The sequence below is a fragment of the Falsibacillus albus genome (assembly GCF_003668575.1).
Taxonomy (GTDB): Bacteria; Bacillota; Bacilli; order Bacillales; family DSM-25281; genus Falsibacillus; species Falsibacillus albus.
In genome coordinates this window covers 8,430-64,410 of record NZ_RCVZ01000003.1, presented here as the reverse complement: position 1 = coordinate 64,410, position 55,981 = coordinate 8,430, and the positions used below count along the sequence as shown (strand labels likewise).

The following is a 55,981-nucleotide window of genomic DNA, read 5'->3' as shown; positions in this document are numbered from 1 at the left end:
AAGAGTATGCTGTCTTGAGGATGACAACAGTGAAAGCAGCAGAAAGGGAATTTTGCCGAAGTAAAATCAATGAGTCGACATTGTTTTTACTGGGGTTGCCTTTAATAAGGGCAGCACTGTCATTATGGGGAAAAACAGTTGGCACCGGGCCAATCCTCATAATGGGGAGCTACAGATCGTGATGGAGAAACTGCGACATTACAAAGGGTAATGATAGTTCTCTATCGTTGCCTTTTTTTTATTGCGCTCTGTCATGTCACGTATCCCCTTGTCAACATGAGAGGAGAAAGACAAAATGGAAAACACGATTTACTCGCTGGTACCGCCATTATTGGCCATTATCATGGTCATCGCAACAAGGAGGGTGCTGCTTTCGCTTGGAGCAGGCATCATCGCTGCAGGATTCATTCTAGGGGAGTTTCACGTAGGGAAATCCCTGAATTTCATTTGGCAGTCAATAAAAGATATTTTTGTCGCAGATGGTGAATTGAACACTTGGAACGTATTCATACTTATTTTTCTATTATTGCTGGGAATCATTACGGCATTCATTAATATTTCAGGAGGCAGCCGCGCATTTGGGGACTGGGCGATGAAAAGAGTCAAGACACGGGCCGGAGCACAAGTATTAGCGGCTATTCTTGGCATTATCATTTTTATCGACGATTATTTCAATGCATTGGCAGTCGGCCAAGTATCAAGGCCAATTACAGATAGACAGCGTGTCTCAAGGGCCAAGCTTGCCTATATTATCGATTCGACATCTGCGCCAGTCTGCGTAGTATCACCGATTTCAAGCTGGGGAGCATATATCATTGGCTTGATCGGGACTATTTTGACTGCACACGGTGTAAAGGAATATTCAGCATTTTCAGCCTTTTTAAGAATCATTCCAATGAATTTGTATGTATGGAGTGCCTTGGCGCTTGTGTTTATTGTAGCAGTCAAAGGGTTCGATTTCGGAAGTATGAAAAAGCACGAAGACCATGCAATGAGAACAGGTGAAGTATTCGATCCAACCAAGACGGCACCAGGTGAACTGAAAGAAGAACTTCCTGTCAGCGAGAAAGGTACTGTCGGGGATCTAATCTGGCCGATCGTCGGTTTGGTATTCGGGACAGTTGCTGCGATGCTCTGGACCGGTGCACAGGCAGCGGAAGGATCTGCCACCCTTTTCAACATCTTTGAAAATACGGATGTCTCCAAGTCCCTTGTATACGGCGGCCTGATTGGGTTGGCTGTTGCTGTCATCTTGTTCTTCAGACAAAGTGCAATGTTAAAGGCGATTGACGGGAAGGTATTTTTCACAGGTGTGTGGGAAGGGATCAAATCCATGCTTCCTGCGGTATATATATTGATTTTTGCTTGGGCGATCGTTTCATTAATCGATCAGCTGCAAACTGGGGCCTTTTTGGCTGAAATCGTTCAACAATCAAATTTGAATGTTTCTTTGCTGCCTTTCATCCTATTCGTGGTAGCAGGCATCATGGCTTTTTCAACCGGGACTTCTTGGGGATCATTTGGAATTTTATTGCCGATCGCGGGGGATATCACGGCTTCGACCGATATCAGCATGATCTTGCCAGCAATGGCGGCTGTGTTGGCCGGGTCCGTCTTTGGGGATCATTGTTCACCAATTTCCGATACAACCATTTTGTCCTCTACTGGAGCAGGCAGCAATCATATTGACCATGTGATGACCCAGCTTCCGTATGCATTGACAGCTGCTGCCATTGCAGCAGTCGGCTACATTATCATAGGATTTACTGGAAGCACAATTTTAGCGCTAGGAACCGTCTTGGTCCTGTTAATTATTTTTGTGTTTACAGTTGGAAAGCTTTCCAAGAAAACTGCATGAAACAAGGTCCCTTATTGGGGCCTTTTTATTATGGCGATAAAAGTAAAAAATGAGTTCTTTAGTATGCTAATGAGATAAACATTGGATTTGTAGCATAGGATGAGTTATATTAAGAAAATTTTAAATACTTCAAATATTGCTTTGACAACTGTCCAAAATGTGGCTATACTAATTTTAGATTATAAATAATAATCAGAAAATATAAAAACTTCCAACTCTTCAGGTCTTGAGTCGGATGTGTATTCAGGGGGGATATGTATGGATAATCGTCCACAGTGGGGGACAAGGGCCGGATTCGTTCTTGCAGCGATCGGGTCGGCGGTCGGTTTAGGGAATATTTGGCGCTTTCCAGGCACAGCATATGACAATGGTGGAGGGGCTTTCTTCCTGCCATATTTATTTGCACTTTTGACAGCAGGGATTCCAATTCTGATTATGGAATTTACGATCGGTCATAAAAATAGAGGCTCTGCACCACTATCATATGCCCGCGTTAGAAGGGGAAGTGAATGGATGGGCTGGTGGCAGGTCATCATCGCATTTGTCATTTCTACTTATTATTCAGTTATCATTGCATGGGCAATGTCTTATTCTGTCTTTTCTTTCAACCTATCCTGGGGCAAAGGGAGCACGGTGGACTTTCTCGTTTCAGATTATTTAAAGGTTTCCAAAGCGGGTGAAATGGGAAGCTTGGTTCCTGGAGTCTTAATACCACTGATTATTACATGGGTCGTCACACTTGCGATTCTATTTGCAGGAGTGAAAAAGGGGATTGAAAAAGCGAACAAAATCATGATTCCTGCTCTTGTTATCTTATTTTTAATTATCGTTGTTCGCGCAGTAACATTACCTGGTGCTATCGATGGATTGAATGCGTTTTTCAAACCAAACTGGGATATGATTGCAAAACCGCAGGTATGGGTCGCGGCATATGGGCAAATATTCTTCTCGCTTTCCATTGCCTTTGCCATCATGATCACATATTCAAGTTACCTGCCAAAAAAATCGGATATTACGAACAATGCCTTCATTACTGGATTTGCAAACTCCAGCGTCGAATTATTGGCTGGAATCGGCGTATTCGCTGCATTGGGCTTCATGGCCAATCAGCAGGGTGTTCCGGTGGATGAAGTGGTAAAAAGCGGTGTTATTTTAGCATTTGCAGTTTTCCCTGAAATCATTAACCAATTCCCGGCACTTAACGAATTATTCGGCTTTTTATTCTTCTTCTGCTTGGTGCTGGCCGGTCTTTCTTCATTAATTTCGATTGTTGAGACATTCATAGCAGGAGTGCAGGAAAAGTTCCAACTTTCCCGTAAAGCTTCTGTTGCTATCGGCGGTGGATTATCAGCATTGATTTCATTATTCTTTGCGACACAAGGCGGCTTGAACTTCCTTGATGTTACAGATGAATTCATCAATCAATTTGGCGTTGCGCTTGCAGGATTGTTTGAAGTTGTCTTCTTTGCTTGGTTTGTAAAGCAGCTCAACCCTTTGAAACAACATGCAGATGCAATTTCAGACATTCGTTTGGGTGCTTGGTGGAAGATTTGCCTTTCCATCATCACGCCGGTTGTCCTTGGCTATATGATGTATGGAAAATTAAAAGAACGTATCATTCATGGGTATGGAGATTATCCGGTTGACTTTGTATTCAATTTTGGTTGGACAGTCGCCATTGGTGCAATACTTGTAGCTGTTCTGCTATCAAGGAAATCTTGGCCGAAAAGCAAAATTGAATTATCGGCTTCTGATAAGGAGGTTTCAGGCTGATGGATGCTTCTGCAATCGTCATGATGATCGTCGGTATGGTAATCATTTGGGGCGGCTTGGGCGCCAGCATCGTACATGCGGTACGTAAAGCGAAAGCCTCCAAAACATCTTGAAATTAAAGATTGAAAGGGAATCCACTGAACGAAGTGGATTCCCTTTTTTAAAAAATCGGAAAGGTAGCATCCTGCAGCCAAATCAGCAATATTTATTTTTGATGTTCCCATAACCTTAAATATGGGTATGGATCGAATGACCATTCCGTCCGCCCGTTGTCCTTGTACATTCCATAGTGAAGATGCGGCGGAAATTTACCCGATGTTCCCGGAGGTCCATAGCCGGAACTGCCAACTCCGCCAATCAATTGCCCCGGCTTTACGACACCGCCAACTTTTAGGTCTTTAGCAAACCCGCTCAAATGCGCAAAATAATGATAAGTATTATTAATATCGCGGATCCCTAGTCGCCAGCCTCCATATTTATTCCAGCCTTTCATTTCAATGATCCCATAGCAGGTTGATCGAACGGGCACACCGTAATCGGCAAAAATGTCCGTCCCTTCATGAATCCTCCTGCCACCCCAGCCTCTTGCATCACCCCAAGTGTTTCGGTAGCTGTAATTAAAACCTTTTGGCAATGGGAATGCTTTTCCATCAAGGTCCAGTTTCTCGAATGTTTTATAGAGCTTCGCCTTCTCCATAATCAACCCAACCGCTTTATCCCGCTTATAATAATTCCATAATGCAATACGGATATTATATTCATGGACGCCATATGGAAGCAGGAATTCAGCTATGGAATACATTACGTCTTCGCTGTCATCCAAGCTGGCCTTTCCGTCTCCGTTCCCGTCGACTCCTTTTCCATCAAAAAAAGCGATGGTGGAAGGATTATCATCCTTTAAGTTTGGATTTAGTATTCCAGTCCAATCCTGTTCCTTAATATAAATCCCGGTTATTCCACTTGCCTTGGGAATATCCCTCCGAGCCAAACGAACGCTTCTTTCATATTGATCGATGGCGGCAAAATAATACCAAGGAATCTGGGTCAAGGCATCCATTTTTTTATAAAGCCCCATCCGTTGGGTATATACTTCGCTTTCTGCTTCTTGTGCAGAAGCTTTAACGGGCAAAAGGCAACTTAACAGAATAACAAGGATGATGACAGTTTTCAATTTATTTTCCTCCTCTCACTTATTGAATCCATACTTCTAGTTTGTGATGCCTTCGATTTTTCATAAATATCAATTAATGGTAATGGGATGTCCTATGCTTGTTTAAACATTTTTAGTATGTTAAAGTGACATGTGTAGGAAGACCTTTCACCTAAATATATTTTTTTACATAGAAGGGGACGAGCTTCTTCACTCTATTGCTGGATTGATAACAACTGAACGAACGGAGATGAAAGCATGAGCAAAAGAGATGAATATTTACGTAAACCTGACTGGTTAAAAATAAAATTAAACACGAATGAAAATTACACCGGCTTGAAAAAAATGATGCGGGAAAACAACTTGCATACGGTCTGTGAAGAAGCCAAGTGTCCAAACATCCACGAGTGCTGGGCTGTGAGACGTACGGCGACATTCATGATTTTGGGGGATGTCTGTACTCGTGCCTGCCGTTTCTGTGCAATAAAAACAGGTCTCCCGACAGAACTTGATTGGGGAGAGCCGGAACGCGTTGCCGATTCAGTGCAAATGATGAACCTCAAACATGTGGTTGTAACCGCTGTCGCTAGGGATGATTTGAAAGATGGCGGTGCAGCAGTTTTTGCTGAGACAGTTCGTGCGATCCGCCGTAAGAATCCATTCACGAGCATTGAAGTACTTCCATCTGACATGGGTGGTGTGTATGAGAACTTAAAAATGTTGATGGATGCTCGACCAGACATCCTGAATCATAATATCGAAACAGTAAGGAGCCTGACTCCTAGAGTCCGTGCCAGGGCTACTTACGATCGAACGCTTGAATTTCTTCGCCGTGCAAAGGAAATGCAGCCTGACATCCCGACAAAATCAAGTATCATGATCGGTTTGGGGGAAACCAAGGAAGAAATCATTGAAACGATGGAAGACCTTCGTGCAAACCATGTAGACATCATGGCCATCGGTCAGTACTTGCAGCCGTCGAAAAAACATCTTAAAGTGAAAAAGTATTACCACCCGGATGAATTTGCCGAATTGAAGGAAATCGCATTGACCAAAGGCTTCAGCCACTGTGAGGCTGGTCCGCTTGTTCGTTCTTCCTATCATGCTGATGAGCAGGTTAACGCTGCGGCAAAAGCAAAGCAGGAAATGGGCGAAAAGGAAATACAGGAAGCGAATTAATAAAAACTCCCCGGATTTCGGGGAGTTTTTTTATCAAGCCGGCTGCGCTTGGACGTACGTACAGGAAGTACTAGTGCCGGCTTTGCCACAAGGACGTGGCGAATTTAGCCGGCGTACCTTCATTGTCCAGCTGCGGCAGCTAGAGGCTAGAAGACTTCCCTCAGCACGCTTACGATAAGTCAGCATCGACTGGCTCGCGCCATCCGTGTTTCCTTTATCTCGCGGTGCTTCAGTCCAGTCTTTACGCCTCTGGAAGAGCTGCCTCCGCTTTTCTATTCCATCATGCCGTCTTTTGAGGTTGGTGTTTTTAGTTTGCTCTTTTTCAGTTCGTTGTTGTATTCGTCTTTATCGATCATGTCGTTAGTTTCGCCAGTCATTTCGTTGTTCTCGTTGACGCCGCCTTTGCTAAGGACGTGCCCTTGCGGGGAGCGTTCGAGCATGAGTTTGACGGTATCTGCTACGACATTATGGACATTATCCATATTCGCGTCCATGGATGCGATATTTTCTACATTACGCATCAATGTCGGATCGTCGGTGACGTATACATGGTACCAGCCCGGTACGACGGAAAGAGCAGTTCTTTTCACTTGATCCGCTACTTCATTGCGGGCTTTTTTCCCTTTTACGTCTGTTTTGTAAGCCATAAGCACTTCATGGTCTGTGACAAGGGTGGAGCAGTCGAATACATGGGGAAGGGAACCAACGTTCATTTTACTGATCGTGTCAGCTACTTTTTCCCGATCTACCGCATAAATATCCTTGTAATTCATTTTAGCTCCGGCAATGGGACTTTTTTGGTGGCGGACGTAGCCAAATTCTTCAGTCCGTTTTTTCATTGTATTCGTTTTGTTTTTATTATAAAGATCTTGTCTGTCTGTCACATTTATGGTGTTGCCGCTGTCATGGAATAAGTGATTGTCATTTGCCGCTTTGTGATTTGAACAAGCACTTAGAAGCGCTACACCCAATATAGAGGTGACAATGATGTTGCTTCTCAATTTTAACACCCCCTCTTTTACTAGAATGACCACAGTTTTATGTTTTTTTCTTAGTAATTGATGGGTAATCAGTTATAATTTAATGTAGGAGTATATTTTGAAGGTGGTGAGCCGATGATTTGCATAAATAATCAATGCTATGAAGTCATTACTGAACATCGAAACGGCTTCAATGAGGAGTCATTTCGCAGTCGATATAGTGAAATATTAACGAAATATGACTATATTGTCGGGGATTGGGGCTATGGTCAATTGCGGTTGAAGGGGTTTTTTGATGATCAAAACCAAAAGGCGAACTATGATACCAAAATTGCCACATTAAAGGATTATTTGTATGAGTATTGTAATTTTGGCTGTGCTTATTTTGTAGCAAAAAAAGTTAAGCAATAAAAAAATGGACTGAATTTCAAACTGGCTTCATGGCCTTTTGAAAGCAGTCCATTTTTATTAGGTACGTCTACTTATTTTCAGTATAAGGCGGCTCTTCATTTCGCTCGGGATCATCATGAGGGGGATGAGAGCCTGGCTCTTTCCTTGGTATATCCTGATGAAGCGATTTGAATTCATAATTGAACGCACTATAGTAGCGCTGTCCTTCTTCCCAAGGGGTCGATTTATTCTCGACGGGTGCTGCTTTTCCGCGGGGGGATCCATAAGGACCTTCGGGGAGGGTTTCAGGCACTAAAAAATTTCTTTGCGTTTCAACATTCGAAAAGTCGGAATAAGGAATATCTTCTTTATCCCGTTCACCGTTCTTTCTTTCCATGCTGTACACCTCCAGATGAAATGATGCTCTTATTATACGGAGGCGCTTTCCAACTCATACATCGATTTATATGATCTCGGTAAGAAAATCCTTCAATTCTTCTGCTTCGTCTTCACTTAATCGAAAAGCATGTTCCAAGTATCCTTCTTCGTCTAAATCATCCGGGCCAATGATCGCAAAACGATTTCCTTGTATATCCAATACAAGCTGTTTTCCGTAATATCTTTCAGAACGGATGATTGCCAAATCAAAGCGTTGATTTTCCCCCATAAAACTCACGAACCTTGTCTTTGTGTTTTCGATGTCATCATATAAATAAAAGCGCTCGCTCATAGTCGCTTTTCCCCTTTCCGTATACCGTTTTATTCTGTTCTCATCTTAACAAAAAAACAGCGGCAGGAAAACGAGAAGATATTATGTTAAAATAAGCGAGTAGCAACTGTTAAAAGGGAAGGGTGCTGACTGTGTACTTTGTCGATCGTCAACATATAGAAAATACATTGCGGTTTATGGAACAGCAGCTTGAACTGCTTCAAAAAGTGAGTGAATGTCAAAATGATATTGAAAGGGCTGCATTTGAAAGGACTTCACATATCATCATCGAAAGTATTTTGGATGTCGGAAACGCCATGATAGATGGATTCATCATGAGGGATCCCGGCAGCTATGAGGATATCGTGGATATTTTGAATGATGAAAAAGTAGTTTCAGATGAGATGCAGACGAGCTTAAAGGTGATTGTAGGATATCGCAAAATGCTCGTTCAGCAATATATCGAAATTGATCACTCCGACCTTAGCGAAGCATTTAAGAAACATCTTCATGCACTCGAGCAGTTTAGCGGGTGTGTGCGCACCTATTTATTAAGTGAACTAGGTCCAGTTTCAGCCTTTAAAAATTGACGCTTTCTTAGTTGAAAGCGTTTTTATTTTGTGAAGCGGATAGATTCCCTTGGTTAGGGGACATTTTCAAATACGAACATAATTGGAAAGGATCAAGATAAGATGAAAAATTATAAAGGATACTTAATAGATTTGGATGGTACAATGTACCGCGGCAAGGAAAAAATCGAGGAAGCGGGTGATTTTGTTCACCGCCTCAAGGATAATGGAATCCCATACTTATTTGTGACAAACAATTCTTCGCGTCGACCAGAACAAGTAGCTGAAAAACTGCAGAATTTTGATATCCCTGCAGCCCCTGAACAAGTTTTCACAACTTCCATGGCAACTGCAAGCTATATTTATGAACGTAAGAATGATGCGTCCATTTATGTAATCGGAGAAGAAGGCATCCGAAATGCATTGGAAGAGAAGGGATTATCTTTAGTCGATGAAAACCCTGATTTTGTAGTGGTTGGCATCGACAGGTCGATCACATACGAAAAGCTGGCACTTGGTTGTCTTGGTGTCCGAAATGGGGCTGTCTTCATTTCGACCAATGGTGATATTGCCATTCCAACGGAAAGGGGGCTTTTGCCTGGAAACGGTTCGTTGACAAGCGTCATCACAGTTTCCACTCAAACAGAGCCGATCTTTATTGGAAAGCCTGAATCCATCATTATGGAACAGGCGCTGGAGGTACTGGGTGTGCCGAAGGAGGACACATTGATGGTCGGGGATAATTACCATACCGATATCTTGGCAGGTATGAATGCAGGTTTGGATACATTGTTGGTTCATACAGGAGTCACTTCGGAAGAGGACTTAAAAAGATATGACAAGCAGCCAACTTTTACGATCGGCAGCCTGTCCAATTGGAAAATTTAATCGAGCAAGCCGGAAAAGAGGCCGTCCCGACACTATGCGGGACGGCCTCTCTCAATTAGTGCTTCAATCTGAGCGATGCGCCAGTCTGCTTGAAGCAGCTGCAGCGATGGCTCCAACAATATCGTCTAGAAAAGTATGGCATTTTCCACTGGACTTATCATTCAAATCTTTTAATATTCCTGGTTTTAGCTTATCGACATAGCCATAATTCGTAAACCCGATGGAACCGTATACATTGACGATCGAAAAGGCTAGTATTTCATCTACCCCATATAATCCTTCATCGGCCTCGATGATTGCCTGAAGCGGTTGTTCAAGCATCCCTTTTTCTGCAAGGATATCCAATTGAATGCCCGTTAAAATCGCATTTTGCACTTCTCTTTTTGATAAAACGCGCTCGATATTTTCAATGCATTCTTCGATTTGTAGATTTTCATGGTACTTTTCTTGAAGAAACATGACCAATTCTGCTATATCTTTGATTTCGACGCCGCGTTCATGCAGCCATTTGCGTGCGGTTTGTTCTGAAATACTCATATCCTTTTTATGTGTCATCTTCTTCACCTTTTCTACAAGTATTTGTACATTCACAATATGAATTTGTCCATCACGATAGAACTATATATATTCATTCAATTTTTTTCCCTTATCTCCTTTAAATATTCATAAATAACTTCAAGAACCACCATCACTTTCATATAAATAGTATTAAATAAGCCCATTTTTATTGAGGAGAGGGAATCATGTCCGAAATTTTAGAAAAACACTTTGACGTAAGACCCGAACAGTCATATTTGCTTGGAAATCAAACGAGGTATCTATCCAATGGTTATTTGTATACACTTGTCCCTGTGACAAATATTGAGCAGGAGACGTTGGTCGAATTATTCGAAATGTCCCAGCATTTAGCACAGGAAGGCGATCGCTATGTTTCTACATTTGTGCAGAGCAACAGCGAAAAGTACTTAATAACGGAGAAAGAGGTTGATTATGTTTTATTGAAAAATTTATTCATCAATCCCCCTAATTCTCCTAAGCTGGGAAGAAGACTGGCGAAATTCCATCAAAGCGGCAGAAATATTTCTAAAACGATTGAACATTGTAAGAGAATGGGAGAATGGAAAACGCTTTGGGAAAAAAGGATCGATCAAATGGAAGGTGTGTGGAACACGTATTTGCAGGAACGTCCTGATCGAGAATTTAATCGTGTGTTCATCGATTCATTTCCGTATTACTTGGGAATGGCTGAAAACGCCATTCAATATTTGGTCGACACGGAAATCGATGAGGAAACCCGTGACATTGATGCTGGAACAGTCTGTCATATCCGGTTTCATCAAAACACTTGGGGAACGCAAGTGTGGATCAAGGATCCGTTCGATTGGGTGTTTGATCATGGCGGCAGGGATATTGCCGAATGGATCAGAGAACGTTACTTGACACAAAATCGCACTTTCCAGCCTGATGTCCAGACCTTCCTTAGAGAATATCAATCAGCAGGTGAGATATCAGCATTTTCATGGCGTCTGATTTTTGCACGGCTGCTCTTTCCCATTCATTACTTCGAATGTGTAGAGGATTACTTTACAGCCTCATCCGAACAGTCGCAAAAGCAGTTGGAAGATAAATTACACAGGATGACAAAGACATCCCGTGAGTATGAACGCTTTTTAGGGGAGTTTTATAAAATTGCCGACGTTCCGCTGAAAAGGTTGAAGATACCTGAAATTAATTGGCTTAGAAGGTAGAACTTCCAGCAATGTTTACGTAAGCAGCCTTGTGATAAGATAATAAGAAAGACAACTAAAGGATTGAAATCGCTATGTACAAAATTGTTATCACGAGAAAGCTGCCAGAAAAAGCACTTGCTTCTTTGAAAAAAAAGTATTGCATCGATATGTGGGAATCTGAGGAAAGGGCGGCGCCGAGGGAGTGGCTGCAGGAAAAAATTAAAGGTGCCGATGCAGTATTGTCTATGTTGTCAGATCGTTTGGATGAAGAATTATTAGAAGGCGCCAACAGGCTTCAAGTCATAGCAAATCTTGCGGTGGGTTATGACAATATAGACATTCCTTTTGCGAATAAATCGGGTATCCGCGTCTGCAACACACCAGATGTATTGACCGAGACCACAGCAGATTTGACATTTGCACTGCTGATGGCATCGGCAAGAAGGATTGGCGAGGCCGCCCAATTCGTTAAGGAAGGCAATTGGAAAAGCTGGTCCCCCCTATTGCTTGCAGGGGGAGATATTTTTGGGAAAACGATCGGGATTTTCGGAATGGGCAGCATTGGTGAAGCTGTTGCGAGAAGGGCAAAGGGCTTCAATATGAAGATCCTATATCATAATCGATCGAGAAGAACTCAGGCAGAACAAGAGCTGAATGCGGTTTATACAGATTTTGACGGGCTGCTGGCTGACTCTGACTTCGTAGTGTGTTTGGCCCCTTTGACGGAAGAAACGGAAGGTGCATTCGGTGCAGAGGCTTTTCAAAAAATGAAAGCCACCTCTTACTTCATCAATGCGGCCAGAGGACCCATTGTCGATGAGAGGACATTGTACAATGCGCTGATAAATGGGGAGATTGCTGGAGCAGGGTTGGATGTGTTTGAAAACGAACCAATCGGGGCGGAACATCCGCTATTATCTTTGAAAAATGTTTTGGCTTTGCCCCATATTGGCAGCTCATCTATTCAGACGAGGTATTCGATGATGGATCTATGCACTGAAAATATTGATGCCGTACTGTCAGGAAGAGAACCTGTGACTGAGGTCAAATAAAAAAGCAGCTGGCCGTAGCCAGCTGCTTAAAATTTTTTTATTAAAATACTTGTTCGACTTCCACAACTCCAGGAACTTCTTCAAGAAGTGCGCGCTCGATGCCTGCTTTGAGTGTAATAGTAGAACTTGGGCAGCTTCCGCAAGCACCCAACAGGCGAAGTTTAACAACGCCTTCCTCTACATCGACAAGTTCACAGTCGCCGCCATCGCGAAGCAAGAATGGGCGTAATTTATCTAGTACTTCCTGGACTTGATCTGTCATCGTTTGTTCAGTCATTTCATATCGACTCCTTTCCATACTCCTATTATAATGACATAGAAGAAAAAAATCTATCGGTGAACTTACGATTTCTATTGTCAGCTTTTCACAGTTTAAGATTTTTTTCATTTTATGTACAATATGAATATAGGAGGGGATGGGGAATGAGAAAAGAAATTGAAATCCAGATTTATGGGGCAGAGGTCATCTGTGCGAGCTGTGTGAACCTGCCATCATCGAAAGATACCTATGAATGGCTTCAAGCTGCTATTTCCAGGAGATATCCCAATCAAACATTCAAGATTAGATACATAGATATTAATAATCCTCCCGAAGAAGATGGCTTAAAGGATTTTGCCTTGAGAGTGGTCGATGAGGACATGTTTTTCCCTGTTGTTCTTGTTGAAGGAGTCATTGTCGGTGAAGGAAATCCTAAACTGAAAGCCGTTTATGAAGAGTTTGAGAAGTACGGCTATACAGCAGGCTGAAACCTGCAAAGAAATAAAAAAGTGATTTTTCATCAATGAAAAATCACTTTTTTTATATCAACCGTTGTGGTATTTATACATCCATAATATGCCTGATTTCAAAAGTCGGGCGACCCTTCCGGTAACAGCTCTTTCATTCAAAAGCCCGAACCCTTGTTTTTTGCCAAGGGACCCAAGCACACCTTTAACTTTAATGCGAGGCAATTCTTCCGGAAGTGATTCGTTATTCCAGCGTTTTGTCAAGACTTGGACGATTTGTTCGGCCTGTCCTTCTGCCAGCTGTGCACTTGGCGCATGCGGCAGGCTTGCACAATCGCCGACAACATACACATGCTCATCAGTTGGAATGTTATGGTATTTGGAAAGAACGACCCTGCCGGATGGATCTTTTTCGACATCCATTTCCCTTACAAGTTCAACAGGCTGTATTCCCGCTGTCCACACGATCGCGTCGCACTCAATCGGTTCATCATGATTGTAGACGATATTCGGTTCAACCTTTGTAATGTTTGCATTGTTGACGATTTCTACGCCGTGTTTTTCAAACCACCCTTGTACATAATTGCTGAGTCGTTCCGGGAATGCAGATAGTATGACTTTCCCTCTATCAAATAATTTGATGTTTAGATCAGGGCGGCTTTCACGCAATTCGCTTGCTAATTCCACACCGCTCAAGCCGGCTCCCACAATACCCACAACCGATTGGGCAGGGAGATTGTTCAGCATTTGGTATGTAGCCCGGGACTTTTCGATGGATTGAATGCTGTAAGTAAACTCATCAGCTCCTGGCACGTTATGATATTTGTCCTCACAGCCTAATCCGATAATGAGGTCATCGTACGAGATGGCATCATCGTCTTTTAAAAAGACTTTCTTTTCCTCCGTATTCACACTTGTGACCTCACCATATTTGATTGATAATCTAGGGTGCTCTGGAAATGCCACCCTTACATGATGATCTGAAATTGTACCTGCGGCCAATGCGTAATATTCGGTTTTTAAACAGTGATAAGGAACTTTATCGATCAAGGTGATTGAAACATCTTCTGGAAGCTGATTCGGCAACAATCTTAGTAAAACTCGCATGTTCCCATAACCGCCGCCCAGCAGGACTAATTTTTTCATTGAATTTCCCCTCTTTTGCTATGGTTGATTTCGCATACATAGATGTTTTTTTAAAACGACAGCTTATCCACATGAAATAATTTGATGAAGAAAGCATTTTCAATGTGATGATTAATTCGTAGGAAAATTTTATTCCCCTATAGTAATTTCATAAAAAGTATATCGAAATCCATCGGAATTCACAACAGAATTAGGCAAAATTCTCGATTATCTGACATACAAATGATGGGAACGTCAATAATTGACGTTAGAAATGAAAAGTTGTAGGATTATCAAGTAGTAGTGAGGTGAAATGGAATGAAGCCTATAATAGAATTTTGTATTAGCAATCTTGCAAGTGGAGCGCAGGAAGCGCTTGAAATATTGGAACGTGATCCAAACTTGGATATTATTGAATATGGTTGTTTAGGCTATTGCGGCAAATGTGCAGCTTCTTTCTATGCTTTGGTCAATGGAGAAGTCGTAAGTGCAGAAACCCCAAAGGCATTGGTGGATGAGATTTATCAATTTCTTGAGGAGAACCCGATGTTCTGATCGAAGCAAGCAGCAAAGTTTATTTTTCCTGCAAGAAACTTTGCCAGCCTGATAAAATAAAGCGGCTATCTCTTTTTGAGAATGGCCGCTTTTTGTTCAACCGGATTTGGAGTGTCTATATTTTTCTTTCATTTCATGCCATTGTTCCTTTGCCAGCTCGATGACCTTTTTATCCATCGAATGCTGCTGTTTTTCAATGACCCTTGAGAAATATCTTACGGCTTCCTCGTTTTGATCCAATCTTCGATAGAGCTCAGCGATCATGTAGAGGATTCGCTCCTCTGACATTTGAGTCCCCTTATAATCATCCTCGGAATATGATTGAGTATACTCTTTTGCTGCAAGCCCCATAAACCTATTTTCGCAGTCCTTCTGTTCAAGGAGTCTGTACAGCCATGCAATCCTTAAATACAAACCAGCGATGGTAACTTTCTTTTCCCGTCTGTGCAAACCGCAAATAACGGCGAGTTTATATGTCGTTATGGCAGTCGGAATATCGCGCTGACCGCCGTAATCCCTTGGTTTCCAGGCGTTTGAGACTTTTTCGATCAACGCCTCTTTGATGACAGGGACAAAAAAAGTATTGAAATCTTCTGTAGAAGAATACCCGCATGAAGGACAGACATGGACATTATATAGTATAGGATTGATGGAGGCGGGGGCTTGATAGTTTGGACAAAAGTCGCTATCAAGATTTTCAACCTTAACGAAACGGGAACGGATCTTGGTTGTTTGATAACCATTTTTACATAATGGACAGGTTATAGTTTTTTTATAAAAAGGTGTAATTTCCAACACAATACCCCTCCTTTTATCCCAAGGCCCAAAGGCTTATATTATTTGTAATTATACATGATTTGAAGGTAAAAAGAACTAGTGGAAACAAAAGATGGTAACACTTTTTTTAGAAGTACAGGATTGTTGAGACTTACTTGCATAGGGTATATACTAGGGATAAAGCAAAGAATGGGAGGTGCATTCTATTGGATAAAGTTGTCATCATTACTGAAGCAGCAGCTTTTCATATAAAGGACATGATGAAAGAGAATGAAGAAGAAAATGCGTTCATCCGCGTCTCCGTAAATGGGGGAGGATGCAGTGGTCTTTCATACGGAATGGGATTTGCACATGAAAAAAATCCCGATGATTTTGAGCTCGATTATTATGGTATCAAGGTGCTCGTCAGCAAAGAGGATGCCCCGATCTTGAACGGTACGACCGTAGACTATAAACAATCGTTGATGGGGGGCGGATTTACGATCGATAATCCGAATGCCATCGCTTCCTGCGGATGCGGTTCAAGCTTCCGTACGAAGAAGAACGCCGGAACGCCGGAAAACTGCTGAATTTTTTGTTAGAAAAGCTAAGGTCGCAATTGACCTTAGCTTTTTTTGATGTGTGTATGGATGGTTTTATAGAAAAAGCTTTCACCAATGAATGTCACTTCAGCATATGATATGGGTGAATGTCATATTACGGAAAGGGGAATGAGGATATGTATGGGCATCCATATCCATATACAGCGTTCCATCGGTTGAACTCGACGGATGATATAAAACAGCAAAGATATAAATGGACAAAAATCACCTTTACAAATAACGCTGAGAAAGATGTTTTCATCGTGAAAATGGACAAAAATAGCGGAACGGTCATGTTTTTAAGCTTTCCTGAGCTTACACTCAATCAAGCCAATGTCAAAGATATTCAAAAAGTCAAAGCATTGGATAAACCGCCATCACCTTCGAAGCAAAAATCTTCGCAGCCATCTCAAGGTCAAGGCGGCGGGCAATCTCAAGGTGGCCAGCAACAGCAAAAGGGAGGTTCCGGAAGCCAGCAGCAGGATTACATGAAGCAGCTCCAGCAGAGCCTTAAACAATTCGGCGGCGGTCAAGGAGGAGGACAAAGTGGCCAGGCGGGAGGCGGCGGCTCTCAGCAGGGAGGGCAGCAGGGCAGTCCATTCGGCCAGATGTTTGGCGGAGGAGGCCAGCAAGGCGGAGGAGCACCGCAAGGAGGCCAGGGAAGTCCATTTGGATCGTTTGGCCAAATGCCAGGAGGCGGCGGGCAGCCTGGAGGGATGATGCCAGGTGGTCAAGGCAGCCCATTCGGTCAGATCTTAGGCGGAGGAGGCCAGCCGGGCGGAGGAGCACCGCAAGGCGGGCAGGGAAGTCCATTTGGATCGTTTGGCCAAATGCCCGGTGGCGGCGGGCAGCCTGGGGGGATGATGCCAGGTGGCCAAGGCAGCCCATTCGGTCAGATGTTTGAGGCTGAACGGTGGTCTCCAGGGTGGCTGGGCGCTTCTCCGACATTCATGGATCCAGTGTTCCCTAATCCTGGATACTGTTTAAGTCATGACTATTGATAATAGCAAAATGAAGGAGGTTGAAGACTGGTTGCTTCAACCTCCTTTTAAATAAGGAAAATATGTTGGTCTATAGTTCTTCCAACGCTGTATGAATGTCTACATCACCATTCAAGATTTCAAATGTTTTATGGTATACGTTTGGCGTAACAAGAGATTCGACAAGTACTTTTGCAACATTTTCCCTGGAGATATCGGTGTTTCTGTTTTCAATTTTTTCTTTTGCTTGTATTTTTCCTGTGTCGCTGTCATTTGTCAAACTTCCAGGACGGACGATGGTGTAGTTCAAGCTGCTCTCCTGTAAATGTTTGTCTGCACTTTGCTTAGCTTTCAAATAATGCTGCAAGCCTTCAGGGCCTGCATCAGGATTATCGGCGCCCATTGAGCTGAGCATGATGAAACGTTGGATCCCTTTTCTGCAGGCGATATCGACGGCTTTCTTCGCACCTTCTTCATCAATTGCCGTCGTTTTGTCTGGACCTGTTTTTGAACCAGATCCCGCTGCAAAAATGATGGCGTTGACATCTTCAACTGCATAACTGAAATCCTGTTCCAAATCGGCAATGATAGGTTTCGCACCCAATTTCTCCATATCCTCCGTCTGCTCTGTCTTGCGGATCATTGCCTTAACAAGATGCTGGTTGCTTTCAGCAAGCAGTTTGACGACATGCCTTCCTGTAGTCCCGTTTGCACCGATGACAAGTACATTCATTGTTCATAATCACCCTTTTTTTCAATTTGTCTCTTTTATTTTGTCTACCCTTGAGGGAAATAATTAAACTAAATGAAAGAATGGATGAATTCCTGTTTTTCAGCCTTTAACCATCAGATGAAAAGACGCTTCCTCAATTGAGGAAGCGTCTTCTTCTTTATGTGTCATATTTAATCAAACATAGAGGTGCTGTGCATCGGCTGCAGCCTTGCTTTCGGATCCATGTAGGATTTCGCGTTGTTTACGGCTGTAGGGGCTTCACCGAAACCACAGGCGATGAGCTTTACTTTTCCTTCGTACGTACAAATGTCGCCGGCTGCGTAGATGCCGGGGATGTTTGTTTCCATTTTCGAGTTGACGACGATGGAGTTTTTCTCGATATCCAATCCCCAATCCTTGATCGGACCCAAGGAGGAAATGAATCCAAAATTGACAATAAGTGAGTCTAAATCAAGGACGGATTTTTCATCTCCGCGGACTTCTTCGAGAACGAGCTGTTTCACCCCGTTTTCATCCCCGATCAATTCTGTCGGGACAAAAGGGGTTTTGATTTCAACTTTGGAATTCCTTAAATTTTCAACACTGTGTTCATGTGCCCGGAATTTATCACGTCTATGGACGATTGTCACTTTTTCCGCAATGGATTCGAGCATCAATGCCCAATCGACAGCGGAATCCCCGCCGCCGCATATGACCACTTTTTGGCCGGCAAATGAATTCAAGTCATCCACAAAGTAGTGAAGGTTTTTCCCATCATAAGCGGATGCATTTTCAAGCTCAAGCCTGCGTGGCTGGAATGCTCCATTTCCCGCTGTGATAATGACTGTTTTTGAATAATGGATTTCTTTGTCGGTTGTCAGCTTGAAGATTCCATCAGCTTGCTTTTCAAGCTTTTCAACCGCTTGTTCGAGGCAAGATGTCGGTTCGAATTTCTTGAGCTGCGCTTTTAGATTATTTACCAGCTCCTGGGCACGCACTTTCGGAAAACCGGCAACATCATATATGTACTTTTCGGGATACAACGCTGAAAGCTGTCCGCCGAGCGTGGGCAGGCTTTCGATGATCTTTACCGTCGCCTGTCTCATCCCTCCATAAAATGCAGTGAACAAACCGGTAGGACCTCCGCCAATAATGGTGATATCATAGACTTTTTGATCTTCTTTCAATGTGCTCCCTCCAATGCTAATCGAGCCAAAATTTCTTCTTTAATAATATCATATTAAGTTTTTGCCTTCACAATGAATTTGTTTAATTTTTAGAAAAATCAGTATTAAAGTCGGATTGTATCCGGTTTCATTTTCATAATATTCTTAAGTTTTATTTATTCCTATATATATCTTGAAAAAGAAAAGTAAAAAGAATAATATGTAATGGAGGCATTTTATAAATATTTTATGACATTTTTCGTACATTTTTTTGATGTTATTCGTGAAGTATATCACATACTTTGCGAATGGAAATTGGCACAAATAAAATTGAATATTGCAGCGGATGCTAATAGTATCTCAAGCACAAATCAAAATACAAAAAGGTGGAAGTGATTCTTTTGAGAAAGTCTAAAATTGTTGTTCTAGGCGCAGGGTACGGTGGATTAATGGTGGTTACCCGCCTTCAAAAACTTGTAGGTGTCAATGAAGCGGAAATCGTATTGGTGAACAAAAATGATTACCATTATGAAACAACTTGGCTTCATGAAGCTTCAGCTGGAACTTTGCATCACGATCGTGTTCGCTATGACGTCAGCAATGTCATCGACCGCAATAAAGTGGAATTCATTGAAGCGACTGTTGAAGATATCAATACGGAAGATAAAAAAGTCGTCCTTAATACAGGTGAAGTGGAATACGATTATTTAGTATTCGCGCTTGGTGGCGAATCTGAAACATTCGGCATCAAGGGATTAAAGGATCATGCCTTCACAATTACAAACGTGAACAATGCCCGTCAAATCCGTGAGCACATCGAATATCAATTTGCTACTTACAACACGGAAGAAGAGAAAAAGGACGAAAGATTGACGATCGTCGTTGGAGGAGCAGGCTTCACAGGAATCGAATTCTTGGGAGAATTAACGAACCGTGTTCCTGAGCTTTGCCGTGATTATGATGTCGATTTCCAAAAAGTCCGCATCATTTGTGTGGAAGCAGCACCAATGGTTCTTCCAGGATTTGATGAAGAGCTTGTTAAATATGCAGTGGCTAAGCTTGAGAAAAAAGGTGTGGAATTCCGCATCGGAACGGCTATTAAAGAAGCAACTCCTGAAGGTATCATGGTTGCCAAAGGCGAAGATGAGCCAGAGGAAATCAAAGCTGGAACAGTTGTATGGGCTGCAGGTGTAAGAGGAAGCCACGTAATCGAAAAAGCCGGCATCGAAAACATGCGTGCCCGCGTCAAAGTTCAGCCTGACCTTCGTGCTCCAGGACATGACAACATTTTCGTCATCGGTGATTCTTCTTTGATCATCAATGAAGAGATCAACCGTCCTTATCCGCCGACTGCACAAATTGCCATGCAGCAAGGTGAAGTCGTCGCACGCAACTTATCCGCGTTGGTACATGGCAAGGAAGAGCTGGAAACATTCACTCCAGACATTAAAGGAACTGTATGCTCACTTGGTGAAGACGATGCAATCGGTGTTGTCTACGGCAAAAAGCTAATGGGTACAAAAGCTTCATTCATGAAAAAAGTCATCGACAACCGAGCTCTATTCATGATTGGCGGCGTATCAACCGTTCTGAAAAAAGGTAAATTCAAATTTTTCTAAACCGAAAAAAATAAACTCAAAATAAAGGCAGAACACAGATGTGTTCTGCCTTTGCTATTTATTGGCCATGCACTTTAGTGACAGGCACCACAGGGGAGGGCTTGGATTTGACGAATTCGAAAAGGGGAAAGGTTTGGCTGGCGGTTTCGGGGCTGGTCATTGATGAGAAGGGACGATGGCTCGTGGTTAAGAAAAGATATGGGGGTTTGAAAGGGAAATGGTCGCTGCCGGCCGGATTTGTAGATGAAAATGAAACTGCTGATGAAGCAGTGCTCCGTGAGGTTTTTGAGGAGACGGGAGTGAGAGCCAGGGTAAAGGGCTTGATCGGCCTCCGGACAGGGGTCATCAATCATGAAATCAGTGATAATATGCTGCTATTTTCATTAGCTCCGAGTGAAGGCAGTGATGAGGTTTCTGTCCAAGAAAAAGAGTTATTTGAAGTGCGATGGATGCAGCCCCAGGAGCTGCTTGCCAATCCGGATGCTTCTGTCATCATCCATAAGCTTATACAGGATGATAGAGGAAGCTCGATTGAAATGATTGAGGGGATCAATCCAGGAAATCAGTTTGGATATACGGCATATAAACTATTTTTATAAAATTCTGAAATTTTGAGAAAAAAGCAGTTAAAATAAAAGAACAAGTTATGTATCCGTTTACATGAGCGAATCTCCCCGAAAATAGCTCTTTTAAAAAAATCGGATCGATGTTATATTATCAGAAAATTAAGACAAAACTTAAGGGAGATGAGCTTCGATGAGAGCGAAGATGGTTGAAGCAAAAAACAAAAAGTGTGAATATTGTTCAGGTAAAGGCTATTTTCAACTGATTCTCGGCGGATCCGAAACCTGTCCTTGCTGTTCAGGAACAGGCAAGAAAAATTCGTACTAATATAAATGCACTTAATGGCTGTGATCTTTCCCGCTTAATGAGGAAGGATCATGGCTATTTTTATTTAGAAAATGGCTGTTTTCTCAAAGGGTGATTTTGTCACAGTATTTTTTAAGGATAATTCATCTAACGGAGCGGAAGGTACGAGGCTCCGGCAGCCCTGCGGAAATCAACCATATTCCCCCTGAGCAACATGCTTTTCGAAAAGAGCCATAAAAAACACAATTTTCGAAAATTCGTCATTGGTTGGATGTTGACTGAATATGGAACATTGAGTACACTTAACCTTAGTGTTTAGGAGGTGTACGTTGTTGTCATGAATATAGCAATTTTGCTCATTTCAATGCTCTTATTTTTTGTCTTATTTTATGGAATCGGTTTCTTGTTGAATATGTTGCTTAGAATGACTTGGATCATGGCAATCGCATATCCGATTGTTGCCATATTAATTATTGATGATGTACCATTCATCCAATATTTTCGTAATAGCGGAGATTCTTTCTCACAGCTGGGTACGAAGATCACTTCACTTGCTCCGGCAGACATCCTCATATTGTCAAGCGGCCTGGCAGGTGCCATTTTTGCAGGGATTACAATGAGGATTTTACGGCAAAAAGGTTATCGCATGTTTTAAACTCACTTACATATAAAGTCAAAAACACACCGGTTTTCGGTGTTTTTTTATTGGTCTGGCAACGGATACAATTGGTATATTATGGTTTTAGGAAGTTTTCATTTTACTAGTAAAATATAGTTTTTCCTCCTTTTATGAATAATTCTTTTCAGAATGGGAAAGGAATAGTTTTGGGAGGAGTGAAAAATTATATGATTAGATTAAAGAGATGGACGACGCGCATAATCATGTCAGTTTTATTTATAGCAGCGCTTTTTTCTACATTTCAATCCGTTTCCGGGGTGAAGGCAGAAACACTTAAAGAATGGGTGGCAGACGATTATTCGCATGTTTCCAATAATGTTTTCAGTACTTATCTAAGTAATAGCTATAAAAAAATGGGACTTGCTTATAAAATGCTGAACCGTTTTGCTGCAGGGAGCACTTTGATATCTTCCAGCACAGAAGTAAAGGGGAAAGCGGCAAAATTAGAGGATCTAGATTGGTCCAAATTCCCGAAGAAAAAGGTGACGGCAACAGGATATACAGCAGGCTACGAATCAACAGGGAAAAATCCCGATAATCCAAGCTATGGCATTACCTACTCCGGGATAAAAGTGAAAAGGGATTTATATTCAACAGTCGCAGCTGATTTGGATGTTTTTCCAATCGGAACGATTCTTTTCATTCCTGGGTATGGATATGGAGTTGTCGCCGACACTGGATCTGCAATAAAAGGAAACAAGCTGGACCTCTACTATAAAACGGTTGATGATGTTTATAAAAATTGGGGTAAAAAGGACTTGGATGTCTACATTGTCCAAGTCGGTGATGGAAAGATCACCGAAAAGGAATTAATAGATCTGAATGAAGCCAAGTCCATGCAAGTATTTCGCCAGCAATATATAGACGCAAAGAATGAATAACTTTGATATATGAAAAAGGCCGTTCCGTCGTGGAGCGGCCTTTTTCATGATTGCAGGCTTGGTGGAAGTTTTATGTCCATGTAGATGTCAGGGTGCAGGATTTTACCAAGATTGACGATCCCTTCCAACAGTCGTGGTGAGGGGCGGCAATACAAGGCTTCTTCAAGTACATGAATATGTTTTTTTTTCACGGCTTCTAATCGATCCCAATTCGGGCGCCGTCTAACCAAAGCAGTATTGACTTTGTTCTGAGCAACGCCAACCCATGCGAGACAAATATGATCTGGATTCCGTTGGAATACATCATCCCAATCTGTTTGGATACTGGCAAGTTCAACATCACTGAAGAGGTTCAAACCTCCTGCCAATTTACTTACTTCTGTCAGCCAATTGATCCTGCCTGGCGTAAAGACCGGTTTCGGCCACCATTCCCAATACAATGTCGGTTTGTAATGGACTGAGCGGCATGCATTCTTGCATTCTTCGATCGTCCTTTTAAAATCGTCCACGACCTCTAGTGCCTTGTTTTCCACATTGCACAGCTGTCCGACAAGACGGATGTCATTGAGGATATCTTCCAGGGACTGAGGGTTCAGCACAATATGGGGAATTCCCCTCTTTTTCAATTCCTCGATATTCTTTTCCATTCCTGGAACGCTGAGAGAGGCAAGAACAAGGTCGGGTTGAAGCTTCTCAAGGTCATCCATTCGAATCGATAGATCGGGGCCAAGCTTTGGAAGGTGCTGAATTGAAAGGGGCCAGTCAGAAAAATCATCTATACCGACCAAGGATGAGGTTAATCCCAAGTAAGCTATAATTTCTGTATTGCTTGGACATATCGATATTAAACGCATGAAATCTCACCTTATGAAAAAATAGTGTACGAGCAAAGTCAAGATGATGCCTGTCAGGCCACCGAAAAATACTTCTATCGGCTTATGCCCCAGAAGCTCCTTAAGCTCTTGCTGACGCTGGTCAGCCGGCTTCTTTTGCCAAAGCTTCGCCTCATCCACCAGCTTCTGAAAATCTGCTGCCAGGCGATTCAGAACAATCGCCTGCTCGCCAGCCTGCCTTCTGACACCAGTCGCATCGAACATGACAATGATTGCAAAAACGGTGGCTACAGCGAATACTGGTGAATCAAGACCGGATTCAAGCGCTACGCCTGTTGCCAGCGCGGTTACAGCAGCCGAATGAGAGCTGGGCATGCCGCCGGTGGAGGTCAATAATGACCAATCGACCCGCCTCGACGCAATAAATTGTATGGGGACCTTAACAAACTGGGCGAAGAAAATCGCCAAAAGTGATGCCCATAATGGGAAATTTGAAAGTAATTCCATGTAGTTTCATGACTTCCTTTCGATGTTTTTAACATATTTTATACGGGTAGATAAATTAAGGTTATTTCAAGTCATACTATTCTATACCCAGTTGAATTTGAATTAATTGCATTAACGCCGAAAATCGACGAATGAGTATATTATATCATAATGAGTCATATGTCCGAAAAATGAAAACATTTAGAGGTTCGAAATATTTCTTTATTTCTTTTATAATATAGAAGGAGGTGAAGGCAGGATGTTTAAAACAATGCAAGTACATCCGTTTGACCAGGAAGTAGAAGTATTATTAGTGGGATTAAAAGACAAACCAGAAAAATTTGAAGGTGACTTGTCAGTATTGGATGAAGCATTCGGTGGGGAATTGACCGGACTCGTCAAATCCGGCGATGTATCAGCTAAAATGAAATCATTTGCGAAAATACATACCTTTGGGAAGCATAAAGCCAAGAGAATAGTATTGGCGGGCCTTGGAAAGGAAAAAGATTTGACATTTGAATCTTTGAAAGAGCTTTTCGGAAGCGCGTTTAAACGTCTGAAAACAGACAATCATTCACATATAGCCGTTGCATTGGATTCTTTCACAGGTAGTGGAATTGAGGCCGCTGATGCCGCGCATGCTTTGGCAGAGGCCGTTGTATTGTCTACATATCAGTTTGAAGGCTATAAAAAGAAACCAAATATGCCCGAAACGGAAATTGAAGCAATTGATGTATTTACGGAAAGTGATGCCAACGAAATCGATGCTGCCTTGACGGTTGGACAAGCGCACGGAAAAGGGACAAATTCAGCCCGGACACTTGTCAACACACCAGGCAACCTATTAACGGCGACAGATATGGCGAATTACGCGATGGAACTGGCAGGAAAATATGGGTTTGAAACTGATATCCTGGATAAAGAGGAAATGGAGAAGTTGGGGATGGGCGCATTGTTGGCCGTCAACCAGGGATCGGCCGAACCGCCTAAAATGATTGTTTTGAAATATCAGGGCAAAGAAGAATGGAAGGATGTCATTGGCCTCGTCGGTAAAGGGATCACCTTTGATACTGGTGGATATTCCATCAAGCCAAAAGACGGGATCGTTGGAATGAAATCGGATATGGGGGGTGCTGCTGCCGTATTAGGCGCCATGGAGATCATTGGTGAACTGAAGCCGGAGCAGAATGTCGTCGCTGTCATCCCATCCACCGATAACATGATCAGCGGATCTGCATTCAAGCCTGATGACGTGATTACGTCCATGAGCGGAAAGACGATCGAAGTACTGAATACGGATGCTGAGGGACGTTTGGCTCTCGCAGATGCCATGACATATGCTAAGCATCATGGAGCAGATTATCTTGTTGATGTCGCAACCTTGACCGGGGGAGTCATTGTGGCTTTAGGTTTGGATAAAACGGGTGCTCTGACGAATGATGAATCATTCTTTGAGCAGGTACTGGAAGCGTCCAATGAGGCTGGAGAATTCATTTGGAGGCTGCCTTATACTGAAAATGACAAAAAACGTGTCCGCGGAAGCAAAATCGCAGATTTGAATAATTCACCTGGCAGGGAAGGCCATGCCATCATGGGTGGAGCATTCATTGGTGAATTCGCTGAAGGAACTCCGTGGGTGCATCTGGACATTGCCGGCACCGCAACAACGACATCCGCTTACGACCTCGGACCTGAAGGTGGTACTGGCGTAATGGCAAGGACACTGGCGCTCTTGGTAGAACGATTTGAAGCGACAAAATAATAATAGGGTATTCTACGGGTTTCCTTTATGGAAACCCGTTTTTTTGGTTTGAGGTGGGTTGACGCGTATCTGGGCAGGAAGGAGGATATGTCGTTCGAGCACGAAACGAGGTGCGGAAGGGGAACAGGGGAACAGGAGTGCGTCGTTCGTGGCCGCACAGAGGACAGGTAAAGAAAAGATTAAAACTATGATTGATTGATAACTCTGCCATTTCCAGCTTAATCATGTTCCCCAATACACATGCTTGACACGGAAAGAGTAGGTATGATAATTTATTTACTGTTGTTTTTAATTCTCTACCGATTTACCAAACTAAAGTAAATTATGGTCATGGAAAGGAGTTACATCATGAATGCAGTTGTCATCGCAGTGCTTGTCATGCTGGTTTTGAGCCTATTCAGAGTGAATGTGGTATTTTCATTGATTACTGGGGCTTTAATTGGAGGCTTGACTGGCGGTATGAGCATAGATAAAACAATCGATGCCTTTACAAGTGGTGTCGGAGGCGGAGCGGAGGTTGCCTTGAGCTATGCCTTATTAGGGGGATTTGCCGTTGCGATTTCGCAGACGGGACTCCCGAATCTTTTAGTTGAGCTAGTATTGAAAATGGTTGGTTCAAATGAGGAATCTAATAAAAAAATCTTATCCAAAGCACTCATAGTCTTTTTTATTTTATTAATGGCTTGCTTTTCACAAAACTTGATTCCCATTCATATAGCATTCATTCCATTATTGGTTCCACCATTATTAAAAGTCATGAACCAATTGAAAATTGACCGCAGATTGATCGCGTCTGTCCTAACGTTCGGTTTGACAGCTCCATATATCCTGCTTCCGGTAGGGTTCGGTCAAATATTCCATGAAATTTTGGCGACGAACATGAAGAGCAGCGGACTAGCAGTGGAAATGGATCAAATCCCGACTGCAATGCTTTTACCGACACTGGGGCTAGTGGCCGGTCTTGTATTTGCCATCTTTATTTCTTATCGAAAACCGAGGCATTATGCGAGTCAAGATGAAGAGCTTGCCATTGAAACAGGGGGCTTTTCCAAAAAAGGGGTCAGTTTTTCGATTTTGTCCATTATTATCGGACTTATTGTCCAGCTTCAATTTGAATCGATGATCTTTGGAGCGATTGCCGGATTATTTGTTTTGTATATCAGCGGTTCCGTCAAATGGAGCGAGGCAGATTCACTTATGACAGAAGGTATGAAAATGATGGCTTTCATCGGATTTGTCATGATTGCAGCTTCCGGATTTGCAGAGGTCCTTAAAGCGACGGGGGATGTCCAAAGCCTTGTCGATCAAGCGGCTGGCTTGATTGGAAATAACAAGTCACTTGGCGCCTTGCTCATGCTGGTCGTCGGTCTCATTGTCACAATGGGGATCGGGTCTTCATTCTCGACGATCCCGATCATTGCTACCATCTTTGTCCCGCTCTGCATCCAGCTTGGTTTCAGCCCGATGGCGACCATTGCACTCGTTGGAACAGCGGGGGCACTCGGGGATGCAGGATCACCTGCGTCGGACAGTACGCTCGGCCCGACTTCGGGTCTTAACGCGGATGGACAGCATAACCATATTTGGGATACATGTGTACCAACATTCCTGCATTACAATATCCCGTTGATTTTGTTCGGATGGATCGCTGCCATCATTTTATAAGTATATCGATATGAATATCATTAATTTGAAAGCTGCTTTTGGCAGCTTTTTTTTTATGAAATTGAGGGAATCATGTTAATATGGATGAAAATATTGGATCAGGAGGGAAGCGGATGTATTTTGGCAAAGTGAAAAAGAAAAGAGACGATGGCAGGGTCCCGCCCAATCAGAATGTCACTGCGTCATTCCCAGTGCTTCATTACGGTTCGGTCCCCAATTATGGGGATAGCCTCACAGATTGGGATTTAAAAGTGTTTGGCGAGGTGGAGGAAGAAAAAACATACTCGTTTAAAGATATTTTGAGATTGCCGCAATTCCTTTACGAGAATGATATCCATTGCGTAACGGGTTGGTCCAAGCTCGATAACAGCTGGGAGGGCGTGGCTGCAATATCGATTGCAGAAGAAGCGGGGATAAAGGATGCGGCCAAGTTTGTCATCCTGCATGCTGAAGAAGGGTGGACCACCAATCTTCCTCTAAAAGATTTTCTTCAAGACACAAGCCTTCTTGCACATTCCCTTGGCGGAAAAAGGCTCTCGCCGGAACATGGCTATCCGCTGCGTGCCGTCATTCCCCACTTATATTTCTGGAAAAGCGCCAAATGGCTGAGGGGAATCGAATTCTCCAAAACAGACCAACCTGGATTCTGGGAGAAAAACGGCTACCATAATTACGGCGACCCTTGGAAAGAAGAACGTCTATCATGGGATTAATCAATTCAACGAACTGAATCATTAATTCCCTTTTTCTGGATGGTGCCTGTCACCCTGTTGAGCCCACCCCAATTGTGATACTTTTGCATAAAACATAGGGAGAGGTTTTGACAGAAATAGAGGAGGAGGAATTTCCCGATGAATAATTTGAGGCGCCCTGTTTATGGCGGATTCGGAAGAAGACCATTCTATGGAGGCTTCGGGGGACGTCCGTTTTTTGGTGGCGGCTTCGGCTTGCCGTTTTTAGGCGGTGTTGCAGGCGGCCTATTAGGAAGCGCCCTGTTGGCTCCAGGATTGGGCTACGGCGGTTACGGCGGCTACGGATATGGTTACCCTTATGGACCATACCCATACTATCCTTACTATTAAAAAATATTCGGCTCTCCAAAATCTTCTTTTGGAGAGCCTTTTAGTTCCATCTGAGGGCAATTTGAAGTTTGCAGCAATCCAACTGGCTGCTATCCTGATTGACAAACAAAAGATTCAGTCCATCCGGATTCACCTTAACGACCGGTTTGTTTTTCATCCCAATAGAATTGATTGTTTTCTCGACTTCAACCATTTTTGATTCCTGGGCGAAATCCATCAGTTTTTTGGAATATGATGATGATTGGCTGATTTTATCCATCAAGAGCTGTGCGTCCTTTAGCAAGCCCTTCATTCTTACAGCAGAGCTCATGAACAGTTTTGGATCAGCCTGGGGGAAGTCCCTGTGGAAACTTTGGTACATATATGGTGTATAAGGGGGAGGGGGCCTCCGATATGGATAGTTTGGAGAAAAATAACGATAATTTCTCCTCATCAACTTTTATCCCCTTTCTAATCGGATCATTGCATGTTCCCTTTCTACCATATGAAGCTTTTACAGCTGCTATGACGATCTACCTGTCCGTTTTTGCGAGGATAGGCCCAATGCTGCCAAAAATACGATAAACAATCCTAATAGGGCCATGACGGTTAAGGACGAATCATTTATTGACCATCTATGTAAACGATGGGACAATGGTTCTTTAATGTGTTCGATCCGATCCCCGGCAGGCTGGATGATTTCGGCCCCATAGCCCTCTGCGACCAAATCCACCCGTCCATTATTAAGGTTTCCCCACACTTCGATGAGATCCCCTTTCCTGACCTGTAGACTCCTACCTCCAGAATAATCTCCCCAAGATGCGATATAGCTGTATGGAATTGGTACGACATCGTTAATCTTCCAATATAGATTAGTCGGCAACTTTTTTATTCTGTCGATCCGGATATTCATTTCCCTATCCTGAAGCTGCCTGGAAGAATGGTCTTCAATGAGCCGGTCGGATTGAATCGTCCCTATAATATGAATCTCCGCTTTTGATTTTGATTTTTCCAATCCGCTCGGATCGGGTGCGGCATGTATCGAATGGATGGAAAAAATAAAACAAAAAACCATTAAGGCTATCGTCGATAAGAATTTTTTCAATGATGCATCCCCCTTTACTATGTAGACGCAGTCATATGGATTTGGGTTTCAAAATAAGGAAATTTGCAATACAGGGGAGGATTCTCAGGGAGCATTCTTGAATTATTTTATGAACACAATATATACACTGGAGGCAGATGAAATGAGATACGAGAATACTTTAATAGATAATTTGGGAATGAAATTTGTGGAAGTCGGAAAAGGAAAAGTGATTGCGACGATGCCGGTGGATGAAAGGACAAAACAGCCGTTTGGCTACCTGCACGGCGGGGCATCAGTGGCGTTGGCGGAAACGGTTGCGAGCGTAGGGGCAGCGGAACTCATCGATTTGGAAAAGGAAATTTGCTTCGGTCTGGAAATAAATGCGAATCATATCCGCGCCAAAAAAGATGGTCTTGTCACAGCAATTGCTGAAGTCGTCCATCAAGGAAAAAGTACAATGGTTTGGGAGATTAAGATCGTCGATGAAGAGGAAAAGCTGATATGTACGTCCCGATGCACAATGGCTGTCGTTCCTAACAAAAGATAGATATGTGAGTTTAATTGGATAATTTCTGGGAAAAAGATAGACAACTACGTTAAAAGGAGTGAAGGACTTTAATGAGTTGGTCTATGCAGGATTATCCGGATTCCATGAAAAATCTTCCCGAGGCAACAAAATCAAAAGCCATTGAAATTGCCAATGCTCTGCTTGACGAGGGTTATGAGGAAGGAAGGGCAATTTCCATTGCCATTGACCGTGCACGTTCAGTAAAAGAAGATGATCAAGGTAATAAGGAAGAATATCATCTGCTTCCCCACGATAAAGGCTGGCAGTTGAAAAAAGCTAATGGAGACCGTGCCATCATGGTCGAAGAAACTAAATCATCCATTCTGGAAAAGGCAAAACAACATGTCAAGCAGCAGGAAGGGGCGCTTGTCATTCATAAAGAGGATGGTTCCATAGAAAATAGTCTTTACGTGTAAAAAAAAGGCTGTTTCATGCGCGGTATACACGTATGAAACAGCCTTTTTTCATTTTCCTTCGCCATTAGATCGATCAAGTCCGTGTTTTTCATGCTTTTCTTTGTCCTTCAGTTCATCAAGGACGCTCTTTTTCCATAAAGGAACGCCGGTATGGTAAGCGGCCCTGCTGATAAGGTGTCCAGCGACGGGTGATGTAATGAAGATAAAGACGATCCCAAGCAAGAGGCGGGAATTATAGTGGCCCTCTTTGACATAGAAGAACAAAAAGGCGCCTATCAAAATAAACATGATTCCAAGCGTCGATCCTTTGGAAGCAGCATGATTCCGGGTATAAACATCGGGCAGACGAATGATCCCCAATGCTGTGACCATACATAAAAAAGCTCCCAATCCGACAAAAATTCCTACGAATACTTTAATGATTTCGGTCACGTTCGATGATCTCCCCTTTCTCAAGGAATTTGGCAAATGCAACCGTTCCGATGAACGCCAATATTCCTACAAGAAGGATTACTTCAAGAAATGCGCTCGTTTTCAATATCATTGAAATCAACGCGATGACAGCGACTAAATTAATGCCGATTGCATCAAGGGCGATTACTCTGTCCGGCGTGGATGGCCCTTTAATCACACGATACAGGAGGGCAAGCATGGAAAGTGTGACGGCAATCAATGAAATTTTTAATACTAAGTCCAGCATTACCTGCTCACCTCCATGATGGCTTTCTCGAATGATTCGCGAATATCCGTGATGGCATCTTCAACATCCGGTACATCCATCGCATGGATGTACAGAATTTTATTATCGGCAGAAACATCTACCACAAACGTCCCAGGTGTCAGGGTGATTAAATTGGCAAGTACGGTTACTTCCCATTTCGATTCCAAAGTGGTCGGCATCGCGAATATTCCAGGCTGCATATCAAGTTTCGGCTTTAAGATCACCTTGAATACCGCCCAATTGGCCATGACTAGTTCTTTTAAAAAGATGAATAATAGATTGACGACAGCGCCGACCCGCAATAAATAAAAGCGCGATTGAAAGAATCTCCTCAGTCCGCAGATGATCAATAGACCCAAAAGGTATCCGACAAAAAAGCCGGTACTGTTAAATGAATTTTGCAGAAACATCCATAAGAAGGCAAGGAAAAAGTTTAGTAGTATCTGAAATGCCATAGAACATTACTCCTTTAATACCGCATCGATATAAATTGCCGGATTTGTCAAAACGTCTGATGCTTGGCTGATATAACTGTATACATATTCCGAGCCGAGTCCATAGAAGATGGCAATGGCCAAGAGAAAAGCAGCAGGAGCGATCATCATTTTGATTGGTGCCCGGCTGTCTTTCAGTTCATCCAATGGTTTTCCCCAAAAACCGTTGAGGAAAATTTTGATGACGGAATATAATACGAAAAGGCTGGACATCAGAACGACTGCAGCACCTACATATTGGTGCTCTTCGAATCCGCCCTTGACAATCAGCAGCTTTCCTACGAACCCGCTTAATGGGGGGATGCCGGCAAGCGATAAGGAAGCAATGAAGAAAATCCAGCCCAAAGCAGGGTAGAATTTGATCAACCCGCTGATTTTTCTTAAATTGCTTGTTCCCGCGATAGTGGTGATAATGCCGACAAGCAAGAATAATGCAGCCTTCATAATCATGTCATGTATCAAGTAGAAAACCGACCCGGTCAACGATTCCTTCGTCATGACCGAAATACCGAATGTAATCACCCCGACCGCAATGATAATGTTGTAGATGATGATTTTTTTAACATCCCAAAATGCAATGGCACCGATGATGCCAGCAATGATGGTCAATACCGCCAGCACCCCTAAAATTTGGTGGGTATAGCCGGGGTCATGATAGAAGAATAATGTATACGTCCTTAAGATGGAATATACCCCCACCTTGGTAAGGAGTGCCCCGAACATCGCAAGAATCGGTGCAGGAGGAGCGTAATAGGACCCAGGCAGCCAAAAGTAAAGCGGAAAAATCGCTCCTTTCAATCCAAAAACGATTAAAAACAGAATGGCGATGACAGTGATGATGCCAGGCTGATGTATCTGGCTGATCCTGACGGAAATATCGGCCATGTTCAGGCTCCCGACAACGGAGTACAAATAAGCAACCGTAATGACAAATAGGGCAGAAGAAATGACATTGACCAAAATATATTTAATGGACTCCCTTAGTTGGATCTTCGTTCCGCCAATGACCAAAAGAACATAAGAAGACATGAGCATGACTTCGAAAAATACGAAAAGGTTGAAAATGTCCCCGGTCGTGAACGCACCGTTGATCCCCACTAAAAGAAACTGGAATACTGCGTAATAGTAGTAACGTTCTCTTCCCTCACCAATTGATTTAAATGAATAAATCAAGCAGCACAGTGCGATGACGCTTGCCGTCGTTACAAGAAGGGCAGACAGCATATCAGAGACTAGTGTGATTCCGAAAGGCGCTGGCCAGCTGCCTAGATTCAAAGTTTGGATGCCATCCTGGTGGACGGTGTGGAGGAGGATGAAAGCCGACGATATTGTTCCAAGGAGCGAAATCGTCGAAACCCATCTCTGCACCATCACATATTTAGTTAAAAAGATTAGAAATATCGCTGTAAACAGCGGGATGATAATCGGTAAAATCAATAAGTTAATCATTACTTTCTGTTCCTCTCATCTGATCCATATTATCTGTTCCAAGCTCTTGGTAGGCTCGATATGCCAGGACTAAAAAGAATGATGTGACCCCAAAGCTGATGACGATGGCTGTCAGGATCAATGCCTGCGGGATGGGATCTACGTATGACTTGGCATGTTCCCCCAAGATGGGGACTGAACCTCGCTTCAGGCCACCCATGGTCAGAATGAGCAAATGGGCGCCGTGGCTCAGCAGGCCGGTCCCGATAATAATACGGAGTAAACTTTTTGATAACATTAAGTAAACTGCACTTGTAAATAATATCCCAATGACAATAGCCATTAATATTTCCATTATTCACTCTCTCCAATCGTTTGAATAATGGTCATCGTGACGCCAATGACAACTAAATACACTCCAGTATCAAACAATACTGCTGTATGGAGCGATGTCTCCCCCAGAAGGGGCAGATCAAAGTGGTTGAAGGCATGGGTCAGGAATGGCACGTTAAAAAATAATGAACCGGCACCTGTGCCCACTGCGAAAAACAGTCCGATCCCAATCAGGATTTTGTAGTCGATCGGAATGATCGATGCCACGGTCTTGATATCATAAGCGAGCAGGAGCAGGACAATTGCTCCTGAAGTCATGAGTCCGCCAATGAATCCGCCTCCCGGATGGTAGTGGCCGGAAAAAAAGACCTGGAGGGAAAAGAGAATGATCATGAATGCAACGACGTTTGTGACGGTTTGAAGGATGACGTCATTTTTTTTCATCAGCTTTTCCTCCTTGCGTTAAACGTAATTTAACCATTCCATAAATGCCCAAAGCGGCAATGCCCAACACACAGATTTCAAACATGGTGTCGAATCCACGGAAGTCTACCAAAATGACGTTGACCATATTTTCGCCGCCGGCCTTATCATGTGTATTTTCAATATAGTACTTTGCGATGGAGTCGAATAGTTTATTGCTGTGTGCAGAAATCGCAACAAGCGTGACGATCAGGCCGACCCCAAGAGATATAAGGGCATTGCTCAATTTAAATCCAACGCTTCTCTCGTGCCTGTTTAATGGAGGCAGATGATAGAATGCAAGCAAGAATAATGCGACGGAAACGGTCTCGATGACCAGCTGGGTAAGTGCAAGGTCAGGAGCTCTGAATAGCACAAAAAATAACGAAACGGTATAGCCGATCGCTCCCAATGCAATGATCGACGTCAATCTGGATTTGGCGAGCAGGATCGTTGCGGAGCCTGCCAAAACGATCAAAGCAAGCACCACTTCGTAACTGCCAATCGGTGCTACATTGCTTGTGTCTAATTTAAATGCATCCTTTACGTACAACGTGACCCCGGTGATTCCAATGAAAAAGATGAAAATATACACCAAATACGTCCTGATAAACCCTGTCATATACGTGCGCGTCAATTGATATGAGCCTGTCTCTGCCCAATAGAGGCCGCGGTCGTACATAGAGTTCAATGTCAGCTTTTCCGGAATGATTGTATATACCTTTTTCCACTTGGGATAGGTGATGTAAAGCAGTGTTCCTCCGGTTATGACGCCAATTGTCATGAACAGTTCTACTGTAAATCCGTGCCAGAAAGATATGTGTCCAACAAAATGTTCTCCAGGCTTCAGCAGACTGGGAAGGATGGCTCCAACCGCAGGCTCAATGATGTTATAGGTTAAGATGTTCGGGAAAAATCCGAAAATGACAACCAATGAAGCAAGAATGATAGGCGGCAGAAGCATTCCGAACGGAGCTTCATGCGGCTTTCTCTCCAATTTTTCTTGCTGGAGCCTTCCAGAGAAGGTCTTGAAAAAGAGAACCATACTATATAAGAAGGTAAAGATGCTTCCTACCCATGCAAGGACCGGAAATAAGATTCCCCATGTATCTAAACTGAAAAAGTCCATATCCAGCACGCGGACCATGCCAGTGAAGAACATTTCTTTACTCAAGAAGCCGTTGAACGGAGGAAGGCCGGCCATGGAAAAGGAACCGATCAGGGCAATTGTGAATGTGATCGGCATCAGACCCATCAGTCCGCCGAGTTTTCGAATATCGCGCGTCCCGGTTTCATGATCGATGATACCAACCACCATAAACAGGCTCCCTTTAAATGTTGCATGATTGATCAAATGAAAAATGGCCGCAACTGTAGCTACTATAAATAGGTTCTCGTCCATATTTTTATAGTGAAGCGCCGCAGCACCGACTCCAAGCAGCGACATGATGAGCCCAAGCTGGCTGACGGTTGAAAAAGCCAGTATCCCTTTTAAATCTGTTTGTTTGACTGCGTTGAAAGATCCCCACGTCATCGTGAAGATGCCAAAACTTCCGACGAGCCAGAGCCATAATGCATGTTCCGCGAATATCGGGCTCATACGCGCAACCAAATACAGTCCTGCTTTAACCATTGTAGCTGAATGTAAATAGGCGCTGACGGGCGTCGGAGCTTCCATGGCATCTGGAAGCCATATATGGAAGGGGAACTGTGCCGATTTTGTAAAGGCCCCAAGCAATATCAGGAGCATGGCTGGAACAAATAATGACTTTGACATAAGGACATCGGCCATTCCAATCAATTCCCGAATGCTGAACGTCCCCCCCATTATGTATAACAATAAAAAACCGCCTAGCATGGCCAGTCCGCCAAAAACGGTGATAAGCATGGATTTTTGGGCTCCATATCTTGAACCATCTCTCTGATACCAATAGCCGATCAACAGGAAGGAAGAAATGGAAGTGAACTCCCAAAACATATATAGGCTGATTAAGTTATCGGATAATACAACCCCAAGCATCGCTCCCATAAAAAGCAGGAGATACACATAGAAGTTGTGCAGCTGCTCCTTTTTTTTAGAAAGGTAGAAAATCGAATACAAAACAACCAGTGAACCGATTCCTGTGATCAGCAGAGCGAACAGTAATCCAAGCCCATCCACAAACGCGGTCAATTCAATATTCAGCGATGGTATCCAGCGAATGGTCTTGGTAACCGTCTCATTTCCTTTAACGATGGGAATGAAATGAAGGAAGTAGCTGAATAAAAGAATAGGGACAATGAGGACAAACCAGCCTGTATGTATTCTGCGGAAACCTTTATATAAGAATGGTATGAAAATCGCCATTAAAAAGGGCGCAATAATAGCTAAATGCAACAATGACAAAGGAACCCCCCCTTAAGTTAATTCTATTGCTAGCCGAAACGTAATTCTTTCATTGAATATGTAAAAAAAATGTAGACATATTTTCAGCTTATCCTCTTTTATAAAAACAATGCGCCGGACGTGGTTTCAACACTCAAAAGAATTATAACGTAAATTATTCATGCATGCATTCATCAAAGGCCAAACAAGAAGCGAATGTCAAAAAAGTATTAAATATGTAGAAACGTGGAAAAGGGAGTGAAAAAATATTCATTATCAATCTGATTCTTGCATCGCCTTGGGTTGTTGGATAAAAAGTTGAAGAAAGAAAGTCATCATCCGTCTGAAGTATATTTTTTCATCAGCCTGAAAAAAATGAAAGCAAGGTGGTGGAAAATGAAATGAGAGAAAAATGGATGTTGGCAATCATCATTTTTATGATTTTATTTAGCGGGGCGATGTGGATCAATTCAAAGCAAAAAAGAATGTTCATACCGGAAATGGATGAACCGGCCATTACCTCTATACCCCAAGAAGCACATGCAGAATCATCAAGTGATCAAAAAGCCCATGGATACAAAAGATTTAAATCACGGGAATATATCCGGATTGAAACAATTAATGTTGTCCCATAAGATACACCCTCCCGCTCCAATACACTTAGTTCTTCTGTTCGTTAATGAATTTTTCTTCATTATGGTTTAATAGAACAAAGAAATTATAGTGGAGGGCGGCGACTCCTGCGGGAAAAGCGGCTCACTCCCGTGCGCAGCGGAAATCATCAAACACGAATGAATAATGTCAATCTTTGACTGGGTATACAAGTAAAACACCCGCTATAATGAGCGGGTGTTCTGCATAATTTAATAATTTTCACGCAGGGAAGTTTGTGTCCCGTGCTTTATGGTCCACCATAACAAGGCAAAAGCAAATAAAAACAAAGAACTGGTCACATAAAACACGGAAGAAATGCCGATATATCCTGAGACGATTCCACCTATTGCCGGCCCGACGACATTGCCAAGAAAACGGAAGCTTTGATTGTAGCCGAGAACTTCCCCTTGCATGGAAACCGGTGCCTCCGAACGAATATAGGCTGTAACACACGGAATCATTCCCCCGATTGCAGTCCCGAACATGAAGCGGAAAAGGACAAGCTCCCACAGTTTTTGAGCCAATGCTTGAGGGATGACAAACATGGAGGCAAGAATGAGCAGAATCATCAGCACCTTTTCATAGCCGATGCGGTCCCCTAACTTCCCCCATTGCCTTGTCGCCAATAAGTTTCCTACTCCTGTGGCAGAAAAGGCAATACCTGCAAGGAATGCGATATTGGTCGAACCGCTCAATTGGTTCACATATAAGGCCAATAGCGGCTGGATGCTGAAATTGGCGACTTGGATAAGGAATGAGAGTACCATCACGATCATCAAAAGCCGATGGCGAAGAATTTGTTTGAGAACATCCTTGCGCGTGAATTTCTTTTCATTTCTCTTTGTCAACTTTGGTTTCTCCACAATTCCAATTAGAACGCCAATAGTTGCCGTGGCGATCGATGCTGCCGTAATGATAAACGTATATTTAAATCCAAATGAATCTGCCATCATCCCACCGATCAACGGTCCGAGAAGTCCGCCGGAAACATTGCCCATCACAAGGGTGCCGAGAGTTTTCCCTGCGATTTCTTTAGGTGTCTGGGAGGAAATCAAGGCAAGCGAGGTCGGGATAAAGCCCGTTACCACACCCATGAATAACCGAAGTATGAACAGGCCAATGACACTGTGCATAAAACCCATGAGGAAAATGCTTGTGCCGATCCCGAAGCCCGTAATAAGTAAAATGGGCTTATAACCATAACGATCGCCGAATCGTCCCCAAATCGGCGAGATGAAAAATGCGGTTAAAAACGTAATTCCAAACACAAAGCCTGACCATCGCTGAATATAGCTGTGATCAAAATGTCCAAATGTTTCAATATACAAGGACAAAAACGGCATGATCATTGTGGCGCTGGCTGCAACAAGAAAATTAGCAAACCACATAATGATTAAATTTCGTTTTTGTATAGAAATTTTAAGCACCTTCTTATTAATATTTCGTTTTACTAAATATTAATATTATAAACTATGTAATAGCAATTGCAAGAATTCGAATTTTAGAGTTTATCCCGTAAAAGAAAAGTATGGAATTCTGTAAAAGAATAGATGAAAAAAGCATATTCCATCCTTGTGACGTGATATAATAATTTAAATTAATTGTGTGCGCAGAGTATAAAATTTTTTTCTGGAGGAGTATGGCTGGTGAAACAATATACCATTTTCATTGATTTTGAGTTTTCCATGCCTCAAAAAAATGGGGTGCCAAAAGGGTTTTATCCAGAAATCATCGAGGCGGGCCTTGCAGTGGTTCACAATGACGAAATCATTGATCAATTTTCATCTTATGTCCGACCACGTACTTTTACTGTCCTTACCGATCGATGCAAAGGCTTTCTTAAAATTACGCAGCATCAAGTAGATGAGGGCATTTCCATTGAAGCGCTGATTGATAAATTCAAGGAATATGACCAACGGGGAAAGACAACGGTTGTTACATGGGGAAATATGGATATGAAGGTACTGCGGGATAATTGCAGAAGAGCGGACATTCCCTTTCCGTTTACCGGACAATTTATTGACTTATCGATGGAATATAAAAAGTTTTTTGGTGATCAAAACCAAACTGGCTTATGGAAAGCGGTAAAGGATTATGGAAAAGATGGGGTAGGGAAGCACCATCGAGCTCTGGATGATGCATTGACCACCTACAATATTTATAAATTGGTCGAAAAGGATAAACAATATTTGAAAAAAACACCTTCAACCACGATTGGCGATCGAATCGATCTGGCGCAAATCATGAAAAAGTTTGCACTTTAAAAAAGGAGCTGTCGTCAGCTCCTTTTTTCCTCAGCACAGCTTAAAATTGCAGATTGTACATGAGTTCATATTCTCTTTTGATTTCATTCAGTGCATCAAGGCTTTTAGCGGCAAACGCCGTTTCTTCCTTTTCCAATGAAAATTTCAAAGAATCGAATGTTTGTTTCAGGGACTCATTGTAATCCGGGATTTCCCCTTCGTAAGGCTTAACCATTTTTGCAGGGATGTTCGCCTGTTCCCTAAAAGCCAAAGCCTTGCGTTCATGAAAAAAAGCAACATCGGTTTGCCTCGGGTTATGTAAATCCCCTTGAACTGGATGCTTTAGGACGGCCAAAATCCGAACGACGCACACTGTCGGTTTGATATCCGTTATTTCGCCGATGTACTTCCCGGTTTTATATATAGCTGTTACTTTGTCTCCGATTGAAAATGTCATCATATATCCACCTTTCCTGATTGAATGTATGGCTCTTTCTATTATGATAGAAAAAGAGAGGAATAACAAAGTAATGTGTTTGACTGAAAAATTTAGTAAAGTAAAAATCAAGAGGTGAAACTAGTCATGAAACAAATGAAAAGTTTACTGGTACTTATGGTCGTACTATTGTCTATCCTGACCATCGCTGCATGTGGGACATCTTCAAAGGAGAAAACGGATGCAAAACAAAGCAGCTCAGGTAAAATTACATATCCCCAGCTTTCCAAAACGGTAGGGGAAAATGAAAAAGAAGTGGAAATAGACACAAGCATGGGGAATATCAAAATAAAATTGTTCCCGGATGAAGCTCCGAAGGCAGTCGAAAATTTCATCAAACATAGTGAAGATGGCTATTATGATGGGGTTATCTTTCACCGGGTCATCAAGGATTTCATGATTCAGGGCGGTGACCCGTCAGGAAATGGCACGGGTGGGGAGAGCATTTACGGCAAACCATTCAAGAATGAAATCTCCAAAAAGTTATTTAATCTCCGTGGTGCACTTGCTATGGCCAATTCAGGACCCGATACAAATGGCAGTCAATTCTTCATTGTTCAAAACAGCAGTTTGGATCCTCAGCTGAAATCTCAAATGGAAGACAAGGGATTCCCGAAGGAAATCATAAAAGCCTATGAAGAAAGAGGAGGCGCTCCTTGGCTGGACGGCCAATATACCGTATTTGGACAAGTCGTCGAGGGAATGGATGTCGTGGACAAAATAGCCGGTGTTGAAACGGGTGCAAATGACAAGCCTGTCAAAGACGTTACGATTAAAAAAATTAAAGTCTTGAAAAAATAAGCAAAGCGAAGAGGCTCGACCGTTCGTCCGCGGAAAGTGAGCATCCTGCAGCGGAAATCAGCCAATTCCCTATTGCCAGCCGGAACTATCGGCTGGATTTTTTGTTGAAAAGTTGTCATTTGACCAGCGTGGTTTTACATAAAGACAATTGATATAATGTAGTAAGATTCTAGAATCAGGAAAGGAGTAGCCCCATGCTCTCGATATTCCAATCATTTGCACTGAACTTATTTTTGTATTTTCCTGAGGACAAGCGGGAATATATCCCTGCAGCCATAACGATGGCGGTTTTCACCGTATTCGCCATCATTACATTTCGGATCATCATATATATATCCAAAAGGGAAGAAAGAAAGACAAAGGATTTAGAGGATCATTATAATCCTGCCAACGGGCAGGAACCTACAAAGCACTCTTGATTATCAAGGGTGTTTTTTTATTGCCTTTCTGTATTTATTCCTCTGCTTAATAAACTCTTAATATTTTCTCAAAATAGTTTTACATTTGTTTAATTGCTTCTTTACTTTTGTTTTTTATAGTTAGGGTGTAAAACAAAGCAAAACAAATCTAATTCAAAAACGGAGGAGACATCTATGAAAAAGCAATCCTTTTTAAAGGTATTATCAATTGGAATGGCATCAGCCTTATTCATGGCTGGGTGTTCAGGCAACGATGACTCTGGAAACAAAATAAATACAAAGAATCTTTCATTAAATAAAATCGAAGAAAAAGCAAAAAAAGAGGGAGAGGTCCATTCAGTCGGAATGCCGGACTCGTGGGCTAACTGGGGACAAACCTGGAAAGACATCACGAAAAAATATGGAATCAAGCATACGGATACTGATATGTCCAGTGCGGAAGAGCTGGCGAAGTTCCAAACAGGGAAATCGGATGTAGGCGATGTTGGTGTGGCATTCGGCCCATTGGCGGAACAAAAAGGACTCACGCTTCCATATAAAACTTCCCATTGGGATGAGATCCCGAAATGGGCCAAGGATGATAACGGTGACTGGGTGGTCGGATACACAGGATCCCTTGCCTTTATCACGGATAAAAATAATGTGAAGAATCCTCCTAAATCCTGGAACGATCTATTAAATGGCGATTATAAAGTGGATGTAGGGGACGTCATGAAAGCAAATCAGGCACAATTTGCCGTATTGGCTGCCGCGTATGCTTTCGGCGGCGATGAGAAAAATATCCAGCCTGGAATTGACTTCTTTGAAAAACTTGCGAAACAGGGTCGCTTACAGACGACTGATCCTTCATTGACTTCTTTGGAAAAAGGAGAAAACGATGTGGCGCTTGTGTGGGACTTCAATGGACTGAATTATCGCGACCAAATTCAAAAGGACCGCTTTGATGTCGTCATACCAAAAGAGGCGTCCGTCATGTCCGGCTATGCAAATGTCATTAACAAAAAAGCAAAGGACCCTTATTCTGCCATGCTGACACGTGAATATATCTTATCGGATGAAGGGCAGGCCAACTTGGCAAGGGGTTATGCCAGACCGATTCGCAAAGATGTCAAGCTTCCAAAGGATGCTAAGGCTAAATTGCTTCCGGACTCAATGTACAAGAAAGTCCGTCCTGTCAAAGATATGAAAGCGTGGGAAGAAACAACGAAAAAACTTCCACAGGAATGGCAGGAGAAGGTGCTCGTACATGTCAACTAATCAAAAGCTAATATTTATCATGATAGATGGTCTTCGATACGATACGGCCGTTAAGAACATGGGATATTTGCATCATTTGGTGGAAAAAGGCCAAGCTTCACGCTATAAAGTCATTTCAGAGGTGCCGAGCATGTCTCGGCCCCTTTATGAAGTTTTATTGACCGGTACGCCTCCACATCAAAACGGAATAACATCCAATCACGTTGTTCAATTATCCAAGGAAGAAAGCATTTTCCATTTAACTAAAAAGAATGGCTTATCCAATGCGACAGCTTCCTACCATTGGGTCAGCGAGTTATATAATTCCGCTCCATTCGATCCGATGAAAGACCGGATCCAGCTAAATGCAGAAAAGCCGATCGAAAATGGCATTTTTTATTGGGAGGATCATTACCCTGATTCCCATTTGTTTGCCGATGCTCAATATTTACTGGAGAGTAAAAGTCCGGACTTTCTATATGTCCATAGCATGAATGTGGATGATGACGGCCATAAATTCACCGGCGACTCTGCAGGTTATCGAAACAGGGTGATTGCCGTCGATACCTTAATGGCTACCATCCTGCCAAGATGGCTGAAAGAAGGGTATCAAATCATCATCACTGCCGATCATGGCATGAATGATGATGGACAGCATGGGGGAACGACCCCAGAGGACCGGGAAGTACCTTTATTTATCATTAGTGACAAAGTCGAAACAGGCTTTTTCGATATCGAAGTGCCGCAGCTTCAAATTGCTCCTCTCGTATGTGAGCTATTGATGATCGAGCCTTCAGCCGTAATGAAAAAGCTTGAAATCCAAGGTGTCAAATAAGCCGTTCACAGCAGCATGTACACCCGGCTTTTCCTATTTATGAGGAGTGAGCTTTCATGAGGAAAAAAGGATTGAGCGTTTATATCACATTAGCGCCATTGGTCATTTTTATATTATTGTTTTTATTGGTTCCCTTGATTTCCATGGTTATTTCCAGCTTCTTTCAAACTGAAGGAGGAAGCTTCTCGTTTCATAATTATATCGAAGTCTTTACGAATCCGTATTATTATAAATCCTTCAAAAATAGTATTTTGATTTCTGTGATTTCCAGTGCCATCGCTATGATCCTATCATTGTTCACAGCCTATGCCATCACTTTTTTCAAGAAAAGAGTCCAGGATAGGATTCTGGTTTTGGCCAACTTAACATCTAATTTTGCAGGGATCCCGCTTTCTTTTGCGTTTATTGTATTATTAGGAAACAGCGGATTATTTACCATTCTGTTCAAGGAATTGAACATCGGTATGTTCAGTGATTTCAATTTGTACTCTTGGACCGGACTTATATTGATATATGTTTATTTCCAACTCCCGTTGGCGGTTATGTTGATGTTCCCTGCTTTTCATGGGATCCAAAAACAATGGAAGGAGTCGGCTTCCTTATTGGGGGCGTCCCCTTTCCAATTCTGGTATCGGATCGGAATGCCGATTTTACTGCCAAGTGCAGCAGGAACTGCAAGTATTTTATTTGCAAACGCAATGGGGGCATATGCCTCTGCCTATGCTTTGACAGGAAGTACGTACAATTTAGTAACGATCCGCATTGGCGCGTTGATTTCCGGGGACATTTTTGCACAGCCCCAGCTTGGAAGTGCGATTGCAGTGCTCCTTGGCCTCACACTTGTGACAGCAATGCTCTTTAACGAGTGGCTGATGAGAAGAGTAAGGAGGGACGTTAAATGAAAAAGAAGCTAACGGCTTACTTGCCGATCGGGATTGTATTCCTGTATTTGGTCATCCCCTTGATGGCAACCTTGCTCTATTCCTTATCGACAAAGTGGAATAAAACGGTCCTTCCGGAAGGATTGACGTTTTCGTGGTACACGACATTATTTCAAGACGATCAATTTATCCAAGCCCTGATGCATTCGTTGATTTTATCTGCTGGAGCGACTGTCATAGCAGCTGTCGTTATGGTGCCCGCCATCTTCACAATTGTTGTTTATGCCCCCAAGTGGGAGAAATGGCTGCAGGCTACCGTATTAATGACGTATGCCATGCCAGGAGTCATTATGGCGGTAGGTTTGTTGAGGGCTTATTCGAAAGCAGGATTGCCTATGGTATTGGTTACAATCGGTGCATATTTCATTGGGATTATGCCTTATATGTACCAAGGGACGAGGAACAGCCTAAGGAACATCCGTGCCGACAAATTAATGGAGGCTGCAGAATTGTTAGGAGCGACCCGGACAAAGGCTTTTTTGCAAATAATCGTCCCTAATATTTTGACAGGGATTTTAGTATCAGCGCTATTATCATTTTCCATCTTGTTCGGGGAGTTTGTACTGGCGAATTTATTATTGGGCGGAAGCTTCGAGACCATCCAAATTTATCTGTATCAAAAGCTGAGCAAAAGCGGCCATTTGGCAAGCGCCATTGTCGTATGCTACTTCCTTTTCATTTCAATACTATCTAGTCTGGTAGTTAAATTTGCCCAGCGGAAAAAGGAGACGATTTAAGATGAGCTTCGTTGAGTTGAAAGATATCAACAAATCCTTCGATCGGAATACGGTACTGAACAATATGAATCTATCTGTCGAAAAAGGTGAATTCATCACTTTTCTGGGTCCGAGTGGATGCGGGAAAAGTACCTTGCTTCGCATCATCGCCGGATTGACTTCAGCGGAAGAAGGATCGATTTCCATTGATGGCAGGAATGTGACTTCCTTAAGCCCGAAGGAAAGAGAAGTTGGAATGGTATTTCAATCCTATGCCCTTTTTCCGAACATGAATGTTTTTGATAATATTGCGTTTGGCTTGAAAATGAACAAAACGGAAAAAACGGAGATAAGCAAACGAGTTTCAAGAATGATTGAACTGGTGGGATTAAAAGGGAAAGAAAAGGCATATCCTCATGAATTATCAGGAGGACAGCAGCAGCGTGTAGCCCTGGCGAGAAGCATCGTGGTCGAGCCCAAGGTCCTGCTGCTCGATGAACCATTGAGCGCCTTGGATGCCCAAATCAGAAAAAATCTTCAACAGCTGCTGAGAACGATTCAGCAGGATCTGGGCATGACGATGATTCTTGTCACCCATGACCAGGAAGAGGCGATGGTCGTAAGTGACCGGATATTTATTTTAAATGAAGGAGAAATGGTCCAATCCGGACATCCTCATGACCTATATATGAACCCGAATTCTGAATTTGTCGCTAGATTCATAGGAAACTATAATGTTTTGAGCAAGGACGAAGTGACAAAGATGTTTGGAGAAGCACCTCTTGAAGGATGCGATTTATTCGCGATCCGCCCTGAAGCCTTTGACCTCCTTCCGCAAGAGGATGCACTCCGGCTACAAGCACATGTCCAAAATGTTTCAGTACTTGGCAATATCGTCCGCTATGAAATGATGGCAACCGGCATCCGTTTCTCAACCGATTTGCTCCAGCAAAGGAACCGTGATCTGAAAATCAATGAAGAAGCTGTTCTTTATATTCAGAAAGAGGATGTGATTCCGCTGGCATGAGCATGTTTTTAAATGAGCGCCATCGACTGATTTTGGACGAGCTTGAAAAAGAAGAAAGAATCTATGTTGCCAGAGTAGCAAAAAAAATCGGTGTGACGCCTGAAACCATCAGAAAGGATCTAGATTTTCTGGAGCATGAGAAGAAGCTCAACCGCATCCATGGAGGTGCGGTAAAGTATGTCCCCCCTGCACAAGAGCCAATGTTCCGCCAAAAAATGAATGTCCAGTTAGAGGCGAAGAAAAGAATCGGAAAGCTTGCAGCACAATTCGTGAAAAGCGGCGATACAATCATGCTGGATGTAGGGACCACCACTTTTCAGCTGGCTAATTCTTTGACCGGCCTGCAGCGTATAACCATTGTCACAAATTCGATTTCAGCAGCAGAAGTAATCAACAAAAGGCTGGAATCAAAAATGTTTGATGGGAAATTGATTGTTCTTGGGGGAATATCGAATCCTGAACAAAAATCCGTTTCGGGAACATTGACCAGGCAGATGCTGAAAAACTTTCAGTTTGACAAAGTATTCCTCTCATGCGGTGGACTTACCCCTTTAGATGTAAGTGATTACGATTTGGAAGAATCCATCATATCTGAAGCGGTTATCAAACAGGCAAAACAGAAATTTCTGCTCGTCGATTCCAGCAAACTCGGCCATCTTTCTTTTTATCGAATTTGTCACCTGAATGATTTGGATTATGTGATCTGTGATGAGCCCATGCCGGAAAAGTGGAAGAAGGCTAAGGAATCATTAAAATGGATTTCACCAAAAGGAGGAGATTCCCATTACGGTTGATTATCATGTACACCTAGAAGAGGGACCCTATTCCTTTAAGTGGCTGGATAGGACCAATCGTGCATTGCAGCATTTTCATCAAGTAGCTGGAGAGAAGCATCATCGTAAATGGATGTTGGAGAGTCATCAGCTTCTTTCAGAACGGCTGGAAAATGGGCCATATTCCAAACCATGGCTGGACCTGTACCTCCAAAAAGCGAAAGAACTCGATCTGAAAGAAGTAGGGATCGTCGATCATTTATACCGCTTCATGGAGACAAAGGAATACTTTATTAAATACATGGATTTAAGCGATTCCGAGCTAGGCAGAAAACAGGAGGCTTGGTTGAAGCAGGTCATGACTGAAAGCATGGACGAATATTGGGACTTTATCCAAGGTGAAAAAGAAAAGTGGTCCAGAAATGGAATTGAACTTCGGATCGGAATTGAAGCGGATTACTTTCCGGGATGTGAAAAAGATTTAAGCCTGCTTCTCCAAACATACGAGTGGGATTATGTGATTGGATCTGTTCATTTTGTGGATGGCTGGGGCTTCGATAACCCTGAAACCATTCAATATTTTGAGAGGTTTTCATTGGAAGGACTATATGAGAGATTCTTTCATATCGTTGAAGCTGCAATCAGAAGCGGATTATTCGATTTTGTTGCCCATCTGGATAATTTAAAGGTTTTTAATTTTAGACCGAATGAAGAAAACTTGCTGCCGCACTACAAAAGAATTGCAAGTGCATTGGCAGAAACGGATACAGCTACGGAAGTGAACGCAGGCCTTTATTATCGCTATCCGATAGAAGAAATGTGTCCAAGTCCTGCATTTCTAAAGGTGTTAGTGGATGAAGGAGTCAAGTTTACGACGTCATCAGATTCCCATTATCCAGACGATCTTGGAAAATATGTAGAAGAAAATTCAAAAATGTTAAAAGCGTTAGGAATTGACGAAGTAGCAACTTTCCAAAAAAGAAGAAAACAATATAAATTGTTATCATCCTTATAATTCCCTTTCTTTTCTAATTACGAATAGGGATTCCTCCACATGGCTAAAATGATAAAAGAGAATGTTGGTTCTGGAGGAATAGAAATGAAATGGTTATACGTATGTATCGCAGGTGGTCTGCTCCTTGCAGGATGTGCCCAGCAAAATCCTAAAAAGAATGTAGTGGATATGAAAAATGCAGACGGGGATTCCATTGGGACGATCAAAATGGAGGAGCAGGCGAAAGGTGTATTGCTCAATATTAATTTAGAAGGGCTGCCTCCGGGAGATCATGCCATCCATATACATGAAATCGGCAAGTGTGAAGCCCCTGATTTTACTTCAGCAGGAAATCATTTTAATCCCGATCATAAAAAACATGGTTTATTACATCCTGAAGGGGCACATGCAGGAGATTTGCCCAACTTGATCGTTAAGCAGGATGGGACGGTGAAGGCGACGATATTGGCGCCGAATCTGACGTTTCAAGAATCGCAGACTTCCCTCTATACGAAAGATGGAACATCGATTGTCATCCATGAAAATAAAGATGACGGCATGAGCCAGCCTGCAGGAGACAGCGGAGACCGAATTGCGTGCGGCGTCATTACCAAGAACAAAAAGAAATGATAAAAATCACTGAACGGGAAAAGATTACAGGCTGCCGGCAACCTCAAAGAATTTCGAGTTTGCCGGCCGTTTTTTTCTCTAAATAAGGCTGTTATTAAAAGAAGATTGTTTCCTTAAATTGGAGTGGAAGGTGCGAGACTCTTCGAAAATGCATTCGCATTTTCTTCATGCGGTGTTTCTTCGAGGAAGTTAATTCTATGTCCAGGGGGATTTCTTCCGCGCAAATCAACTAGTAGCAATAGAATTGACGAATAGTGCCATTAATAAATAGAAAACTTTCCCTCTTTGGGAAGGTTCTTTTTTATGCAATAGAGAATTATTTGAAGGAGGAGGATGAATATGGAAATTATACTTGTAAGGCACGGCGAGTCAGAAGCCGATATATTGAATGTCCATGAAGGAAGGGCAGACTTTTCCCTGACATCAAAGGGCAGGCAGCAGGCCGAAGCATTGGCCGAATATGGGTCCAAACATTTTTCTGTCAGTCATATCTATTCAAGCACCTTGAAAAGGGCGAAGGAAACGGCTGATATCATCAACCACAAATTGAATCGTCCCATATCTTTCGTGGAGGATTTAATGGAATGGAATAACGGTGTTCTTGCTGGCCTTTCGCGTGAAGAGGCAATGGAGAAATATCCGGAGCCGAAAGGTGGGAGAAAGCCGCATGAACCAATCGAAGAGGGTGAATCCTATCTGGATTTCAGGCTAAGGGCGGAACGTGTTTTTTCAACACTTCGGCATAAACACGCGGATGAAAGCATCATGATCGTTTCCCATGGCGGGGCAATTTCCAACATGTTAAATGCTTTCTATCAAATGCCTGTCGTGTCACCTTATCTATTCAGTACGGGGGATACAGGCTTTCACTTACTGGCCATAAAGAACAACGAAAGGCTGACGAGGGTATTGAATTGCCAGGTCCATTTAATAAGAAAATAGCAGAAGCAGGGGAATCATCTGCTGTGTGCGGGAGATTCCCCTGCTCCTGTTATTGTTCTAAGGCGATTTTCAGTCGGTTCAACCCTTCCTTAACCATTGAACGAGGACATGCAATGTTCATCCGGATAAAGCCTTCTCCGCCTAATCCGTATTTTGTTCCCGGTTCAAGGGCAAGCTTTCCTTTGTTAAGGAGCCTTTCCTTAATTTCCTGATCGGAAAGTCCGGTTTCATTGCAATCAATCCACACTAAATACCCACCTTCCGGATCCATGACTTTTAATTTTGGCAGGCTTTCGCGGATATAATCTTTCACTAATTGGATATTGCCCTTTAAGTAGATGAGCAATTCCTCAAGCCATTCTTCTCCGTGGCGATAGGCCGCTTCCATACCGATGATCCCGAATATATTTAAAGTGAAGAATCCCTGCTGTTTTTGAAGCTGGGAGATTTTTTTTCTCAATTCCGGATCTGGAATGATCATGCTGGAAGCTTGCAGTCCTGCTAAATTAAAAGTTTTGCTTGGTGCGATGCATGTGATTGTGAATGGATGGTACTCTTCGGAAAGGGACGCGACGGGAATATGTTCATTCGGTTTATGGATTAAATCTGAATGAATTTCATCTGATATTAAGATGACATCATGCTCTTTGCATAGCTCGGCAATTTTTACGAGTTCTTCCTTTGTCCATACCCGTCCGCCGGGGTTGTGGGGATTGCATAGTAAAAAGAGCTTAACGTCTTGCTGCAAAGTGGAATCCAATTTGTCAAAATCTATCTTGTACTGATTGTCGATTAAAACGAGGGGGCAATTGACCAATTCTCTTTTATTTTCTTTGACTAAATTAAAGAAGGGAGTATACACCGGTGATTGCACAAGAACCCGGTCGCCTGGATTTGTCAAGGCGGAAATGGCCATTCCAAGTGCAGGCACGACCCCCGGGCTGTATAACAGCCATTCTTTTTCTATTTTCCATTTATGACGTTTAGAAACCCATTCCTGGATGGATAGTGCCGCATGATCTGGAATGAACGTATAACCGAAGAGTCCATGCTCTATGCGCTCCTTTAAAGCTTCCGTAACGGCTGCAGGAGGACGGAAATCCATATCGGCCACCCACATGGGGTGCAAATCATGTTTGCCATATACGTTTCTTAACGCGTCCCATTTTACAGAAGAAGTATCTTTACGATCTATCTGTTCATTGAAATTCATCTAACATCACATCCATTCTTCTTTTCTGATTCTATGATAAGATATGAACAAAAAAAATTAAAACAATAAGGTGAGTTGATGGATATACAGCCATTGAACATATCCTTGGTCGAATGCTTGAACAATGGGATCCGTTCTTATTTGGAGAAGCGGCATATGAAACCGAAATCGAATGTTCCCTATAAAAAAGATGAGGCTGTCCCCTCCAAAAGGAACAGCCTCTTTTATACAAGGGCGCCGTTGTGAATGAAGTCGAAAAGGTGGTTTTTTACTTCTTCCGGCTTTTCTTCAGGGACTAGATGTCCTGTCTCCTTTAGGACAATCAGCTTCGAATTCGGTAAATCATGGTAAAGGCGCTCCCCGACAGCAAGGGGGACGACCTTATCATGTTCTCCCCAAATCAGGAGGATGGGGGTGTGGATTTTATTCAATAAATTTTTGGTTAAATCCCCTTCACGGTGACGGATCATCCTTGTCAGGGCAATGAATATATCATCTTCCAAAAATGGCCGGAGATAGCCGTACATCATTTCTTCATCTATCAAGGATCTGTTATGGACTACATTCTCTATGTTCCGTCGAACCCCCGATTTAGCGAGCCAATATTTCACATAGTGATGAAAGAATGGAAAATAGCTTGAAAATACAAGCGGCCACTTCGACTTTTTTAAATATCCTGAGCTGCAGAGAAGGACCCCCTTTTCGATCAATTCCGGGCGTTCCTTCATAATGTTCAGGGCAATTTGTCCGCCCATCGAATGCCCTATCAAGGAGACCTTTTCATAATTCATCTTTTCCATGAATTCAATGATGGTACGGGCAATATTCTGATAGGAGTAGACAAATGCCGGTGATTTGCCGCTTCTGCCAAAAGGCGGGAGATCGATTGATACAACATGGAAATCTTGTTGGATCAAAGGTATGAGCCTTCGATAGCTGAATGTGGAGGACAAAAATCCGTGCAAAAGAACGATGATTTGTTTTGTATTGTCATGGTTGTACTCTTCGTAATAAAGATCAATCCCATTAATCGAAACCTGTTTTCCGGCTGCCGATGTCATTCAATCCCACTCCTTTGTTCTGTAATTTTTATATTACCCTGAATGGGAATCGAAAAATCATTCTTTCATAAAAACAATAGGCTGTTTTCTTAACGGGTTGTTTTTTTAAAAAAAAGGCAATATTAAACCTTGGTGTTGTTATTAGCCTGTTTCCAGCTGTTGATTGGATTGCAAGCCGTAGACTACGACGGGAAAAGCGGAGTCAAGGAGACCCCGGAGGCGCTATCCGAGGAGGAATCAGGCGGATGTTCGATTAAGGTTCGGCATGTCCTCTAAAAACGCCAGGCATTTTTCTTCGTGCGATGTGTCGCTGTCAAAGCGTTCCTTGTCCACTGCCAACATCGAACGATCTCATTTCGTGTGAGGCCCGCGGAAAGCGAAGACTTGCACGGAAATCAACAGCGGTATCTAACAAAGCCTAAAAATAAATTCAAGAAAACACCCAAACAAAAAAAGGAGGCTGACTCCTTAAGGAATCAGCCTCAAAAACAAACAAAGGGGGGAATACTAGAAAGTCTTGTGATAATAGCATGTCCAGGAACCGTTATGGTTATACATGAAAATCTGAAAATATTTAAATTAGATTCAGTGATTGCAAAAAGATGAAAACAATCGCAAGCGGGATCAAATAACGTACCGAGAAATACCAAAGCCCAAATAGATATGCAGGGACAGAGGTTCCCGACCTCATTTCTTCAACAACATCCTTTCTCGGCAAACGATACCCTACGAACAAGGAAATCAACAATGACCCGAGTGGAAGACCGATGTTGCTTGTAAGGAAGTCGGCAAAGTCGAAAAACGATTTCCCCATAATCTTGACATCGCTGAGCACTCCAAAAGATAAGGCGCTCGGGATGCCGAATAAAAAGACGATTGTCCCGGCGATCCATGTGTATTTTTTTCTTTTTTCAGCGACTTCCTTTGAAAGCACTGCAACAATGATTTCCAATATGGAAAAAGCGGAGGTCAAAGTTGCAAACAATAGCAAAATAAGAAAGACGATAAAGAATACATGACCAAATGCGATGTGATTAAAGACAGCAGGGAGGACGACAAATACGAGCCCTGGTCCGGCATTTGGTTTGAATCCAAGTGCAAATACCGCAGGGAAGATGACAATCCCAGCTAAAAAGGAAATAAATATATTCAATATTGATACTGAAAATGCTGATTTTGGCAAACTATCCTTTTTAGGAAGATACGATGCGTAAGTTACCATTACTGAAATACCTACGCTCAAAGCAAAGAATGACTGCCCAAGAGCCATCAATACAGTCTGTCCGTTCATTGCATCAAGATTGGGAGCAAGGAAGAATTTTACCCCTTTCCATGCACCGTCAAGCGTCAAGGAGCGAACTGCCAGAACGATAAATAAAATAAAAAGTGCAGGCATCATATACTTGCTGGCGCGTTCAATCCCTTTTTGTACACCACCTTGAACAACATACATCGTCATGATCATGAAAACAAATTGTGCAATCAGAACCTCGGCGGGGTTTGCAATAATATGATTAAAGAGCTGCCCGTATTCCTCCTCGGTGCGTCCCATGAAGGTGTTGGAAAAACTCCTGCCAATATAGGATACGACCCATCCACCGACAACGCTATAAAATGAAAGCAAAATAAAGGAAGCGGCGACGCCGAGGTAACCAAGCCAATGCCACTTGCTTTTCGGTGCCAGTTTTTTGTATGAAGTCACGGCGTCTGCCTGTCCTCTTCTGCCGATGACGAATTCGGCCAAGAGCATCGGGGTGCCGATTATCAATGTAAACACAATAAAGAGAAGAAAAAAGACTCCCCCTCCGTTCGTCCCCACCATATATGGGAACTTCCATATTGCCCCAAGGCCGATTGCCGAGCCGGCAGCCGCCAGGATAAAACCAATCTTGGATGACCATTGATCTTGAGTTTTCATCATAAATCTCCTTTAACTAGATTTCTCGTTGATTTTTTCAATGTTACTATGGATGAATTGAAATGTGTAGGCTATTTTTATTTAAAATCTAGAATTATTATACAAGAAAGATTTGTCAGAAAAAAATTGGGGATTAATTAAATATTTTGCACGGCGCTGGATTCATCCGGGTTTGCCGTATGGAGCGGGCGATTTTCTGTCAATGCAACAATAAATTTGTTTTTGGAGTCTATAATAATGGATAAAAAAGGCCAAATTAATAGGGATATCAGCGAAGAGGACAAATACGGAACTCAACGAGGTTCTTTGATTCCGACCGGGTTTTATGATATAATCTACAATTGCGTGTAAATGGAGAAAAAATTTATTTATTTAGGAGTGTTTCCATGGCTACAAATTATGAAGTAGGTAACGTACTGACAGGTAAAGTTACTGGTATCCAACCATACGGTGCATTCGTTGCACTTGACGAAGAAACTCAAGGACTTGTCCATATTTCCGAAATCACTCACGGTTTCGTAAAAGATATTAACGATCACTTGAAATTAGGAGACGAAGTGAACGTAAAAGTTCTTTCCATCGATGAAGAAAAAGGTAAAATCAGTCTTTCAATCCGTGCGACTGAAGAAGCGCCGAAACAAGAAAATACGCAAGCAAAGCCTAAAAAAGCTCGCCGCCAAGGCAGTGTGAAACCAGCTCAAGCTGATGCACCAACTGGTTTTAATACACTTAAGGACAAGCTTGAAGAGTGGATCGAGCAGTCTGAACGTGAAGATCTAATCAAAAAATAATTTGAAATCCGGACATTTTTGTCTGGATTTTTTTTTTTTTAGCCCTGCCCCTCTGGTGACAGGCACCCAAGGGGCAGGCTGTTTATTCCTGCCGTTCAATTTCGTATTTCCTTATGCGGTATTGCAGATTCTGTCTGCTCATACCGAGTGCTTTGGCCGTTTTGGTAATGTTGAAGTCATGGTGTATCAAAGCTTTTTGGATATAGTAGATTTCAGCATCCTGCATATATAAATCCAATGGTTTAATTTCTCTTTCAGATTGGTAAAGAAGGTCTGGATTATAGTCATGTTCAAGCTTTTGTCTGAAATAAAGCGGAAGGTGGTTATACGAGATTTCCCCTTTAAACTCCATTAAATTCATCGCGCCTTCTATGACATGTTCCAATTCTCTTACATTCCCCGGCCAATCATATTGTTCAAACCGCTCCTGGACCTCTCTTGAAACTCCGGAGACTTTCAGCCCAAGAAGCTGATTGAATTTATCTATGAAATAATCTGTCATAAGGAGGATATCCTTATTACGCTCCCGTAAAGATGGAATGAAAATAGATACTGCACTCAGACGATAATATAGATCTTTACGCAGCTTTCCATCTGCAATGGCATCGATTGGATCTTCGTTCATTGAAGCCAATACCCTGACATCTACGTGGCGGTCGAGCGTATCTCCCACTCTGCACACATTTTTTTCAAGAATGACCTTCAAAACTTTTTCTTGGATGGAGATGGGGAGTGTGTGAATGTCCTCGAGTAGCACCGTTCCGCCATCTGCCTGCTCAAATATCCCTGGTCGTTCGGGGGAGCCCTCCGCTTGAATCGAACCGAAGAGGACTTGTTCCAACAAATCCTTTGTCATACCCGCACAATTCAGGCCAAGGAATGGATGGCGCGACCTGCTGCTCTCTTGATGAATGCTTTGCGCGAACAATTCCTTTCCTGTCCCTGTTTCCCCGATCAATAACACGGGTGAGGCGACGCCTGCTGCCCGCTTGCTTGTTTCAATTGCTTGTCTGATTTCATCACTGCAACCGAGGATGCTTTCAAAAGAATAAACCGCATCTCCGTTTTTCACCACATTTTCCCTCATGATTTTTTCAAGTTTTGAAACATCCCTGGCAATTTCCATTGCTCCTATCATCTTGCCATTTTCAATAATCGGAAATGTGTTATTGATTGTCGTGATTTCTTCTCCCTTATTATTAAAATAGGTTTGTTTTATATTCAAAATGGGTTCCCCACTCTTCAACACCTTAAGCAAAGTGCTGTCTTCCCATTGATGGAATTGAAAGACTTCCAACAGTTTTTTATCCAATACGTCCTGAATTTCCATGCCTTCAATCTTTCTCATCTTTTCATTGTAAATGACTGTTTTTCCGTCTTCGTCGATGACATGGACGCCAGCGTCTATGGAATTGACCACCTTTTCGTATATTTGTATGAGTCTTGCATGATCTTCTTTCAATGTTCGTTCCTCCCTTAAAGGGTGTAAAAATATTGTGAAGAAAATACTTGAAAAACGCAATGATATTTTGCATTATTATATATGTAAGGGTTTTCTTAATGCAAACTTTTTTTGCATTAAGCATATATTAATAGTATAAGAGCTTCGTATTTTTTCTATGATTTTCAGCTAAAACCTTAATGAAGAGAGGAAGGATCTA

The 55,981-nt window shown here is 42.6% G+C and carries 66 protein-coding genes and 1 riboswitch (1 of these 67 running past the window's edge); of the genes, 39 read left to right on the top strand and 27 right to left on the bottom strand.

The genetic code is table 11. The features are described from left to right. A riboswitch (Lysine riboswitch) is annotated at positions 1 to 180 on the top strand (it extends 24 nt beyond the left edge of the window). 115 nt (positions 181 to 295) lie between these two features. The 3 genes from D9X91_RS05400 to D9X91_RS05390 all read left to right on the top strand — a co-directional run bounded on the left by D9X91_RS05400 (position 296) and on the right by D9X91_RS05390 (position 3,744). Then, positions 296 to 1,858 carry a Na+/H+ antiporter NhaC family protein gene (locus D9X91_RS05400; RefSeq protein ID WP_121679564.1) on the top strand — a complete coding sequence of 521 codons (1,563 nt, stop codon included), beginning with the start codon at positions 296 to 298 and terminating at the stop codon, positions 1,856 to 1,858. 258 nt (positions 1,859 to 2,116) lie between these two features. Then, on the top strand, positions 2,117 to 3,631 hold the full coding sequence (locus tag D9X91_RS05395) for a sodium-dependent transporter (RefSeq protein ID WP_121679563.1): 1,515 nt from the start codon (positions 2,117 to 2,119) through the stop codon (positions 3,629 to 3,631). Further along, positions 3,631 to 3,744, top strand: a complete 114-nt coding sequence (locus D9X91_RS05390) for a methionine/alanine import family NSS transporter small subunit (RefSeq protein WP_121679562.1) — start codon at positions 3,631 to 3,633, stop codon at positions 3,742 to 3,744. Before D9X91_RS05395 ends, D9X91_RS05390 begins: the two co-directional genes overlap by 1 nt. Before the next feature lie 92 nt (positions 3,745 to 3,836). Here the strand turns inward: D9X91_RS05390 and D9X91_RS05385 are convergent, their stop codons facing one another. After that, the gene (locus tag D9X91_RS05385) at positions 3,837 to 4,802 is read right to left on the bottom strand and encodes a M23 family metallopeptidase (RefSeq protein ID WP_325050500.1); all 966 of its coding nucleotides are present in this window, start codon (positions 4,800 to 4,802) and stop codon (positions 3,837 to 3,839) included. Positions 4,803 to 5,039: 237 nt separating this feature from the next. Between D9X91_RS05385 and lipA the strand changes: the two genes are divergently transcribed. Next, the gene (gene lipA / locus D9X91_RS05380) at positions 5,040 to 5,960 is read left to right on the top strand and encodes a lipoyl synthase (protein WP_121679561.1); all 921 of its coding nucleotides are present in this window, start codon (positions 5,040 to 5,042) and stop codon (positions 5,958 to 5,960) included. 272 nt (positions 5,961 to 6,232) lie between these two features. Here the strand turns inward: lipA and D9X91_RS05375 are convergent, their stop codons facing one another. Beyond that, entirely contained in the window at positions 6,233 to 6,970 is a 738-nt protein-coding gene (locus D9X91_RS05375; protein WP_407644175.1) for a YhcN/YlaJ family sporulation lipoprotein, read from the bottom strand. Between the two features lie 105 nt (positions 6,971 to 7,075). Between D9X91_RS05375 and D9X91_RS05370 the strand changes: the two genes are divergently transcribed. Continuing rightward, a complete protein-coding gene (locus tag D9X91_RS05370) occupies positions 7,076 to 7,351 on the top strand; it encodes a YutD family protein (RefSeq protein WP_121679559.1) in 276 nt (91 codons plus the stop codon). 67 nt (positions 7,352 to 7,418) lie between these two features. Here the strand turns inward: D9X91_RS05370 and D9X91_RS05365 are convergent, their stop codons facing one another. Both D9X91_RS05365 and D9X91_RS05360 read right to left on the bottom strand, forming a co-directional pair. Continuing rightward, positions 7,419 to 7,727, bottom strand: a complete 309-nt coding sequence (locus D9X91_RS05365) for a cytosolic protein (protein WP_121679558.1) — start codon at positions 7,725 to 7,727, stop codon at positions 7,419 to 7,421. Positions 7,728 to 7,793: 66 nt separating this feature from the next. Then, complete coding sequence (locus D9X91_RS05360) at positions 7,794 to 8,060, bottom strand: DUF3055 domain-containing protein (protein WP_121679557.1); 267 nt, start codon at positions 8,058 to 8,060, stop codon at positions 7,794 to 7,796. Between the two features lie 131 nt (positions 8,061 to 8,191). On the opposite strand from D9X91_RS05360, the gene D9X91_RS05355 reads away from it, so the two are divergent. Both D9X91_RS05355 and D9X91_RS05350 read left to right on the top strand, forming a co-directional pair. Continuing rightward, complete coding sequence (locus tag D9X91_RS05355; protein WP_121679556.1) at positions 8,192 to 8,629, top strand: DUF86 domain-containing protein; 438 nt, start codon at positions 8,192 to 8,194, stop codon at positions 8,627 to 8,629. Between the two features lie 102 nt (positions 8,630 to 8,731). Continuing rightward, positions 8,732 to 9,496, top strand: coding sequence for a TIGR01457 family HAD-type hydrolase (locus D9X91_RS05350; protein WP_121679555.1), 765 nt, complete (start codon positions 8,732 to 8,734; stop codon positions 9,494 to 9,496). A gap of 63 nt (positions 9,497 to 9,559) precedes the next feature. Here D9X91_RS05350 and D9X91_RS05345 read toward each other — a convergent pair whose 3' ends face one another. Further along, entirely contained in the window at positions 9,560 to 10,051 is a 492-nt protein-coding gene (locus D9X91_RS05345; protein ID WP_121679554.1) for a phosphatidylglycerophosphatase A family protein, read from the bottom strand. Positions 10,052 to 10,239: 188 nt separating this feature from the next. Here D9X91_RS05345 and yutH point away from each other — a divergent pair, with 188 nt between their 5' ends. Both yutH and D9X91_RS05335 read left to right on the top strand, forming a co-directional pair. Continuing rightward, positions 10,240 to 11,244: a spore coat putative kinase YutH gene (yutH, locus tag D9X91_RS05340; protein WP_325050499.1), complete on the top strand. Its 1,005-nt coding sequence runs from the start codon at positions 10,240 to 10,242 to the stop codon at positions 11,242 to 11,244. A 74-nt stretch (positions 11,245 to 11,318) separates the two neighbouring features. After that, the gene (locus D9X91_RS05335; RefSeq protein ID WP_121679552.1) at positions 11,319 to 12,278 is read left to right on the top strand and encodes a 2-hydroxyacid dehydrogenase; all 960 of its coding nucleotides are present in this window, start codon (positions 11,319 to 11,321) and stop codon (positions 12,276 to 12,278) included. Positions 12,279 to 12,318: 40 nt separating this feature from the next. On the opposite strand, the gene D9X91_RS05330 is transcribed toward D9X91_RS05335, so the two are convergent. Continuing rightward, a complete protein-coding gene (locus D9X91_RS05330) occupies positions 12,319 to 12,576 on the bottom strand; it encodes a NifU family protein (RefSeq protein ID WP_233569706.1) in 258 nt (85 codons plus the stop codon). 125 nt (positions 12,577 to 12,701) lie between these two features. Between D9X91_RS05330 and D9X91_RS05325 the strand changes: the two genes are divergently transcribed. After that, on the top strand, positions 12,702 to 13,025 hold the full coding sequence (locus tag D9X91_RS05325; protein ID WP_121679550.1) for a YuzD family protein: 324 nt from the start codon (positions 12,702 to 12,704) through the stop codon (positions 13,023 to 13,025). A gap of 57 nt (positions 13,026 to 13,082) precedes the next feature. Here D9X91_RS05325 and D9X91_RS05320 read toward each other — a convergent pair whose 3' ends face one another. Next, on the bottom strand, positions 13,083 to 14,150 hold the full coding sequence (locus D9X91_RS05320; RefSeq protein WP_121679549.1) for an NAD(P)/FAD-dependent oxidoreductase: 1,068 nt from the start codon (positions 14,148 to 14,150) through the stop codon (positions 13,083 to 13,085). Between the two features lie 297 nt (positions 14,151 to 14,447). Between D9X91_RS05320 and D9X91_RS05315 the strand changes: the two genes are divergently transcribed. Beyond that, positions 14,448 to 14,684 carry a YuzB family protein gene (locus D9X91_RS05315; protein WP_121679548.1) on the top strand — a complete coding sequence of 79 codons (237 nt, stop codon included), beginning with the start codon at positions 14,448 to 14,450 and terminating at the stop codon, positions 14,682 to 14,684. Between the two features lie 96 nt (positions 14,685 to 14,780). On the opposite strand, the gene D9X91_RS05310 is transcribed toward D9X91_RS05315, so the two are convergent. Continuing rightward, positions 14,781 to 15,482 (bottom strand): DUF2225 domain-containing protein, encoded by a 702-nt coding sequence (locus tag D9X91_RS05310; RefSeq protein ID WP_121679547.1) that lies wholly within the window; start codon positions 15,480 to 15,482, stop codon positions 14,781 to 14,783. Between the two features lie 185 nt (positions 15,483 to 15,667). Between D9X91_RS05310 and D9X91_RS05305 the strand changes: the two genes are divergently transcribed. Then, entirely contained in the window at positions 15,668 to 16,030 is a 363-nt protein-coding gene (locus D9X91_RS05305) for a HesB/IscA family protein (RefSeq protein ID WP_121679546.1), read from the top strand. Between the two features lie 149 nt (positions 16,031 to 16,179). Continuing rightward, positions 16,180 to 17,043 (top strand): hypothetical protein, encoded by an 864-nt coding sequence (locus tag D9X91_RS05300; protein WP_121679545.1) that lies wholly within the window; start codon positions 16,180 to 16,182, stop codon positions 17,041 to 17,043. 70 nt (positions 17,044 to 17,113) lie between these two features. Here D9X91_RS05300 and D9X91_RS05295 read toward each other — a convergent pair whose 3' ends face one another. Next, the gene (locus tag D9X91_RS05295; protein WP_121679544.1) at positions 17,114 to 17,755 is read right to left on the bottom strand and encodes an SDR family oxidoreductase; all 642 of its coding nucleotides are present in this window, start codon (positions 17,753 to 17,755) and stop codon (positions 17,114 to 17,116) included. 170 nt (positions 17,756 to 17,925) lie between these two features. After that, on the bottom strand, positions 17,926 to 18,921 hold the full coding sequence (locus tag D9X91_RS05290) for an NAD(P)/FAD-dependent oxidoreductase (protein ID WP_121679543.1): 996 nt from the start codon (positions 18,919 to 18,921) through the stop codon (positions 17,926 to 17,928). 380 nt (positions 18,922 to 19,301) lie between these two features. Here D9X91_RS05290 and D9X91_RS05285 point away from each other — a divergent pair, with 380 nt between their 5' ends. From D9X91_RS05285 to D9X91_RS05270, 5 genes are all read left to right on the top strand, one after another. Next, a complete protein-coding gene (locus D9X91_RS05285; RefSeq protein ID WP_121679542.1) occupies positions 19,302 to 20,519 on the top strand; it encodes an NAD(P)/FAD-dependent oxidoreductase in 1,218 nt (405 codons plus the stop codon). 107 nt (positions 20,520 to 20,626) lie between these two features. After that, entirely contained in the window at positions 20,627 to 21,118 is a 492-nt protein-coding gene (locus D9X91_RS05280; protein WP_233569701.1) for an NUDIX domain-containing protein, read from the top strand. Positions 21,119 to 21,287: 169 nt separating this feature from the next. Then, positions 21,288 to 21,410 (top strand): YuiA family protein, encoded by a 123-nt coding sequence (locus D9X91_RS22450; RefSeq protein ID WP_199738084.1) that lies wholly within the window; start codon positions 21,288 to 21,290, stop codon positions 21,408 to 21,410. A gap of 316 nt (positions 21,411 to 21,726) precedes the next feature. Further along, the gene (locus D9X91_RS05275) at positions 21,727 to 22,044 is read left to right on the top strand and encodes a YuiB family protein (RefSeq protein ID WP_121679540.1); all 318 of its coding nucleotides are present in this window, start codon (positions 21,727 to 21,729) and stop codon (positions 22,042 to 22,044) included. A gap of 191 nt (positions 22,045 to 22,235) precedes the next feature. Next, complete coding sequence (locus D9X91_RS05270; protein ID WP_121679539.1) at positions 22,236 to 22,949, top strand: 3D domain-containing protein; 714 nt, start codon at positions 22,236 to 22,238, stop codon at positions 22,947 to 22,949. 44 nt (positions 22,950 to 22,993) lie between these two features. Here D9X91_RS05270 and D9X91_RS05265 read toward each other — a convergent pair whose 3' ends face one another. Further along, positions 22,994 to 23,803, bottom strand: a complete 810-nt coding sequence (locus tag D9X91_RS05265; RefSeq protein WP_121679538.1) for a cobalamin-binding protein — start codon at positions 23,801 to 23,803, stop codon at positions 22,994 to 22,996. A gap of 6 nt (positions 23,804 to 23,809) precedes the next feature. After that, entirely contained in the window at positions 23,810 to 24,289 is a 480-nt protein-coding gene (locus D9X91_RS05260; RefSeq protein ID WP_121679537.1) for a divergent PAP2 family protein, read from the bottom strand. 238 nt (positions 24,290 to 24,527) lie between these two features. Between D9X91_RS05260 and D9X91_RS05255 the strand changes: the two genes are divergently transcribed. The 4 genes from D9X91_RS05255 to D9X91_RS05240 all read left to right on the top strand — a co-directional run bounded on the left by D9X91_RS05255 (position 24,528) and on the right by D9X91_RS05240 (position 28,777). Then, positions 24,528 to 26,030, top strand: coding sequence for a leucyl aminopeptidase (locus tag D9X91_RS05255; protein ID WP_121679536.1), 1,503 nt, complete (start codon positions 24,528 to 24,530; stop codon positions 26,028 to 26,030). A gap of 348 nt (positions 26,031 to 26,378) precedes the next feature. Beyond that, entirely contained in the window at positions 26,379 to 27,695 is a 1,317-nt protein-coding gene (locus D9X91_RS05250) for a Na+/H+ antiporter family protein (RefSeq protein WP_121679535.1), read from the top strand. 113 nt (positions 27,696 to 27,808) lie between these two features. Further along, on the top strand, positions 27,809 to 28,408 hold the full coding sequence (locus D9X91_RS05245) for a sulfite oxidase-like oxidoreductase (RefSeq protein WP_121679534.1): 600 nt from the start codon (positions 27,809 to 27,811) through the stop codon (positions 28,406 to 28,408). Positions 28,409 to 28,546: 138 nt separating this feature from the next. After that, on the top strand, positions 28,547 to 28,777 hold the full coding sequence (locus tag D9X91_RS05240; RefSeq protein ID WP_121679533.1) for a hypothetical protein: 231 nt from the start codon (positions 28,547 to 28,549) through the stop codon (positions 28,775 to 28,777). Between the two features lie 40 nt (positions 28,778 to 28,817). Here D9X91_RS05240 and D9X91_RS05235 read toward each other — a convergent pair whose 3' ends face one another. Further along, complete coding sequence (locus D9X91_RS05235) at positions 28,818 to 29,210, bottom strand: hypothetical protein (protein ID WP_121679532.1); 393 nt, start codon at positions 29,208 to 29,210, stop codon at positions 28,818 to 28,820. Positions 29,211 to 29,279: 69 nt separating this feature from the next. Beyond that, the gene (locus D9X91_RS05230) at positions 29,280 to 29,861 is read right to left on the bottom strand and encodes a hypothetical protein (protein WP_121679531.1); all 582 of its coding nucleotides are present in this window, start codon (positions 29,859 to 29,861) and stop codon (positions 29,280 to 29,282) included. Between the two features lie 142 nt (positions 29,862 to 30,003). Between D9X91_RS05230 and D9X91_RS05225 the strand changes: the two genes are divergently transcribed. Further along, a complete protein-coding gene (locus D9X91_RS05225) occupies positions 30,004 to 30,390 on the top strand; it encodes a hotdog fold thioesterase (protein ID WP_121679530.1) in 387 nt (128 codons plus the stop codon). A 71-nt stretch (positions 30,391 to 30,461) separates the two neighbouring features. After that, on the top strand, positions 30,462 to 30,827 hold the full coding sequence (locus D9X91_RS05220) for a DUF2188 domain-containing protein (RefSeq protein ID WP_121679529.1): 366 nt from the start codon (positions 30,462 to 30,464) through the stop codon (positions 30,825 to 30,827). Positions 30,828 to 30,875: 48 nt separating this feature from the next. Here the strand turns inward: D9X91_RS05220 and mnhG are convergent, their stop codons facing one another. From mnhG to D9X91_RS05185, 7 genes are read right to left on the bottom strand one after another with little or no spacing between them, the layout of a single operon-like run. Continuing rightward, positions 30,876 to 31,259 carry a monovalent cation/H(+) antiporter subunit G gene (gene mnhG / locus D9X91_RS05215; protein ID WP_121679528.1) on the bottom strand — a complete coding sequence of 128 codons (384 nt, stop codon included), beginning with the start codon at positions 31,257 to 31,259 and terminating at the stop codon, positions 30,876 to 30,878. Next, on the bottom strand, positions 31,243 to 31,527 hold the full coding sequence (locus D9X91_RS05210) for a Na(+)/H(+) antiporter subunit F1 (protein ID WP_121679527.1): 285 nt from the start codon (positions 31,525 to 31,527) through the stop codon (positions 31,243 to 31,245). The genes mnhG and D9X91_RS05210 overlap by 17 nt, the downstream gene beginning before the upstream one ends. Beyond that, positions 31,527 to 32,003 carry a Na+/H+ antiporter subunit E gene (locus D9X91_RS05205; protein WP_121679526.1) on the bottom strand — a complete coding sequence of 159 codons (477 nt, stop codon included), beginning with the start codon at positions 32,001 to 32,003 and terminating at the stop codon, positions 31,527 to 31,529. Before D9X91_RS05205 ends, D9X91_RS05210 begins: the two co-directional genes overlap by 1 nt. Positions 32,004 to 32,009: 6 nt before the next feature. After that, positions 32,010 to 33,491 (bottom strand): Na+/H+ antiporter subunit D, encoded by a 1,482-nt coding sequence (locus D9X91_RS05200; RefSeq protein ID WP_121679525.1) that lies wholly within the window; start codon positions 33,489 to 33,491, stop codon positions 32,010 to 32,012. Then, positions 33,484 to 33,825: a Na(+)/H(+) antiporter subunit C gene (locus D9X91_RS05195; RefSeq protein ID WP_121679524.1), complete on the bottom strand. Its 342-nt coding sequence runs from the start codon at positions 33,823 to 33,825 to the stop codon at positions 33,484 to 33,486. The genes D9X91_RS05200 and D9X91_RS05195 overlap by 8 nt, the downstream gene beginning before the upstream one ends. Beyond that, positions 33,825 to 34,247: a Na(+)/H(+) antiporter subunit B gene (locus D9X91_RS05190; RefSeq protein ID WP_121679523.1), complete on the bottom strand. Its 423-nt coding sequence runs from the start codon at positions 34,245 to 34,247 to the stop codon at positions 33,825 to 33,827. Before D9X91_RS05190 ends, D9X91_RS05195 begins: the two co-directional genes overlap by 1 nt. Beyond that, on the bottom strand, positions 34,234 to 36,651 hold the full coding sequence (locus D9X91_RS05185) for a Na+/H+ antiporter subunit A (protein WP_121679522.1): 2,418 nt from the start codon (positions 36,649 to 36,651) through the stop codon (positions 34,234 to 34,236). Before D9X91_RS05185 ends, D9X91_RS05190 begins: the two co-directional genes overlap by 14 nt. Positions 36,652 to 37,031: 380 nt before the next feature. Here D9X91_RS05185 and D9X91_RS05180 point away from each other — a divergent pair, with 380 nt between their 5' ends. Continuing rightward, entirely contained in the window at positions 37,032 to 37,265 is a 234-nt protein-coding gene (locus D9X91_RS05180) for a hypothetical protein (RefSeq protein WP_121679521.1), read from the top strand. A gap of 228 nt (positions 37,266 to 37,493) precedes the next feature. On the opposite strand, the gene D9X91_RS05175 is transcribed toward D9X91_RS05180, so the two are convergent. Then, complete coding sequence (locus D9X91_RS05175; protein ID WP_121679895.1) at positions 37,494 to 38,702, bottom strand: MFS transporter; 1,209 nt, start codon at positions 38,700 to 38,702, stop codon at positions 37,494 to 37,496. A gap of 225 nt (positions 38,703 to 38,927) precedes the next feature. Here D9X91_RS05175 and kapD point away from each other — a divergent pair, with 225 nt between their 5' ends. Next, positions 38,928 to 39,548 (top strand): 3'-5' exonuclease KapD, encoded by a 621-nt coding sequence (gene kapD / locus D9X91_RS05170; protein ID WP_121679894.1) that lies wholly within the window; start codon positions 38,928 to 38,930, stop codon positions 39,546 to 39,548. Positions 39,549 to 39,588: 40 nt separating this feature from the next. On the opposite strand, the gene D9X91_RS05165 is transcribed toward kapD, so the two are convergent. After that, positions 39,589 to 39,987 (bottom strand): kinase-associated lipoprotein B, encoded by a 399-nt coding sequence (locus D9X91_RS05165; protein ID WP_121679520.1) that lies wholly within the window; start codon positions 39,985 to 39,987, stop codon positions 39,589 to 39,591. Between the two features lie 132 nt (positions 39,988 to 40,119). Between D9X91_RS05165 and D9X91_RS05160 the strand changes: the two genes are divergently transcribed. The 11 genes from D9X91_RS05160 to D9X91_RS05110 all read left to right on the top strand — a co-directional run bounded on the left by D9X91_RS05160 (position 40,120) and on the right by D9X91_RS05110 (position 49,337). Beyond that, a complete protein-coding gene (locus D9X91_RS05160; protein WP_121679893.1) occupies positions 40,120 to 40,824 on the top strand; it encodes a peptidylprolyl isomerase in 705 nt (234 codons plus the stop codon). 194 nt (positions 40,825 to 41,018) lie between these two features. Next, positions 41,019 to 41,243 (top strand): hypothetical protein, encoded by a 225-nt coding sequence (locus tag D9X91_RS05155; RefSeq protein ID WP_199738078.1) that lies wholly within the window; start codon positions 41,019 to 41,021, stop codon positions 41,241 to 41,243. A gap of 174 nt (positions 41,244 to 41,417) precedes the next feature. Further along, a complete protein-coding gene (locus D9X91_RS05150; protein ID WP_121679519.1) occupies positions 41,418 to 42,500 on the top strand; it encodes an ABC transporter substrate-binding protein in 1,083 nt (360 codons plus the stop codon). Next, a complete protein-coding gene (locus D9X91_RS05145) occupies positions 42,490 to 43,314 on the top strand; it encodes an alkaline phosphatase family protein (RefSeq protein WP_121679518.1) in 825 nt (274 codons plus the stop codon). The genes D9X91_RS05150 and D9X91_RS05145 overlap by 11 nt, the downstream gene beginning before the upstream one ends. A gap of 56 nt (positions 43,315 to 43,370) precedes the next feature. Next, positions 43,371 to 44,216, top strand: coding sequence for an ABC transporter permease (locus D9X91_RS05140; protein ID WP_121679517.1), 846 nt, complete (start codon positions 43,371 to 43,373; stop codon positions 44,214 to 44,216). After that, positions 44,213 to 44,992, top strand: coding sequence for an ABC transporter permease (locus D9X91_RS05135; RefSeq protein WP_121679516.1), 780 nt, complete (start codon positions 44,213 to 44,215; stop codon positions 44,990 to 44,992). Before D9X91_RS05140 ends, D9X91_RS05135 begins: the two co-directional genes overlap by 4 nt. 1 nt (position 44,993) lies before the next feature. Continuing rightward, on the top strand, positions 44,994 to 45,998 hold the full coding sequence (locus D9X91_RS05130; protein WP_121679515.1) for an ABC transporter ATP-binding protein: 1,005 nt from the start codon (positions 44,994 to 44,996) through the stop codon (positions 45,996 to 45,998). Further along, entirely contained in the window at positions 45,995 to 46,792 is a 798-nt protein-coding gene (locus D9X91_RS05125; protein WP_121679514.1) for a DeoR/GlpR family DNA-binding transcription regulator, read from the top strand. The genes D9X91_RS05130 and D9X91_RS05125 overlap by 4 nt, the downstream gene beginning before the upstream one ends. Next, positions 46,782 to 47,786, top strand: coding sequence for a histidinol phosphate phosphatase domain-containing protein (locus D9X91_RS05120; protein ID WP_121679513.1), 1,005 nt, complete (start codon positions 46,782 to 46,784; stop codon positions 47,784 to 47,786). The genes D9X91_RS05125 and D9X91_RS05120 overlap by 11 nt, the downstream gene beginning before the upstream one ends. A gap of 84 nt (positions 47,787 to 47,870) precedes the next feature. After that, on the top strand, positions 47,871 to 48,395 hold the full coding sequence (locus D9X91_RS05115; RefSeq protein ID WP_121679512.1) for a superoxide dismutase family protein: 525 nt from the start codon (positions 47,871 to 47,873) through the stop codon (positions 48,393 to 48,395). Positions 48,396 to 48,734: 339 nt separating this feature from the next. Beyond that, positions 48,735 to 49,337, top strand: a complete 603-nt coding sequence (locus tag D9X91_RS05110) for a histidine phosphatase family protein (protein WP_121679511.1) — start codon at positions 48,735 to 48,737, stop codon at positions 49,335 to 49,337. 49 nt (positions 49,338 to 49,386) lie between these two features. On the opposite strand, the gene D9X91_RS05105 is transcribed toward D9X91_RS05110, so the two are convergent. Then, on the bottom strand, positions 49,387 to 50,550 hold the full coding sequence (locus tag D9X91_RS05105) for a MalY/PatB family protein (RefSeq protein ID WP_121679510.1): 1,164 nt from the start codon (positions 50,548 to 50,550) through the stop codon (positions 49,387 to 49,389). Positions 50,551 to 50,663: 113 nt separating this feature from the next. On the opposite strand from D9X91_RS05105, the gene D9X91_RS23125 reads away from it, so the two are divergent. Next, complete coding sequence (locus tag D9X91_RS23125) at positions 50,664 to 50,735, top strand: DUF1871 family protein (protein WP_121679891.1); 72 nt, start codon at positions 50,664 to 50,666, stop codon at positions 50,733 to 50,735. Between the two features lie 39 nt (positions 50,736 to 50,774). Here the strand turns inward: D9X91_RS23125 and D9X91_RS05095 are convergent, their stop codons facing one another. Further along, positions 50,775 to 51,611, bottom strand: coding sequence for an alpha/beta fold hydrolase (locus tag D9X91_RS05095; protein WP_121679509.1), 837 nt, complete (start codon positions 51,609 to 51,611; stop codon positions 50,775 to 50,777). Positions 51,612 to 52,185: 574 nt separating this feature from the next. Then, on the bottom strand, positions 52,186 to 53,529 hold the full coding sequence (locus tag D9X91_RS05090) for a sodium-dependent transporter (RefSeq protein WP_121679508.1): 1,344 nt from the start codon (positions 53,527 to 53,529) through the stop codon (positions 52,186 to 52,188). A 386-nt stretch (positions 53,530 to 53,915) separates the two neighbouring features. On the opposite strand from D9X91_RS05090, the gene yugI reads away from it, so the two are divergent. Next, a complete protein-coding gene (yugI, locus tag D9X91_RS05085) occupies positions 53,916 to 54,320 on the top strand; it encodes a S1 domain-containing post-transcriptional regulator GSP13 (RefSeq protein WP_121679507.1) in 405 nt (134 codons plus the stop codon). Between the two features lie 82 nt (positions 54,321 to 54,402). On the opposite strand, the gene D9X91_RS05080 is transcribed toward yugI, so the two are convergent. Then, entirely contained in the window at positions 54,403 to 55,782 is a 1,380-nt protein-coding gene (locus D9X91_RS05080; RefSeq protein ID WP_121679506.1) for a sigma-54 interaction domain-containing protein, read from the bottom strand. Between the last annotated feature and the right edge of the window lie 199 nt (positions 55,783 to 55,981).

Coding starts and splice junctions, on each gene's coding strand:
- D9X91_RS05145 (WP_121679518.1), top strand. CDS start 42,490: ATGTCAACTAATCAAAAGCTAATATTTATCATGATAGATGGTCTTCGA.
- D9X91_RS05345 (WP_121679554.1), bottom strand. CDS start 10,051: ATGACACATAAAAAGGATATGAGTATTTCAGAACAAACCGCACGCAAA.
- D9X91_RS05350 (WP_121679555.1), top strand. CDS start 8,732: ATGAAAAATTATAAAGGATACTTAATAGATTTGGATGGTACAATGTAC.
- yutH (WP_325050499.1), top strand. CDS start 10,240: ATGTCCGAAATTTTAGAAAAACACTTTGACGTAAGACCCGAACAGTCA.
- D9X91_RS05240 (WP_121679533.1), top strand. CDS start 28,547: ATGAATAATTTGAGGCGCCCTGTTTATGGCGGATTCGGAAGAAGACCA.
- D9X91_RS05095 (WP_121679509.1), bottom strand. CDS start 51,611: ATGACATCGGCAGCCGGAAAACAGGTTTCGATTAATGGGATTGATCTT.
- D9X91_RS05125 (WP_121679514.1), top strand. CDS start 45,995: ATGAGCATGTTTTTAAATGAGCGCCATCGACTGATTTTGGACGAGCTT.
- D9X91_RS05115 (WP_121679512.1), top strand. CDS start 47,871: ATGAAATGGTTATACGTATGTATCGCAGGTGGTCTGCTCCTTGCAGGA.
- D9X91_RS05330 (WP_233569706.1), bottom strand. CDS start 12,576: ATGGAAAGGAGTCGATATGAAATGACTGAACAAACGATGACAGATCAA.
- D9X91_RS05225 (WP_121679530.1), top strand. CDS start 30,004: ATGAGATACGAGAATACTTTAATAGATAATTTGGGAATGAAATTTGTG.
- lipA (WP_121679561.1), top strand. CDS start 5,040: ATGAGCAAAAGAGATGAATATTTACGTAAACCTGACTGGTTAAAAATA.
- D9X91_RS05150 (WP_121679519.1), top strand. CDS start 41,418: ATGAAAAAGCAATCCTTTTTAAAGGTATTATCAATTGGAATGGCATCA.
- D9X91_RS05365 (WP_121679558.1), bottom strand. CDS start 7,727: ATGGAAAGAAAGAACGGTGAACGGGATAAAGAAGATATTCCTTATTCC.
- D9X91_RS05315 (WP_121679548.1), top strand. CDS start 14,448: ATGAAGCCTATAATAGAATTTTGTATTAGCAATCTTGCAAGTGGAGCG.
- D9X91_RS05295 (WP_121679544.1), bottom strand. CDS start 17,755: ATGAATGTACTTGTCATCGGTGCAAACGGGACTACAGGAAGGCATGTC.
- D9X91_RS05400 (WP_121679564.1), top strand. CDS start 296: ATGGAAAACACGATTTACTCGCTGGTACCGCCATTATTGGCCATTATC.
- D9X91_RS05090 (WP_121679508.1), bottom strand. CDS start 53,529: ATGAAAACTCAAGATCAATGGTCATCCAAGATTGGTTTTATCCTGGCG.
- D9X91_RS05140 (WP_121679517.1), top strand. CDS start 43,371: ATGAGGAAAAAAGGATTGAGCGTTTATATCACATTAGCGCCATTGGTC.
- D9X91_RS05205 (WP_121679526.1), bottom strand. CDS start 32,003: ATGGCATTTCAGATACTACTAAACTTTTTCCTTGCCTTCTTATGGATG.
- D9X91_RS05155 (WP_199738078.1), top strand. CDS start 41,019: ATGCTCTCGATATTCCAATCATTTGCACTGAACTTATTTTTGTATTTT.
- D9X91_RS05235 (WP_121679532.1), bottom strand. CDS start 29,210: ATGAGGAGAAATTATCGTTATTTTTCTCCAAACTATCCATATCGGAGG.
- yugI (WP_121679507.1), top strand. CDS start 53,916: ATGGCTACAAATTATGAAGTAGGTAACGTACTGACAGGTAAAGTTACT.
- D9X91_RS05200 (WP_121679525.1), bottom strand. CDS start 33,491: ATGATTAACTTATTGATTTTACCGATTATCATCCCGCTGTTTACAGCG.
- D9X91_RS05255 (WP_121679536.1), top strand. CDS start 24,528: ATGTTTAAAACAATGCAAGTACATCCGTTTGACCAGGAAGTAGAAGTA.
- D9X91_RS05110 (WP_121679511.1), top strand. CDS start 48,735: ATGGAAATTATACTTGTAAGGCACGGCGAGTCAGAAGCCGATATATTG.
- D9X91_RS05135 (WP_121679516.1), top strand. CDS start 44,213: ATGAAAAAGAAGCTAACGGCTTACTTGCCGATCGGGATTGTATTCCTG.
- D9X91_RS05335 (WP_121679552.1), top strand. CDS start 11,319: ATGTACAAAATTGTTATCACGAGAAAGCTGCCAGAAAAAGCACTTGCT.
- D9X91_RS05250 (WP_121679535.1), top strand. CDS start 26,379: ATGAATGCAGTTGTCATCGCAGTGCTTGTCATGCTGGTTTTGAGCCTA.
- D9X91_RS22450 (WP_199738084.1), top strand. CDS start 21,288: ATGGTTGAAGCAAAAAACAAAAAGTGTGAATATTGTTCAGGTAAAGGC.
- D9X91_RS05190 (WP_121679523.1), bottom strand. CDS start 34,247: ATGAAAAAAAATGACGTCATCCTTCAAACCGTCACAAACGTCGTTGCA.
- D9X91_RS05275 (WP_121679540.1), top strand. CDS start 21,727: ATGAATATAGCAATTTTGCTCATTTCAATGCTCTTATTTTTTGTCTTA.
- D9X91_RS05210 (WP_121679527.1), bottom strand. CDS start 31,527: ATGCTGGACTTAGTATTAAAAATTTCATTGATTGCCGTCACACTTTCC.
- D9X91_RS05300 (WP_121679545.1), top strand. CDS start 16,180: ATGTATGGGCATCCATATCCATATACAGCGTTCCATCGGTTGAACTCG.
- D9X91_RS05130 (WP_121679515.1), top strand. CDS start 44,994: ATGAGCTTCGTTGAGTTGAAAGATATCAACAAATCCTTCGATCGGAAT.
- D9X91_RS05160 (WP_121679893.1), top strand. CDS start 40,120: ATGAAAAGTTTACTGGTACTTATGGTCGTACTATTGTCTATCCTGACC.
- D9X91_RS05270 (WP_121679539.1), top strand. CDS start 22,236: ATGATTAGATTAAAGAGATGGACGACGCGCATAATCATGTCAGTTTTA.
- D9X91_RS05105 (WP_121679510.1), bottom strand. CDS start 50,550: ATGAATTTCAATGAACAGATAGATCGTAAAGATACTTCTTCTGTAAAA.
- D9X91_RS05360 (WP_121679557.1), bottom strand. CDS start 8,060: ATGAGCGAGCGCTTTTATTTATATGATGACATCGAAAACACAAAGACA.
- D9X91_RS05320 (WP_121679549.1), bottom strand. CDS start 14,150: ATGAAAAAATTAGTCCTGCTGGGCGGCGGTTATGGGAACATGCGAGTT.
- D9X91_RS05165 (WP_121679520.1), bottom strand. CDS start 39,987: ATGATGACATTTTCAATCGGAGACAAAGTAACAGCTATATATAAAACC.
- D9X91_RS05220 (WP_121679529.1), top strand. CDS start 30,462: ATGAGTTGGTCTATGCAGGATTATCCGGATTCCATGAAAAATCTTCCC.
- D9X91_RS05370 (WP_121679559.1), top strand. CDS start 7,076: ATGATTTGCATAAATAATCAATGCTATGAAGTCATTACTGAACATCGA.
- D9X91_RS05245 (WP_121679534.1), top strand. CDS start 27,809: ATGTATTTTGGCAAAGTGAAAAAGAAAAGAGACGATGGCAGGGTCCCG.
- D9X91_RS05195 (WP_121679524.1), bottom strand. CDS start 33,825: ATGGAAATATTAATGGCTATTGTCATTGGGATATTATTTACAAGTGCA.
- D9X91_RS05325 (WP_121679550.1), top strand. CDS start 12,702: ATGAGAAAAGAAATTGAAATCCAGATTTATGGGGCAGAGGTCATCTGT.
- D9X91_RS05265 (WP_121679538.1), bottom strand. CDS start 23,803: ATGCGTTTAATATCGATATGTCCAAGCAATACAGAAATTATAGCTTAC.
- D9X91_RS05390 (WP_121679562.1), top strand. CDS start 3,631: ATGGATGCTTCTGCAATCGTCATGATGATCGTCGGTATGGTAATCATT.
- D9X91_RS05260 (WP_121679537.1), bottom strand. CDS start 24,289: ATGGAATTACTTTCAAATTTCCCATTATGGGCATCACTTTTGGCGATT.
- D9X91_RS05395 (WP_121679563.1), top strand. CDS start 2,117: ATGGATAATCGTCCACAGTGGGGGACAAGGGCCGGATTCGTTCTTGCA.
- D9X91_RS05180 (WP_121679521.1), top strand. CDS start 37,032: ATGAGAGAAAAATGGATGTTGGCAATCATCATTTTTATGATTTTATTT.